Origin of the sequence: Micromonospora sp. BQ11, assembly GCF_052068135.1 — a bacterium.
Lineage (GTDB): Bacteria > Actinomycetota > Actinomycetes > Mycobacteriales > Micromonosporaceae > Micromonospora.
Map to the genome: position 1 here is coordinate 56588 of NZ_JBQHDB010000015.1, position 57020 is coordinate 113607.

Annotated in this window: 50 protein-coding genes and 1 pseudogene (2 of these 51 running past the window's edge); 23 read left to right on the top strand and 28 right to left on the bottom strand. The window is 70.9% G+C overall.

The annotated features are described in order from the left end of the window. The 9 genes from ACTMSW_RS26170 to ACTMSW_RS26210 all read right to left on the bottom strand — a co-directional run. On the bottom strand, positions 1-270 hold the beginning of the coding sequence (locus ACTMSW_RS26170; protein ID WP_441183345.1) for a hypothetical protein. The gene continues 1923 nt to the left of window position 1, outside the view; only the first 270 of its 2193 coding nucleotides appear in the window; the start codon lies at positions 268-270; its stop codon lies off the left edge, out of view. 5 nt (positions 271-275) lie between these two features. After that, on the bottom strand, positions 276-2351 hold the full coding sequence (locus tag ACTMSW_RS26175) for a hypothetical protein (protein ID WP_441183346.1): 2076 nt from the start codon (positions 2349-2351) through the stop codon (positions 276-278). Between the two features lie 45 nt (positions 2352-2396). After that, positions 2397-4037, bottom strand: coding sequence for an MAC/perforin domain-containing protein (locus ACTMSW_RS26180; RefSeq protein ID WP_441183347.1), 1641 nt, complete (start codon positions 4035-4037; stop codon positions 2397-2399). Between the two features lie 68 nt (positions 4038-4105). Continuing rightward, entirely contained in the window at positions 4106-5362 is a 1257-nt protein-coding gene (locus ACTMSW_RS26185; RefSeq protein ID WP_441183348.1) for a hemopexin repeat-containing protein, read from the bottom strand. A gap of 5 nt (positions 5363-5367) precedes the next feature. Further along, the gene (locus ACTMSW_RS26190; RefSeq protein ID WP_441183349.1) at positions 5368-6036 is read right to left on the bottom strand and encodes a hypothetical protein; all 669 of its coding nucleotides are present in this window, start codon (positions 6034-6036) and stop codon (positions 5368-5370) included. Positions 6037-6038: 2 nt separating this feature from the next. Beyond that, positions 6039-6815 (bottom strand): hypothetical protein, encoded by a 777-nt coding sequence (locus ACTMSW_RS26195; RefSeq protein WP_441183350.1) that lies wholly within the window; start codon positions 6813-6815, stop codon positions 6039-6041. A gap of 144 nt (positions 6816-6959) precedes the next feature. Then, entirely contained in the window at positions 6960-7439 is a 480-nt protein-coding gene (locus tag ACTMSW_RS26200; RefSeq protein ID WP_441183351.1) for a hypothetical protein, read from the bottom strand. A gap of 8 nt (positions 7440-7447) precedes the next feature. Next, positions 7448-8035: an RNA polymerase sigma factor gene (locus ACTMSW_RS26205; RefSeq protein WP_441183352.1), complete on the bottom strand. Its 588-nt coding sequence runs from the start codon at positions 8033-8035 to the stop codon at positions 7448-7450. Then, positions 8028-9188: a S8 family peptidase gene (locus ACTMSW_RS26210; protein ID WP_441183353.1), complete on the bottom strand. Its 1161-nt coding sequence runs from the start codon at positions 9186-9188 to the stop codon at positions 8028-8030. Before ACTMSW_RS26210 ends, ACTMSW_RS26205 begins: the two co-directional genes overlap by 8 nt. Positions 9189-9268: 80 nt before the next feature. On the opposite strand from ACTMSW_RS26210, the gene ACTMSW_RS26215 reads away from it, so the two are divergent. Together ACTMSW_RS26215 and ACTMSW_RS26220 are read left to right on the top strand one after the other, a co-directional pair. Continuing rightward, entirely contained in the window at positions 9269-12004 is a 2736-nt protein-coding gene (locus ACTMSW_RS26215; RefSeq protein ID WP_441183354.1) for a CHAT domain-containing protein, read from the top strand. A 63-nt stretch (positions 12005-12067) separates the two neighbouring features. Then, positions 12068-13000 (top strand): hypothetical protein, encoded by a 933-nt coding sequence (locus ACTMSW_RS26220; protein WP_441183355.1) that lies wholly within the window; start codon positions 12068-12070, stop codon positions 12998-13000. Positions 13001-13039: 39 nt separating this feature from the next. Here ACTMSW_RS26220 and ACTMSW_RS26225 read toward each other — a convergent pair whose 3' ends face one another. Continuing rightward, the gene (locus ACTMSW_RS26225; protein WP_441183356.1) at positions 13040-13804 is read right to left on the bottom strand and encodes a group II truncated hemoglobin; all 765 of its coding nucleotides are present in this window, start codon (positions 13802-13804) and stop codon (positions 13040-13042) included. 73 nt (positions 13805-13877) lie between these two features. Here ACTMSW_RS26225 and ACTMSW_RS26230 point away from each other — a divergent pair, with 73 nt between their 5' ends. From ACTMSW_RS26230 to ACTMSW_RS26245, 4 genes are all read left to right on the top strand, one after another. Next, entirely contained in the window at positions 13878-14225 is a 348-nt protein-coding gene (locus tag ACTMSW_RS26230) for a winged helix-turn-helix transcriptional regulator (protein WP_441183357.1), read from the top strand. Between the two features lie 267 nt (positions 14226-14492). Then, positions 14493-15224, top strand: a complete 732-nt coding sequence (locus ACTMSW_RS26235; protein WP_441183358.1) for an alpha/beta hydrolase — start codon at positions 14493-14495, stop codon at positions 15222-15224. 214 nt (positions 15225-15438) lie between these two features. Next, on the top strand, positions 15439-15963 hold the full coding sequence (locus tag ACTMSW_RS26240; RefSeq protein WP_441183359.1) for a hypothetical protein: 525 nt from the start codon (positions 15439-15441) through the stop codon (positions 15961-15963). Between the two features lie 167 nt (positions 15964-16130). Continuing rightward, entirely contained in the window at positions 16131-16478 is a 348-nt protein-coding gene (locus ACTMSW_RS26245) for a VOC family protein (protein ID WP_441183360.1), read from the top strand. Between the two features lie 142 nt (positions 16479-16620). On the opposite strand, the gene ACTMSW_RS26250 is transcribed toward ACTMSW_RS26245, so the two are convergent. After that, complete coding sequence (locus ACTMSW_RS26250) at positions 16621-16770, bottom strand: hypothetical protein (protein ID WP_441183361.1); 150 nt, start codon at positions 16768-16770, stop codon at positions 16621-16623. A 234-nt stretch (positions 16771-17004) separates the two neighbouring features. Beyond that, positions 17005-17451: a GNAT family N-acetyltransferase gene (locus tag ACTMSW_RS26255; RefSeq protein WP_441183362.1), complete on the bottom strand. Its 447-nt coding sequence runs from the start codon at positions 17449-17451 to the stop codon at positions 17005-17007. A gap of 398 nt (positions 17452-17849) precedes the next feature. Here ACTMSW_RS26255 and ACTMSW_RS26260 point away from each other — a divergent pair, with 398 nt between their 5' ends. Beyond that, positions 17850-18530, top strand: coding sequence for a DUF998 domain-containing protein (locus ACTMSW_RS26260; RefSeq protein WP_441183363.1), 681 nt, complete (start codon positions 17850-17852; stop codon positions 18528-18530). A 135-nt stretch (positions 18531-18665) separates the two neighbouring features. On the opposite strand, the gene ACTMSW_RS26265 is transcribed toward ACTMSW_RS26260, so the two are convergent. Further along, positions 18666-19061: a VOC family protein gene (locus ACTMSW_RS26265; protein WP_441183364.1), complete on the bottom strand. Its 396-nt coding sequence runs from the start codon at positions 19059-19061 to the stop codon at positions 18666-18668. 185 nt (positions 19062-19246) lie between these two features. On the opposite strand from ACTMSW_RS26265, the gene ACTMSW_RS26270 reads away from it, so the two are divergent. Beyond that, on the top strand, positions 19247-19888 hold the full coding sequence (locus ACTMSW_RS26270; protein ID WP_441183365.1) for a tetratricopeptide repeat protein: 642 nt from the start codon (positions 19247-19249) through the stop codon (positions 19886-19888). A 245-nt stretch (positions 19889-20133) separates the two neighbouring features. On the opposite strand, the gene ACTMSW_RS26275 is transcribed toward ACTMSW_RS26270, so the two are convergent. Further along, a complete protein-coding gene (locus tag ACTMSW_RS26275) occupies positions 20134-20730 on the bottom strand; it encodes a hypothetical protein (RefSeq protein ID WP_441183366.1) in 597 nt (198 codons plus the stop codon). A 1-nt stretch (position 20731) separates the two neighbouring features. On the opposite strand from ACTMSW_RS26275, the gene ACTMSW_RS26280 reads away from it, so the two are divergent. The 4 genes from ACTMSW_RS26280 (at position 20732) to ACTMSW_RS26295 (ending at position 28500) form a co-directional block, all read left to right on the top strand. Next, on the top strand, positions 20732-22273 hold the full coding sequence (locus ACTMSW_RS26280; RefSeq protein ID WP_441183367.1) for a hypothetical protein: 1542 nt from the start codon (positions 20732-20734) through the stop codon (positions 22271-22273). Between the two features lie 118 nt (positions 22274-22391). After that, the gene (locus ACTMSW_RS26285; RefSeq protein WP_441183368.1) at positions 22392-23033 is read left to right on the top strand and encodes a cysteine hydrolase family protein; all 642 of its coding nucleotides are present in this window, start codon (positions 22392-22394) and stop codon (positions 23031-23033) included. Between the two features lie 215 nt (positions 23034-23248). After that, entirely contained in the window at positions 23249-27163 is a 3915-nt protein-coding gene (locus ACTMSW_RS26290; RefSeq protein ID WP_441183369.1) for a Pls/PosA family non-ribosomal peptide synthetase, read from the top strand. Further along, positions 27160-28500 (top strand): M1 family metallopeptidase, encoded by a 1341-nt coding sequence (locus ACTMSW_RS26295; RefSeq protein ID WP_441183370.1) that lies wholly within the window; start codon positions 27160-27162, stop codon positions 28498-28500. The genes ACTMSW_RS26290 and ACTMSW_RS26295 overlap by 4 nt, the downstream gene beginning before the upstream one ends. Positions 28501-28533: 33 nt before the next feature. Here the strand turns inward: ACTMSW_RS26295 and ACTMSW_RS26300 are convergent, their stop codons facing one another. The 7 genes from ACTMSW_RS26300 to araB all read right to left on the bottom strand — a co-directional run bounded on the left by ACTMSW_RS26300 (position 28534) and on the right by araB (position 37858). Continuing rightward, complete coding sequence (locus tag ACTMSW_RS26300; RefSeq protein WP_441183371.1) at positions 28534-29463, bottom strand: carbohydrate ABC transporter permease; 930 nt, start codon at positions 29461-29463, stop codon at positions 28534-28536. After that, complete coding sequence (locus tag ACTMSW_RS26305) at positions 29460-30455, bottom strand: carbohydrate ABC transporter permease (RefSeq protein ID WP_441183372.1); 996 nt, start codon at positions 30453-30455, stop codon at positions 29460-29462. The genes ACTMSW_RS26300 and ACTMSW_RS26305 overlap by 4 nt, the downstream gene beginning before the upstream one ends. Positions 30456-30536: 81 nt before the next feature. Next, a complete protein-coding gene (locus tag ACTMSW_RS26310; RefSeq protein ID WP_441183373.1) occupies positions 30537-31904 on the bottom strand; it encodes an ABC transporter substrate-binding protein in 1368 nt (455 codons plus the stop codon). Further along, a complete protein-coding gene (locus tag ACTMSW_RS26315) occupies positions 31901-34075 on the bottom strand; it encodes a beta-galactosidase (protein ID WP_441183374.1) in 2175 nt (724 codons plus the stop codon). Before ACTMSW_RS26315 ends, ACTMSW_RS26310 begins: the two co-directional genes overlap by 4 nt. After that, positions 34072-35472: an L-fucose/L-arabinose isomerase family protein gene (locus tag ACTMSW_RS26320; RefSeq protein WP_441183375.1), complete on the bottom strand. Its 1401-nt coding sequence runs from the start codon at positions 35470-35472 to the stop codon at positions 34072-34074. Before ACTMSW_RS26320 ends, ACTMSW_RS26315 begins: the two co-directional genes overlap by 4 nt. 47 nt (positions 35473-35519) lie before the next feature. Further along, on the bottom strand, positions 35520-36197 hold the full coding sequence (locus tag ACTMSW_RS26325; protein ID WP_441183376.1) for an L-ribulose-5-phosphate 4-epimerase: 678 nt from the start codon (positions 36195-36197) through the stop codon (positions 35520-35522). Beyond that, the gene (araB, locus tag ACTMSW_RS26330; RefSeq protein WP_441183377.1) at positions 36194-37858 is read right to left on the bottom strand and encodes a ribulokinase; all 1665 of its coding nucleotides are present in this window, start codon (positions 37856-37858) and stop codon (positions 36194-36196) included. The genes ACTMSW_RS26325 and araB overlap by 4 nt, the downstream gene beginning before the upstream one ends. A 542-nt stretch (positions 37859-38400) precedes the next feature. On the opposite strand from araB, the gene ACTMSW_RS26335 reads away from it, so the two are divergent. Together ACTMSW_RS26335 and ACTMSW_RS26340 are read left to right on the top strand one after the other, a co-directional pair. Next, positions 38401-39387, top strand: a complete 987-nt coding sequence (locus tag ACTMSW_RS26335; RefSeq protein WP_441183378.1) for a LacI family DNA-binding transcriptional regulator — start codon at positions 38401-38403, stop codon at positions 39385-39387. Positions 39388-39754: 367 nt separating this feature from the next. Further along, complete coding sequence (locus tag ACTMSW_RS26340) at positions 39755-41719, top strand: hypothetical protein (RefSeq protein ID WP_441183379.1); 1965 nt, start codon at positions 39755-39757, stop codon at positions 41717-41719. A gap of 447 nt (positions 41720-42166) precedes the next feature. Here the strand turns inward: ACTMSW_RS26340 and ACTMSW_RS26345 are convergent, their stop codons facing one another. Further along, complete coding sequence (locus ACTMSW_RS26345) at positions 42167-42814, bottom strand: response regulator (protein WP_441183380.1); 648 nt, start codon at positions 42812-42814, stop codon at positions 42167-42169. Next, positions 42811-43845: a sensor histidine kinase gene (locus tag ACTMSW_RS26350; RefSeq protein WP_441183381.1), complete on the bottom strand. Its 1035-nt coding sequence runs from the start codon at positions 43843-43845 to the stop codon at positions 42811-42813. Before ACTMSW_RS26350 ends, ACTMSW_RS26345 begins: the two co-directional genes overlap by 4 nt. Before the next feature lie 212 nt (positions 43846-44057). On the opposite strand from ACTMSW_RS26350, the gene ACTMSW_RS26355 reads away from it, so the two are divergent. Continuing rightward, entirely contained in the window at positions 44058-44651 is a 594-nt protein-coding gene (locus ACTMSW_RS26355; RefSeq protein WP_441183382.1) for a CDP-alcohol phosphatidyltransferase family protein, read from the top strand. Then, positions 44648-45118, top strand: coding sequence for a VTT domain-containing protein (locus tag ACTMSW_RS26360; RefSeq protein WP_441183383.1), 471 nt, complete (start codon positions 44648-44650; stop codon positions 45116-45118). The genes ACTMSW_RS26355 and ACTMSW_RS26360 overlap by 4 nt, the downstream gene beginning before the upstream one ends. A gap of 145 nt (positions 45119-45263) precedes the next feature. Here the strand turns inward: ACTMSW_RS26360 and ACTMSW_RS26365 are convergent, their stop codons facing one another. Further along, entirely contained in the window at positions 45264-45557 is a 294-nt protein-coding gene (locus ACTMSW_RS26365) for a hypothetical protein (RefSeq protein WP_441183384.1), read from the bottom strand. A gap of 191 nt (positions 45558-45748) precedes the next feature. Between ACTMSW_RS26365 and ACTMSW_RS26370 the strand changes: the two genes are divergently transcribed. Next, positions 45749-46042, top strand: a complete 294-nt coding sequence (locus tag ACTMSW_RS26370; RefSeq protein ID WP_441183385.1) for a hypothetical protein — start codon at positions 45749-45751, stop codon at positions 46040-46042. 20 nt (positions 46043-46062) lie between these two features. Here the strand turns inward: ACTMSW_RS26370 and ACTMSW_RS26375 are convergent, their stop codons facing one another. Beyond that, on the bottom strand, positions 46063-47376 hold the full coding sequence (locus ACTMSW_RS26375) for an aspartate aminotransferase family protein (protein ID WP_441183386.1): 1314 nt from the start codon (positions 47374-47376) through the stop codon (positions 46063-46065). An 85-nt stretch (positions 47377-47461) separates the two neighbouring features. On the opposite strand from ACTMSW_RS26375, the gene ACTMSW_RS26380 reads away from it, so the two are divergent. After that, positions 47462-48349, top strand: coding sequence for a LysR family transcriptional regulator (locus ACTMSW_RS26380; RefSeq protein ID WP_441183387.1), 888 nt, complete (start codon positions 47462-47464; stop codon positions 48347-48349). Positions 48350-48831: 482 nt separating this feature from the next. Next, positions 48832-50775, top strand: coding sequence for a S9 family peptidase (locus ACTMSW_RS26385; protein WP_441183388.1), 1944 nt, complete (start codon positions 48832-48834; stop codon positions 50773-50775). Positions 50776-50872: 97 nt separating this feature from the next. Here ACTMSW_RS26385 and ACTMSW_RS26390 read toward each other — a convergent pair whose 3' ends face one another. Beyond that, on the bottom strand, positions 50873-53392 hold the full coding sequence (locus ACTMSW_RS26390) for an FtsX-like permease family protein (RefSeq protein WP_441183389.1): 2520 nt from the start codon (positions 53390-53392) through the stop codon (positions 50873-50875). 8 nt (positions 53393-53400) lie between these two features. Then, a complete protein-coding gene (locus ACTMSW_RS26395; RefSeq protein ID WP_441183390.1) occupies positions 53401-54159 on the bottom strand; it encodes an ABC transporter ATP-binding protein in 759 nt (252 codons plus the stop codon). Between the two features lie 146 nt (positions 54160-54305). On the opposite strand from ACTMSW_RS26395, the gene ACTMSW_RS26400 reads away from it, so the two are divergent. The 4 genes and pseudogenes from ACTMSW_RS26400 (at position 54306) to ACTMSW_RS26415 (ending at position 56614) form a co-directional block, all read left to right on the top strand. Continuing rightward, positions 54306-55496 carry a sensor histidine kinase gene (locus ACTMSW_RS26400; RefSeq protein WP_441183391.1) on the top strand — a complete coding sequence of 397 codons (1191 nt, stop codon included), beginning with the start codon at positions 54306-54308 and terminating at the stop codon, positions 55494-55496. Continuing rightward, positions 55493-56131: a response regulator gene (locus tag ACTMSW_RS26405; RefSeq protein ID WP_441183392.1), complete on the top strand. Its 639-nt coding sequence runs from the start codon at positions 55493-55495 to the stop codon at positions 56129-56131. The genes ACTMSW_RS26400 and ACTMSW_RS26405 overlap by 4 nt, the downstream gene beginning before the upstream one ends. 53 nt (positions 56132-56184) lie before the next feature. Continuing rightward, positions 56185-56388 (top strand): annotated as a pseudogene (locus ACTMSW_RS26410) (IS701 family transposase); the annotation flags it as partial. A gap of 100 nt (positions 56389-56488) precedes the next feature. Continuing rightward, positions 56489-56614, top strand: a complete 126-nt coding sequence (locus ACTMSW_RS26415) for a hypothetical protein (RefSeq protein ID WP_441183431.1) — start codon at positions 56489-56491, stop codon at positions 56612-56614. Positions 56615-56949: 335 nt separating this feature from the next. Here ACTMSW_RS26415 and ACTMSW_RS26420 read toward each other — a convergent pair whose 3' ends face one another. Next, on the bottom strand, positions 56950-57020 hold the end of the coding sequence (locus ACTMSW_RS26420) for a hypothetical protein (protein ID WP_441183393.1). Its footprint extends 1084 nt past the window's final position; 71 of the gene's 1155 nt are visible here — the last part of the coding sequence; the start codon falls outside the window, past its right edge — the gene reads right to left on this strand; it ends in the stop codon at positions 56950-56952.

Here is a 57020-nt window from a genome sequence, read left to right on the forward strand (position 1 = left end):
TTCGACCGGTCGTGCGTCCGGGTGCTCGGGGGGCGGCGGCGGGTACCGCAGCACGGCGGTCACCGTGGCGGCGATGCTGGGATCCCCCGCCTCGTCGTGGCCGGTCACCCGGAACTGGAACCGGAAGGTGCCCTCCGCCGCCTCGACCACCCGGGGAGCGGGTGCCCACCAGGGCGGACCCAGCCCCGAGTCCGGCAACAGGGCCTCTCCGTGGTCGGCATCCAGGATCCTCGGGCCCGGCTCTTCGGCGAGCATGCCTGGCGTGTTCATCGCCGTCAGCCCTGCCCGCCGGTGGTGACCCCGGGGTCGGTCTTCTTCGGCACCCGTACCAGCAGGTCGCCGCTGCCGTCGCCGCTCTGCCACGGGCCGAGCCACTCGTCGCCGTCCTCGGTGAGCGTGCCCTTGATGACGACGCGGACCCGGTACCGGTAGCCCGGCGAGGCGCCGGGCCGGCCGGTGTAGAGGCCGAACCTGCGCTCCTTGTCCTGGTCGGCCAGGGTGAAGGTGAAGGTGCCGATCGGGCGGTCCGCGCCGTCGGGCCCCTTGCCGTCGGGCTGGACCTGCACCTCCACGACCTGGTTGCTCTCGGTCAGGGTGCGGCTCAGGGTGATCGGGGCGAGGGCGAGCACGCCGGCGTTGTCGGCCCGCACCTCCACGTTCAGCTCGTCGCTGAGCGTGCCGAACTCGCCGGCGTCCAGGTCGACCTCGTTGGCCTCGACGAAGATCCGGGAGAATCGGCTGTCGAACGCCGAGGCCGCCTCGTCGAAGTGGATGGTGCGCCGGACGAACACCTTGTCCGGCCGCCATCCCTCGGGCGGGTTGCTGACCTCCTCGGCCTTCTTCTGGGTCTGCCGGGCGAAGAACACCTCGCTGGAGGAGCCGTTGGCGTAGACCAGCGTGCCGGCGGTGCTCGGCGCGACCGGCGTCGTCTCCCCCACCGGCTGCCCGTCGCCCTGCACGCCGGAGGCGTTGACGTCGGCCGGCCGCTCGGGCGGCAGGAACTGGTGCGCCGACCACGCGATCTCGCCGCTGACGTTCGGGTAGCCGATCTGGACGCTGGCGAACTTCACCGGGTCGCCGCTGACGCCACGCTCCGGGTCCGGCCACTTGATCACCGGACGGCAGACCGTCGTGATCTTGCGCTCCCAGTTGTCGAGGTAGAGGGTCCGCAGGTACCGGCTCTTCAGCTCGGGATTGGTGGCCAGCAGCGCCGCGATGCCGTCGACGTTTCCGCCCATGGTGGTGGGCTGCGCGTACACCTCGTCGACGTTGAACGTGAAGGAGTTGGCGATCTCGACCTTGTCGCGGCGGTAGTTGAGGTTGAAGCCGCCGCCGAAGCCCCAGCCGAAGAGGCCGAAGAGGCCGCCGGGCTTGGGCGGCGCCGGGTCCTGCACCTCCGGCATCGGTTGGAAGATCACCTGCTTCGCCTGGTCCAGCCACATGGCGACGAGCATGTCGATGTACTTGGTGACCATCGCCTCCTTGTTGTCCGCGCCGGGGATCGTGCGGTCCATCTCCAGCTCGACGGTGATGGCGCCGTTCATCCGCAGGGTGTTCCAGGTCGCCTTCACATCGGCCGAGCTCCACCAGTAACTGGCGCTGGCTTGCGCGGTGAAGTGCGAGAAGACCCGCTCCCAGTCGGCGGTCATGCGCAGCCTGGTGATCGGCGACCACAGCGGCAGGACGAGGTCGGCGTTCACGGCGATCGGCACCTCGACGGAGAGCAGGCCCTGCTCCACCTGGGCGGCCGCGTAGGTGCCGAGGTTGACGATGAACGGGTGCTCGGCGGTCGGGGTCAGGGAGCCGGCGCCGGTTCCCTGGGCGTTGACGAAGAACGGGTCACCGGGGTTGCCGCCCGCGACGCCGTCCTGGTCGGTGATCATGATGCGCAGGGTCGAGCTGCGGATCGGGATCGGGCGTATGTCGGCGAGGGTCGCGCGGCCGGCGACACCCGGCTGCACCTGCCAGAAGCGGTCCCGGCTGCCCTGCTGCATGCGCTCCAGGATCTGCTTGTGCGCGGCGCTGAGGATGCCGTCCGGGGGCGCGCCGGTCATCGCGAAGCTCAGCACCCCGCCGGAGGCCTCGCGGGTCTGGCCCGGTGCGACGCCGATGTTGGTGTTGCCGTCCTGCGTACCGACGTAGTGCAGGAAGCTGAGTCGGTAGTCGCCGTCGAGCTTGCGGGCGAGCCGCATCGAGTTGGGCATCCAGTAGAAGACGGGGTTCTTCCCCGCGGCCTGTAGCTCGTCGTTGTGCTTGTCCGGCAGGAAGAGCAACGAGTACTCCACGCCCGCCTCGCTCAGCGTGACGGACTCGAATCCGCCGGCCATCATCGGTCCTGCCGCGTTCACCATCGTTCACTCCTCAGGTTGTCTGTCGGCCACCCGAATGCCTGCCGGTCAGCGGTTCGGGGCATCGTCGTACTCGAATATCTCTATTGACGCGGCGCGGTTGTCCCACTCGGGCGGCAGCGTCAGGACGTCGGCGAGAAACTCGACGGAGTTTCCCTGGAAGTTCGGTGCGTCCCAGAGCCTGGCGACAAGACCTCGGGGCACCAGCAGAGTGCTGATCGTCCGGGCGCCGAGCGAGGTCGCGCCGAGGTCGGGGTAGCCGCCGATCTGCAGGACCAGCTGACGGTTCCACAGAGAGTCGAGCGCGACGACGTGGCTGACCTTGGGCGGCCCGTCGGCGACCGGGTAGACCACCAGGGACGAGATGCGGTCGTTCCATTCCATCGGCACCGCCGGCGCGTCGGCGGTGAAGTCGATGAAGGCGCCCTGGAACCAGCCATGCTCGTAGGCCCTGACCGCCAGCCCTTCGGGCACCTTCAGACCGCTGATCTGGTCGTTGCCGACCAGAATCTGCCCCTTGGCGTCGTCGTACCAACCGGGCGTGAGCTTCTGTGACCGACCGGGGATGCCCTGCCACTCCGCGGCGTAGCCGGCGTGGGTGAAGATCTCCGCCTGCGTGCTGCTGTGCTGTAGTCGCGGGGGAATCAGCAGACCGCCGGGAAGCTCCAACGCGAAGTACTCGGCGGCCGAGAGGTCGTCGATCACCCGCGAAACATGTCGGTTCAGCCGGTTCAGCGTCTCGGTGACCGCTACGCCCCACTCGGTGAGCGTCGCCCGGTCCGGCGGCGAGTCGAAGTACTCGGGATGGAGCATGACCAGATCGAGATCGTTGCGGATCGTGAGGAGCTCCAGCCGCTTCTTCAGGCTGTCGTCGAGCACGTCGCGCTGGAGTTGGATGTCGAACCAGTTCGGACTGTCCTCGAAGATCAACGTGTCGTACGGCGCCAGCTGTACCGAGTAGGCGCGCGGGTTCTCCTGGATCGACGACGCGAAGGTCTTGAGCCGGGCCATCACGGCGTCGACGTCTCCGGTGTAGGAGATCTGTTCTCCCGATCCACCGCGTTGGTAGACCGACACCCGGACGTCACACACCCGTCGCAGCTCGGACACCGTGCTCTGCAGCGAGGCGCTCACCGAGCCTCCGGCCGCGACGCCGTCGAAGCTCGCCTTGAGTGCCACGCCCAGCTCGCGCTGGTTCTCGGTGCTCTTCGACGTGATCGCCAGGACGGCGAAGTACTCGCCGCCGCTCTTGACGCCGCGGATGAACAGATCGCCGTACCGCTTGCGAAACACGTCCATCCTGCCGCTGGCGACCAGAGCCCGCGCGTCCTCGACGGGCATGGGCTGCTCGACCCGCTTGAAGGCGTTCGTGACGTCGGCGCGGGCGACCAGGAAGGTCGAGGTCGAGTCGAAGCGGGACTTCTCCGCGAACGAGAACTTCCCTTCGACACTCGTCAGGCCGTAGCGCCCTTCGGCGCTGACGCTGATTCCCAGGGAGTTGTACATCTGCTCGGCGGTGTAGGTCAGCGATGTGTCGTAGTCAGCGCCCATTCCGTCGTCGCCCTCGGCGGCCGTCGCGACCGTGAAGTCCACGGCGCGCAGTGAACCGACCCCGCCGGTCAGGTCGTCGACGCCGTAACCGAGTGCCATTCCGTCGCGGAACGGGATATTGCGTTCTTGGGCAGACATTGCCGATCTCCTTACCAGTGAAGCCGTCCGGGGCCGACGGCCCCGAGACGACCTTCACCACGAGTCGTTCACAGGGTTGCCGGGTAGTAGATGAGGGTGGGGTCGAGGCCGCGTGCGACGACGGCGGCCGCGTTGGCGAACAGCCGCTGGTTGGCCCGGTTGCGCGGGGCGACGCCGGGGTTGCCGTCCTCGCGCAGGTGCGACTCGGCGGCCGCGGCCAGCCAGTCCCCGGCGTTGGCGGCGGCGGTGAAGGTCGGCCACCGGTTGGGGAAGAAGGCTCCCGCCCAGGCGATGCTGTGCGCGCCGAGCCGGGCGTCGGCGGGCCACTGCGCCCAGCCGGGAAAGAAGGCGGCCAGCCGCGCCTCGTTGACGTCGAAGCGGCGGCGGACGAGGTCGTCGATCGCCGCGTCGGGCAGCTCCAGGTTGTGGATCTTCTTGGCTGCGAGGTGTCCCTTGCGGGCCAGGTCGGGGGCGTTCTTGATCATGTGCCACTCGGCGACGATCTCGTCGTGCGTGGCCGGGGTCCGGCTGTCCTTGTGCACGAACGGCAGGGCCGCCGCCTCCTCCGGCGCGTCGACGAGGTTGCCCACGCCGATCGTCACGAGGCCCTTGATGTCCTGGTACAGATAGGGCAGGCGACCCTCGAAGTCCGCGCTGAACCCGGGAAAGACCTCCCGGACCGACACCGCCCTGCCGGCCGGCGTCTCGACCGGGCCGGTGGGTGTCGGCGCGGCCAGGGGGCCGATCGGCAGTCCGGGCCAGTCGCTGATGGATCTCGGGTACTCCTCGACCAGCGCGCCGCTGTCCGGGTCGTGCCGCGCGTACTGGTCGCCCGCGAAGAAGTACGGATTGCCGCTGGGCCACCACAGCGCCGTCTCGATCCCGCCCGGGAAGATGCCGGGCCAGTCCTCGGCGATCGGCCGCTGTTCGGGGTCGATCTGGCCGGTGGCGCCGTCGAACCGCTGGTACAGCCCACCGCGGAAGAAGTAGGCGTTTCCGCTGCCCCAGAGCACCGCGGCGTCCACCCCGGACGGGAACAGGCCGGGCCAGACGTCGGCGATCGGGCGCGGTCCGTCCCGCACCGCGCCGTTCTCCAGGTCGTACGACAGGCACTGCTCGCCGCGGAAGAAGAACACCGTGCCGTCGCTCCACGGCAGGGCGGCGTCGATGTCCCTGTCGAACAGTCCCGGCCATTGGTCGCCGATCCGCAGCGGGTAGCCGTCGTCGATGCTGTCCCGTTCGATGTCGTACCTGATGTACCGGTCGCCGGTGAAGAAGTACGCCTTGACGCCGGAGGGGGCGACGAACCCGCAGAGCTTCTCCATCGTCGTCACCCCGCCGTCGCGGTCGGGGTCGGCTCGTCGCCGGCGACCGTGCCGACGTGGTGGAACACCCGCGACTCGACGACGTCGCCGCCAGCAGTTCTGATCTGCTTCAGGGTGTCGTCGCGCAGCTGCGGCCGGAGAAACGCGCCGAACGCGGCGACCTGGTACTCGACACGGCCGGACACCACGGTGTCGTCCCGGGTCCAGAGCGCGGCGGTCACGTTGTTCACCCTCGTGGCGACGCCGACCTCACCGCCGAGTGCGGCCAGCAACTCCTTCTCGAACTCCTCCTGGATGAGCCGCAGCGGGATCCGGACGGTGAGCGTCACCAGCGTGCGGCTGCCCAGCTTCCGCAGCGCCGTCTCGTCGTCGGGCAGGGCGCCCGCCAGCGGCCGGGTCTGTGGCTCGTCGATCTCCGCGCCCAGCAGGTGCATCCGGCGGCGCATGCCGAAGAAGCCGCCGTTGCAGCCCAGGGTGGTGATCACCAGGCACCGGTACTCCGGCGGGAACCCGTCGCCGGCCGCCCGGTAGAGGCTGCGGACGAACAGTGTTCCGGGCGGCAGCGACCCGTCGTCGCCGGCGTTGGGCAGGACGTCCTGCAGCATCGCCTCCTCGAATGTGGCCGCTACCGCGGACGGTTGCAGTCGCGCGTCGCACGTGATCAGGTTCCGCATCGTCAGGCCTCCGTTCCGGTCACGCCGATCTGCATGTGCAGGTGGTTGTGGTGCGCCTCGCGCCCGTGCGCGGTACCGGGGGCGGTCGCCGGGTGGTCGGGGTGCATCACGAAGCTGCGCTCCCCGATGGCGGTCGGGGTGTCGAGCCCGTCGGGGCCGGCCGAGCGGTCCTGCCACTCGGTGGCGATGAACTCGTAGAGGGCCCGCCAGAAGTCCTGCACGAACGGGTCGGCGGCCTCGTCGTCCAGCCGGTACGAGGTGGCCGGCCCGGTGCCGGCGGGCCACGCGCCACCGGGTGTGGCCGCGGTCGACACGGTGCCCCAGTCGTCGTGGACCGTGAGGATCCACTCCGCGCCGTCCTCCGCGACGCCCTTGACGCCGACGAGGTCCACCGCGCGGCCCTGACCGTGGCAGTCGGTGCGCGGCCGGCCCTGGTGGTCCACTCCCCCGCCGGCGATCCCGAGGTGGTACAGCTCGACGACGTTGTAGGTCCCCGACAGCCACTGGCAGAGCCGGACCAGAGCCAGCGCGTTACGGGGATCCAGCCGGTCAGGTGCGCCCGGGGCGCTCGGTTCGCCGAAGGTGGCGGTGCCGGAGGCCAGGTACCGGACCACCACGCCGGCGACGTTGCCGGCCGCCAGCTCGGTGCCGTCCCACCCGTCCAGGCTCACACCCGCCGGGCTGCCGAACCCCTCCAGCCGGATCACGTCGCTCGACTGCAGCTCGAGCAGTTCGGCGAACGCGTCCTCCTTGCTCATGGCGCGTGCGGGATCGCTCACAGTGCTCCTCCTCCGAGGCGGCCGCAGGCGGTCGACTCCCGCGGCACGTTGGTTCGTCACATGCCGGAGGGGCGGAGCGGAGGATTGATACAGCGGATGTCAAAAAGGCGCCACGGCGCTCGCGTCGGCGCTACGGGCGAGCGACTACGGCATGATCCAGTCGGTGATCACGGCCATGCCCGCTTCGGTACGCGCCTGCAGCCGGAACGGGACGACCGGAACCGTCCCGACCACGAACCAGCCGAACTCGTCGACCGGAACCTCGCCGGTCGCACCCTCGGCGTCCCGGATCCGCACCACGCCGGGCTGGGCCGGGACGAGCTGGCCCCGTATCGCGTCCGGATGTATCTCGACCTCGATGGCGAGGCCGCTCGCGGTGAAGCTCAGCGCGCGCGGCCCGCTGCCCGGGCCGGACGGCTCACCGCGCAGCCCCACGGGCTCGGGCTCGGCGAGCCGGGAGTCGAGCCGCAGCTCGGCCAGCTCGGCGTCGACGGTACGCCAGGCGTAGGCGGCCTTCCCCGCGCGGACGAAGGACTCGGGCACCTGCCGGCCCTCCTGGACCGCGGCGCCCAGCTCGGTGAGGAGGCGGTCGTCGTCGCGCCACCAGCCCTGCTCGTCGGTCATGTCGTCCATCATGGCCCGCCCGGCCGGGTCAGCTCGAGGGCGGCCAGCGCCGGGCTGCGCCGCAGCCGGTCCAGACAGCGGCCGCGGTTAGGCCCGATCGCTCCCACCGGGATGCCGAGGGCGTCACCGATCTCGGCGTACGAGGCCGGCGGGTCGGCGAAGAGCATGCCCAGCAGCCGACGGCAGCGAACCGGCAGCTCGCCGAAGGCCACGCGGAGCGCGTGCCGACGCTCCCGCACCAGCAGGGCGCTGTCCGGACCGGCCGGCTCCTCGGCGCCGTACGGCTCGGCGCCGAGCTGCGCGTCGTCGACAGGCACCTGCCGTTTCCTGGCGCGCAGCAGGTGCAGGCACTCGCGCTGGGTCGTCGAGGCGAGCCAGCCGGGCAGGGCGGCCGGTTCGCGCAGCGTGTCGAGGTGCTCGACCAGCCTCAGCCAGACGCTCCCGCCGACGTCGTCGGCGTCGCTGCCGGTCAGCCCGTAGCGTCGGCACACCGACCACACCAGGGCGGCGTACCGCTCGACGATGCCGTCCCAGGCCGCGGCGTCGCCGGCCCGGGCGCGCCGGACGAGGTCCACCACCGCGGGGTCGTCACGCATGGGGTGACCGGCGTATCAGGGTGCCCTCCGTGAGGAGGTCGTCGAGCGCCTGCCGGGGAGTCGCCGATCCGGGTACCGTCCGGGCGGCGATCGCGCCGGTGACGGTCGCCGCGGCGAAGGAGGTGCCGCTCCACTGGGCTTGGCCGGTGAAGCGCTGGACGCCGCCGTCGCCGAGCCGGACCATCCCGGTCAGGTACTCGCCGGCCACGCCCACCCCCGGCGCCGAGCAGGTCACCCAGGGCAGGATCGGGCTCCACTCGGGAACGCTCCCGTCCTGGTCGACCGCGCCGACAGCCACCGTGGGGGCCACCGCCGCGGGCCAGCAGGCGGAGCTTCTGGTGCGGCCGGCGGTGAGATACGCCAACGCGCCGTGGTTGCCGGCCGCCGCCACGACGAGTACGCCGGCGCCGAGCCGCTCGATGGCGCGCGCGATGACCAGCGGCGGCCCGCCGGCGATCGTGTAGCAGCCGAGGGAGAGGTTGAGCAGGTCGAGCTGCTGGTCACGGGCCAGCCGGACGATCGCCCGCGCCACGTCCCACGAGTCCGCGCGACCGGTGGCGGCGTCGAGGACGCCCTCGACGTGCAGCTCCGCCGCTGGCGCCTGCCGCCGGATCAGACTGGCGACGAACGTCGCGTGCCCCGCCCGGAACGGCAACGGGTCCTCGTCGGTCCCGGGCGCGGGCGGCGCGAGCGGGGTGTCCACGAGGCCCACCCGGACGCCGCGCCCGGCTTCCGGGGTGCCGCCGGAGGCGAGCGTCACCTCGCCGGCGCCGACCGGTTTCGGCTCCGCCCCGGCCATCGGCTTGTGGCCGCTCACCGCGACCGCCCCGATCGCCGACATCGGCTTGTGGCCCTCGCCGATCACGGCGTCGACCACCCGGTTCTTGCCGATCATCGGCTGCCAGCCATCCCGTTCCGCGGCCGCCCGCTGGCGCAGCAGCGCGAGCACCTCGCCCACGTCCAGGTCTCCCCCGCCGGCGTCCCGGAGCTCGCGGAGCCGGGCGAGGCCGAGCAGGTCGTCCCGGTCCTCCGGGGCCTGCTCGGCGTACTGGACGCCCAGCTCGCCCAGCAGGGCCTCGACGGGTTCCAGGTGTTGGACGTCCACGACGAGTTGGTCGAGGTGATGAGATCCCGACACCGAGTCCTGCGACATCTCGATATTGTCCTTCCTGGACAGCTGTCGCCGCGTCACGAACATGCCACGTTTCTCTGATGGATCCACGAGGGCAGCCCGTGATACAGCCTCCGCCGTACGCGCCCCCGGCCGTCGGGGACGCCGACCCGCTGCCCGACCCGCACGGTGCGATGGCCGGGGCCCTGGCCGCGCTGGCGGCGGTGGACCAGGATCCGGCCTCCGGCCTGCCCCTGGCTGCGCGTGCCGTGCGCGGGGCCGTACGGGCGTCCCACCCGGCGGCGGCCTCCACGGCCGAGCGCGCCTGGGGTCATGCGCTGCTGCACGTCGGCGAGGTGGACGACGCGGCCCGCCACCTCAGCCGGGCGGCCGCCTGGGGTGTGCGGGCGGGCTCACCGCACCTGACCGCGGAGGCCCGGCAGAAGCTCGCCTTCGCCGTGCTCCAGGCCGGCCGGCCACGGGCCGCGCTACGCGAGATCGACGCCGCGCTGCCGCACCTGCACGGGGTCTCGGCGGCCCGCGCCCGGGCACAGCGGGCGATCGTGCTGCACGTGATCGGCCGCCTCGACGAGGCGCTGACCGAGTTCGAGGCGGCGCTGCGGGTGCTGCGCCGTCACGGCGACCTGCTCGGCGTGCAGCGGATGCTCATCAACCGGGCGCTGGTCCACTCCGACCGGCACGCCTTCGCCACCGCCGAACGGGACCTGCGCGAGGCCGAGACGCTGGCCCGGCAGCTCGGCCGGCGGCTGACCATCGGCCTGATCGCCAACAACCTCGGCATGATGGAGACCCTCCGCGGAGACGTACCCGCCGCCCTACGGCACCTCGACCGGGCGGAGCGGATCATCGCCGCGCACGGCGCTCAGCTCGGCACCCTGTACCAGGACCGGGCCGAACTGCTGCTCTCCGTGGGACTGGTCGCCGAGGCGAACACCGCCGCGACCCACGCCGTCGCGGCCTACCGCCGCGAGAAGCGCTCGCTCAAGGTGCCCGAGGTGCAGTTGTTGCTGACCCAGGCCAACCTGCTCGCCGGCGACCCCGCCGCGGCCCTCCAGCAGGCCCGAACCGCGATGCGCCGGTTCCGTACGCAGGACCGGCCGGAGTGGGCCGAGATGGCCCGACTCTGGGTACTCCGCGCGCGGCTGGCCACGGGTGCTCGCCCGCGCCCGCCGGCGCCGGTACTCGAAGCCATGGTCACCACGCTGGAGGCGGCGGGCTGGCCCGGGGCGGCGCTCGACGCCGCCATCGTCGCGGCACAGGTGAGCACCGGCCGCCGCGCCGGAGGTGCCGACCGCAGTGCGGACTACCTCCGACGTGCCGCCGCCACGTCCGCCACGCGCGGACCAGCGCTGGTCCGCGCCCGCGGCTGGTACGCGAGAGGACTGCGGCGGCGGGTCGCCGGCGACCGCAACGGCGTCCTCTCGGCTGCTCGAACCGGGCTGCGGATCCTCGACGAGCACAGTGCGGCCATGGGCGCCACCGACCTTCGCGTCCACGCCGCGGCGCACCGCGCCGACCTGACCGCGCTCGGGCTCCAGGTCGCCTTCGAGACCGGACACCCGCACCATCTGCTCGAATGGTCCGAGCGGGCGCGAGCCAGTCAACTGCTGGCCGCCCCGGTACGACCGCCCGAGGACCCCGAGCTGACCGCACTGCTGGCCAGACTGCGGTCGGTGACCCGGGACCTGGCCGACCCGGCGGCCGCACCGGCGCCGCTGCTCGCCCGGCAGGCGACGCTGGAGCGTCGGATCCGGGACCGGAGCCGGCACCTCGGCGGCGCGCACATCGGTGCGCCGCCGCAGCCGGTGACGCCGCGGCAGCTCGCCGCCGCGCTGGGCCACTGCGCGCTCGTTGAGTACGTTCGCCACGACGGAGCCCTGCACGCGATCACGATCGTGGACGGACGGGTACGGGTCCGCTGTCTCGGAACCACGGCCGAGGTGGCCGACCTCATCGAACGCGTCACCTTCGCCCTACGCCGCCACGTCCTGCGCGCCTCGGGGGCGGCGGCGCTGACCGCCGCGACGCAGTTGCTGCGAGCCAGCGCCGGGCGGCTCGACGCGCTGCTCCTCGCGCCGCTGACCGAGCTGGACGACCGTCCCCTCGTGGTGGTGCCGACCGGCGCTCTGCACAGTCTGCCCTGGTCGCTGCTGCCCCGCTGCGCCGGACGACCGGTCACCGTGGCACCCTCCGCGACGCTCTGGCACCTGGCCGAGCACCGCCGTCCGGCCACGGACGCCACGCCCGCGAACGGCGCGGTGACCGCCGTCGCCGGCCCCCGGCTGCCGGCCGCCGCCGCGGAGGCGGCGGCGGTCGCCGCGATACACGGCGGCAGGTCTCTCGTCGGCGTCGACGCGTCGGTCGACGCGGTTCGCGCCGCGCTCGCCCAGTCGGGCCTGGTGCACCTCGCCGCGCACGGCCGTCTCTCCGCCGAGAACCCCCTCTTCTCCGACATCGCGCTCGCGGACGGACCCCTGATGATCTACGACGTGGAGCGGCTGCCCCGGGTGCCGCACACCCTGGTCCTCGCCGCCTGCGACAGCGGCCGCCCGGTGGTCCGCACCGGCGACGAACTGCTGGGCCTGGGCGTGGCGTTCCTGGCCCGCGGCACCGCCCAGCTCATCGCCTCCGTACTACCCATACCCGACGCCAGCACCACCCCCGTCATGCTCGCCTTCCATGAACGACTGGCCGCCGGCCACTCCCCGGCTGCGGCCCTCGCCGAGGCACAACACGCGCTCGGCCGCCAGGACGCCCACACCGCCGCCGCGGCCGCCGGATTCATCTGTATCGGCGCCGGCACCCGCCCGCCGTTCCCGCGCTGTCCCGACCGCTGATCCGGCTCCTCCGCAGCGGCGGAAACGGTTGTATCAGGGGCGGCCCGACGGGATCCGCAGGGCATGACAGCACACCGAAGCCGGTCCGTCCTTCTCACCGCGCCGACCGCCACGGTCGCCGCCGCCTCGCTGACCGCCTGCCGGCCCGGGACCACAGACGTGTCGCCCCGCGATCCCGCTGCGGAACCCCGCAGCGGTGGTGGCGCCGTGCCGCTCGACGTGGGCGGCTGTCCCGAGCCGGGCGCCCGCACCGGCGCCGTCCTGCCGGCCGTCGACGGCTACCGCGCCATCGACAACCCCTGCCTGGCCTTCCTCGACCTCGCCACCCAGGTCACCGCGCTCGTCCCGCCCGGCGCCGACCGGCGCCAGGCGGCCACGTTCATCGGCAACGTCGGTCGGTTCGCGGACCGGCTCGGCCAGGTGAACGACGTCGCCGAGTGCGCCTACCAGACCGACCGGCTCGCCGTACGCATCTACCACAGCCGGGAGAACAGGTGGTCCGTCGGGCTGGCCGCGGTCGTCCGCGGTCGCCTGGGCGCGGTCGCGGACACCGCCCTCTGCTTCCTCATCGAGCAGGCCGCGATCCTCGGGCTCCGCATCCGAGGTGCGGCTCCCGACGCGGACCAGGCGTCGTACTGCTTCAACACCACCCGCCAACGGCGCGGCGGCGAGGACTACACCATCATCTGGATGGGGTCCTCCATCCGCATCTGCAACGAGTTCCAGGACCGCTTCGTCCCCGGCGACGGGAGACTGGTCGCCGTCCAGGCCAAGCCCACGGTGGCGCTGCGGCGCGGGCCGTCGACCAGCGACCAGGCGATCCGGCGGGTGCCGGACGGCACTCTCGGCCGGGCGATCTGCGGGACGACCGGCGAGTCGGTGAACGGCTACGACCTCTGGATCCGCACCGACATCGTCGGGGACCGCGGCTACATCGCGGTGGCACACCTGGACAGTGCTCTTCCGCTGGGCGGGCTGGACGAATGCCCGAGGTGACACCCGGGGCGGCAGGCAGGGATTCCGGCGGGTTGCCGGTCACCCCGGGTAAGGCGGGGCGACACCCCAGCCCCACCGGGGCGCCGGGGCCTGCCGGATCGGGTCCGCGTCGGGTTGGGAATTGCGTACCGCCAGCCGGGTGCCCCACTCGAGGTAGCTCGCGAAGGCGGCGCGGAACTCCGGATCGTCGGGGAGGCCGACCTCGTCGGCGGCGTCCATCATCAGGTTGACCCACCGCCGACGTCGGGCCTCGCTGATCGCCTTGCCCACGTGCTGACCGAGCATGTGGCGGTAGCCGCCACGCTTCGCGGTGTAGGCCGCCGGTCCGCCGAAGACCTCGACAAGCCACACCGCCACGTACCGGGCGTGGTCGGGGTCCATGCGCGCGAACATCGGTGCGAGCAGGTCGTCCGCGCGGACCAGGCGGTAGAACGCCGCGCAGAGCTTCATGATCGCGTCGGTGCCGCCGGCCCACTCGTACAGGGTCGGCGGCGCGGCGCCGCCAGGGCCGGAAACCGGGGTCGGGGCGTAGTGCCGCATCTCCTCGATGTCCTCGACGTACGGCTTGATCGCGGCGAAGAACCGCCCGAACACCGGGCCGCGCCGAAAACCGTCCAGGTGCTCGTCGACCGATGTCCAGGTGATGCGCAGCAGGTAGCAGGTGGGGTCGTCCAGGCAGCGGCTCAGCTCGTAGTCCACGCACTGGGGCGCGGCGCGCAGCGCGTCGGCGGCCCGCTCGTACGCCGCCTCGAAGCCGTCCGACCGCTCCTGCGGCAGGCGGTACCGTATGTATTCGATGACCATGGGTACAGCCCAACAGCAGCGGCGACGGCGATCAAGTACGCACCTTCCGGTACGTACCCTGAGGGGACCCACGATGCCCAGGCGATACCACTGCCCGGTGGAGCTTGCCGTCGACGTCATCGGCGGCAAGTGGCGACCGGTGATCCTGGCCCATCTCAAGGAGGGCGTGCACCGCTACGGCGAGCTGCGCCGCCGGATGCCTGGGGTGAGCGAGAAGATGCTGACCCAGCGTCTGCGCGAGCTTGAGGCCGACGGGCTCGTCGTGCGGCGCGCCCACGAGACCACCCCACCCCGGGTCGAGTACCGGCTCACCGAGGAGGGGCGCAGCCTGGCCCCGGTGCTGCAGGCCCTGTACGACTGGGGCGCCGCGCGGGCCGCCCGTGTCGGTGAGCCAGTCGGCGAACCCACCCGACCGACCTAGCGCTCCCGAGCCTCCGGACGGCTCACCCCGAAGGATCGAGCACCCGCACCCGACGGTCATCCCGTCGCTGGCGCGAGCGCTTTCCGGCCAACGAAAACCCGTTGGCGGGCCACGGCGACCACTGCTACCTTTCCGGCGGCCGTGCGAGAGATCGAGGAGGTGGTACCCGTGACCGCAGTATCGACATGGGTGCTCCCCTCCGGGGTCATGGTCGGGCGATAGGTCGTCCGGGAGCGCCGTTCACGAGCACTCCCGAAAGGCACGACCATGCGATTTACCTCCCAACAGCGCCTCGACGACGGCGTCCTCGAACGCAGGTTCACCCTCGGCGAGATCCCCGGCCTCCTGTGGACGCCCGGGTCCGCCTCCGCACCGGCCCCGCTGATCCTGCTCGGCCACCCGGGCGGACTGCACCGGATGTATCCCCGACTGCTCGCCCGCGCCCGGCACTGCGCGGCGGAGGGCTTCGCCGCGGCCACCATCGAGCTCCCCTGGAGCGGTGACCGGCCCCGTTCCGCCGCCGCCGAGGAGGCCCGGGCCGATCTGCGCCGGGCGCTGGAGGCCGGCGAACCGGTCGGCGACGAGATCGTCGACCGGTTGGTCCTCCCGCTGGTCGAGAAGGCGGTGCCGGAGTGGCGTGCCGCCCTGGACGCCCTTCTTTCGCTGCCCGAGATCGGCGGACGCGTCGGGTACGCGGGAGGGGTGATCTCCATCGGCATCCGGCTGGCGGTGGTCGAGCCGCGCATCTCGGCAGCCCTCCTGTTCGCCGGGAGCTTCGTGCCCCGCACCATGTTCGAGGAGGCCCGGCAGGTCACCATTCCGCTGCAGGTCCTGCTGCAGTGGGACGACGAGGGAAACGACCGGCAGATGGCCCTGAACCTGTTCGACGCCTTCGGCACCAACGAGAAGACGCTGCACGCCAACATGGGCGGGCACACTGGCGTCCCGCAGTTCGAGGGGGACGACGGGAACCGGTTCTTCGTCCGGCACCTGACGTGAGGCCGGGCCGTGAGGCCGGCGACAGACGATAGGAGCAGTCGGCCAGGATGCCGCTCATCGAGGACGGTCCCGACCCTCCTCGATGGCGGTGGTCGGCAGACGCACGGCCCCGACCGCGGCGTACACGGTACCGGCGTCTGGCCCGGGGCTGTTCAGCACGGGCCGGCTTCCGGTCAGGTTTCGCCAGCTGTCACTTCCGGGTAGCGGATGGCCCATGAACCGCAATCTCGTGAAGGCTCTGCAGGTTGCGTGGGGACTGCCGGAATTCCGCAGCGGGGTGCGTCATCTCATCGATCTCGACGAGGTGTCGGTGCTGCTGGCCACGCTGTCCGTTGCGGATCATGACCACGAGGTGGAGAGCAGCCTGCTGAGCCTGCTGCGGTCCGGCCTGGACACGCTGGAGATCCGGGAAGCCGTGTTGCTGCTGCTGGAGCAGGACGAGGTGCGCCGGCCGCTCGTCGCGGCGCTGGTGGAGCCGCTTGCGGACCGGCCAGGTCAGGCAGCCGCCATCGCTTCGGCGGCCGAGGATCCGGCGGTGCGTCGTGAGGTACGGGCGGTGCTGGGCAACGCCAAGGTGCGCGAGCTGATCTGGCAGGCGATCGACAACCAGGTCAACGACAACCGCCTCGGCCTGATCCGCAGGGCGGCGTTGCTGTTCGTGCGGCATCCGAGCGTCCGGCGACTTGCGTGGGCCGCGCGCCGGCACGGATTGCTGCGTGAACTACGCCGTAAGCCGTGATCCGCGTCTGTCGACACAGGACGGCGGAATTTCGCCAGCGTTGAACGCGACGGATCAGGATGCCGCGGCACGTCCAGGTGTGAGCGCTGTGCAGCGTCCGCCCTGGTTGCCTCGTGAGCCGGGGGTCACTACCCGTACGAGCCAGTACTTCGCAGGCAAGGATCCGCATGACGATTCGCCGTGCCGTACCCGATATCACCACCGCCGACCCGGTCGGGAGCAGCGGCTTTCTCCCAGCTTTGGGCTTCCGGGACGAAATGAACCTGGGCTGGGTGGTCAACTTGGTCTCACCGTCCAACCCCACCGCCCAGGTCATCCTCATCACCAAGGATGCAGCGGCCTCCGTCAACCCGGACCTCAGCGTCGAGGTCGATGACGTTGACGCCGCCTACGAGGCGGTACGCGCGACGGACGCAGAGATCGTGTACCCGATCATCGACGAGCAGTGGGGCGCCCGGCGCTTCTTCGTCCGCGCCCCGGCCGGCAGGGTGGTCAACGTCGTCAGCCACCGTTGAAAAGCAAACGGCCAACGGTCTACCGTCCCGACAAGCCCCTCGTCGAATCTGGCGAGATGGCGACTCGTGTGGAGTGTGACGTCTCCGCTCGTCGACGCAAGCCCTGGAGGCGGCACATCCGGATGGCGTCGACCGGTCGCGGTCATCGCTCGGGCACGACCTGGATCTCCACTCGGTGCCGGAGGTAGTCGTCGTTCGAGGTGCGAGCGATCCGTACGGCCTGAGCAACGTGGTCGTGCATGTGGCTGGGGTACATCTGGGGATCCAGGGTGAGGCCTGGCGTCGATGCCATGGGCGACCATGGTAGCCGGCGCTCCTCAGCCCGACCTCGCTCAGGTTTCCCAGCTCTTGGCCAGCTGATTGCCGTGACGCAGACCGGCGCTCGGAAGGCGGTGAAATGAGGATGCGGGCCGGGCCCCGTGACTCTGCGGCACCTCGAGGACGCCAGGTGACACGTCGAGCGTCGGCGCCGCGCCTGCCGAGCCGGTTATCCGCTCGTCGCGTCCGGTTGCCCGCCGACTGCTCATCAGGTCAGGCGCCTGCGAAGAATGTGGTTGAGCCCGAATTCCGTCTCGCTGGTACGGACGTCGACATAGCCGAGTCGGTGGTAGAACCCGTGCCCGGTGATGCTGGCCCCGGTCTCCATGTAGTCGTAGCCGTCGATCACAGCCAGCGCCTCGATGTGCCGCATCAAGCGTCGCCCTATGCCCTGGCCGGTGGTCCGGGGGTGCACGAACATGGTGTAGACCTTGTTGCCGTCACGGGAGACCGTGCCGGCGATTCCGTCCCACTCGGCGACGAACATCTGTCTCTCCGTGGCGAGTTCCTTGATGCGTGCCGGTGAGAAGTGGGCACACATCCGCTCGATGACATCGGCTGGATAATCGTGGCTGTTGACCTGACGCAAACAGCATTCGATCAAACCGGCCACGGCCGAAGCGTCTGCATCCTCGAACAACCGTATCGTCGCCATCGATACATTCTGCCTGCCACCTGAGGGCAGAAGACAGAAGGTGCCCGGGGCCCTGCGGTGCGCTGGCGGCGGCACGAGCGTGCGCGCCAGTGAACGGACGACGCTTGTCTTCGCGCTGCATGTCAACCGATGCGTGGTCTACCTGGTGAGCCGTCTCCGCGTCGTCGACAAGCAGCGGCGCGACTGCTGCGGCGCCGCTCCGACAACATGGCACGACCGGGCATATCCGGGTCACGACGCCTGGGCGATGCTCCGCACGTTCACGAACGCCACGCCTTGTCAGCGGCAGAAGAGGACACAGGTATCAAGCACCTCGGCACAGGCATCGCCGCAGACTTGGCCGCGCCTTGTCAACCTCGGTTGACAGATCGGGCCGACTGTCAACTACGGTTGACGACATGACGTTGACAGCAGTGGCTGCTGCCACCCCTGAGCCGCCGCCCCCGCGCCCGGGCCGGCTTCTTGTCGCAGGCCTCATCGCCGGCCCCCTCTTCACTACGGGATACCTGATGGAAGGCGCTCTCAGAGGCCACGAATACTCCGCACTACGCCATCCGGTCAGCTCTCTCGCACTCGGACGGCAAGGCTGGCAGCAGATCGCGACCTTCGTAGTCTGCGGCCTGCTGGTGGTGCTGTTCTCGATCGGCCTGCGTCGGGCCCTGCGCCCAGGCCCGGGCGCGCTGGCCCTGCCACTGCTGGTGGCCGTATGGGGCGTAGGCCTCGTCGGTGCAGGAGTTTTTGTGACCGACCCCGTGGCCGGTTACCCGACGGCGACAACGCCTGTCACCTGGCACGGCCGGTTACACGACCTGGCCTTCTCGTTGCCCGGCTTCGCCGCGCTGAGCCTCGCCATGCTGACCGCGAGCGTCGCGTTCGCGCGGCGCCGATCAAGGTGGTTCGCGCTGTATTCGGCGCTGAGCGCGGTGGCCTTCGCCGTACTCTTCGCGTTCGCGACGATGGGTTTCGCCGGCCTCGATCCGTGGAGCCCCGTCGCGGGCCTGTGGCAGCGGCTGTGCGTGTCCGTTGGATGGCTGTGGCTGGCCCTCCTGGCTGCACAATGCCGCCGAGTGAACCGCTGATCCGACGGTCGTGCGCACTCTCATCGGCAGGACCGCGCGTCGAACGCCGCCACGCCCGTCACTCAACGTGACACACGGCCGGCGGCAGGTCAGGATGTGTGATCTTTGGCGCCTCGGCTGGCAAGTGCGGCGACCTCAGATGGCGCCGAGGAGGTCCCACCGGTTGCCGGCAACGTCGAGGAAGACCGCGACCCGGCCATAGGGCTCGGTCCGCGGTTCCCGTACGAAGGTGACGCCGGCCTCGGTCATCCGCCGGTAAACGGCGTCGAAGTCGTCGACGCGGAGGAAGAACCCGACCCGGCCGGCTACCTGGTTACCGACAGCGGCACGCTGGTGTTCTCCGTCGGCGCGAGCGAGCAGAATTCCGGTCTGGGCACCCGGCGGCCGGACGACGACCCACCGCTTGGGTCGCCTGTCATTCGTCAGCGATGGGGAGTCCTCGACGAGGTCGAAGCCGAGTACGTCGGTGAAGAACGCGATCGCAGGGTCGTACTCGTCGACGATCAGGGCAACCAAGTCGATCTGCACCACGGCAGCGTACGCGGGGTCGTGTTCTGCTCGCCGCCCGCGCGCCGACAGCGGCATCAGCGAGCATTCGGCCAGGGCTGGCCAGCCCCCCGCCGGGCAATCTAGGCTCCGGGCGCACGCATGCAACCACGAGGGATCCGCGTTGGGCGATACGCAATCGACAGGCGGGGCTGGGAGACGGGGCAGCGATGAGCGGTGAACAACGAATCGAACACGCCCGGCTGCTCTACGAACGAGCCGTCTTCGGCGGCGACGGCGACGCGCTGGGGATCGCCGAGCGGGAACTGGACGGAGTCGAGGCAGATCTCGCCCTGGCCCGTGGCCGGATCCTTCATGCGCGGTTCCTTGAGGACGGTAACGAAGATCCACACGAGCTAGCGCTGTTCGAGCGTGCGGCGCAGCTGTATCAACTGCTCGGGGACGGGCGCGGCGAGGCCGAGGCGCTGTTCTGGGTCGGCACCTTCCGCCAAGTGGTAAGGCGTGACCATCACGGCGCGGTTCCGCCTCTTGCACGTTCGTACGAGCTGGCGACGCAAGCCGGTGACAAGCTGACGCTGTCGTATGCGGTTCGGCACCTCGGCTTTGCGGACATGGCCGCAGGAGCCAGTAGTAGGGCGCGTGAGCAGTTGGAGGAATCTGTACGGCTTCGCCGGGAGATCGGGTTCTCAGCCGGCGTCGCCGCGGGCTTGCTTGCGCTGGCCTACCTGACCGCCGAAGAGGGGCAACGCGACGACGCGCTGGCGCTGGTCGAGGAGGCGGGTGCGGTCGCGGAGGCCTGCGATGCACAGGGTGTTCTCCGGTGGGTGGAGGAGGCACGGAGGCAGCTGTAGGCGTCCGCCGATCGTTCTGTGCCCCGGAAACGCGCGCTCATCGACACATCCGGATCCCCCATCCCGTGCCGTTCGGCCACGCTCCGTGACGCTCGGTCTGCGCGACGGTTATTCGGAGATGGACGGCAGCGGCGTCGGCACAGGCCAGTCTGATTGGCCTGATCACACTGGGAGCAACGCAATACTGGCCTGCGCGGGCACGCCGTGCGCAGAAGGTGCTGTCCGTTGGGGGATTCGTGTGCGGATCAGACCAGGCCGGATAGCAGCGCGGCGACCTCATCGGCGAGCACGGCGTTGGGAGTACCCGGCCGGGAAAACGCCGATTCGACCGTGGCCGAAAGCAGTCGCGCCCGCTCGCCATGCGTTCCCGTTGAAGCGACCGCGCGTTCGGCGTAGATGAAGCCTTCGAATACGGACTGGAAGGCGTAGGTCAGCTCCGGCGTCGCCAGATCCGCGCGCACCAAGCCTCGCGCCGCCAGGACATCCATGTAGGACGCCATCATCGCGTTGTGTCGGCCGCCGTCGTAGCCGGCCTCGGAGCCGACCAGCTTGCCCCAGATCTGCACGTCGCCGATCACCATGCCGTACAGCAGCGGGCGGCGCAGGATCGCCAGGAAGAACTCCGCGGCGAAACGGTGCAGCCGCGCGACGGCGGGATCGAGGATCTTCGTCTCGCGATCGATGCGTGCAGTCCGCACCCCCGATGACCGATGGCCGTGCCCTTCGTGCAGGTCGGCGGCACCGGGGCCGCAGGCGTCGATCGTTTGGGCGATACTCCCCGCCGGGTACCCACAGTGGATCGGGCTGCCTGTCATCTGAACGGCGAAACGGGGAGCCACCATCGTGACCGCTTCGATCGGGACGTCGCCGAGCCGGACCCGTCGGTGGGCCCGCCGACTGCCGTCTGCCGTGCTCGCCCTGCTTCTGCTGGTGGCCCTGGCCGTAGCGCCCGCTGCCACCGGCCCCACCGACCGGCTGCCGGCCGGCGTGCCGATCGCGTCCACGTACGGCCCGTTCGACGTCGGCTTCGCCGAGGGCAGTGGCCTGCTCGATACGCAGCTGGCTCGCAGGCTGGACGACATGGTCGTCTACGTCCCAGGCCGCTCACCGATGATCCGCATCGACCTCGACTGGTGGTACGTGCAGGACTGTCGTACCTGCGCGCTGCGCTGGGACCGGCTCGACCCGGTGGTCGACGCGGCCCGTGCCCGGGGCATCCGGGTGCTGCTGGTCCTCGCCTACGCGCCCCCCTGGGCCAACGGCGGGAACAGCACCGACAAGTGGTTCCCCACGAACGACGCCGACTGGACCGCGATCGTCGACGCGACCGTGCAGCACTTCGCCGGTCGGGTGCACGCCTACGAGGTCTGGAACGAGCCGAACATCGGGCGCTCCGGCGGCCGGGAAGGCTTCGGCAACTACGCCACCGACCGGAAAGCCCGCTACTGGCAGCTGGTCAGGCTCGCCTACCCCCGGATCCACGCCGCCTGCGCGGACTGTGTGGTGCTCGCCGGTGCCTCCGGTAACGGCGCCCCGGTCACCAGCACCGGCAACCCGAACGAGTCGGCGCTCTGGCTCGACTGGGCCTACCGCAACGGGTACGGCCGGTACTTCGACGCGGTGGCGCACCACCCGTACCCGGCATGGAACTCCGGTCTGGGTCCGGCCAGGCCGGAATGCGTCAACCGCTGGTGGAACCTGTTCGGCCCGCCCGGCGAGAAGCCGCCCTGTGGTGAACTGGCCTACCTGCGGTCGGTCATGGTCAAGCACGGTGACGGGGCGAAGAAGATCTGGGGCACCGAGTTCGGCTACCCCACCTCCGGGGCGACCGGGCTGAGCCGGGAGACCCTCCGGGACCACCTGGTCCAGGGCGTGCACATGTGGCGCGCACTCAGCTACACCGGACCGCTCTTCCTCTTCTCCTACCGGGACGCCTGCGTCGACGCGGCCGACCCGGAGTGCAACTTCGGGGTGGTGACCCGGGACTTCACCCCGAAGGAGCCGATCTTCAGCGATCTGTCGGTCCGCCTCTCGGACTCCCTACCGGCCGATCTGCGTACCGGGCAGACCCTGCGCCGCTGGGCCGGGTTGCGCTCCCTCGACGACCGCTTCGAACTCTGGTTGCAGGACGACGGCAACCTGGTGCTCTACCGGCGCGGCACCGCCACCGCAATCTGGGCAACCAACACCCGGGACGGCGTGCGGCTGGTCAACGGCTCCGACGGGAACCTGGCCCTCCACCGCGCGGATGGGACGGTCACCTGGTCCACCCGGACCGGCGGTCACGGCCCTGCGACGCTGTGGCTGCAGGAGGACGGCAACCTGGTCCTCTACCGCAACAGCGACGCGAAGCCCGTCTGGGTCAGCGACACCGTGACCGGCTGATCGGACCGGCCCGGCACCTACCGGCCCCTGTCGTGCTCCGATCCGCCGAACACGGCAACCGTCGACAGGGCGCAGGCTACGTTGAGGTCGACCGCCAGCGCTGCCGCAGGGAGTTGTCATGCCCACCACCGCGTACGAGACCGGGCGCATCGGCCTGCTGCTCATCGACACCGTCAACGAGTTGTTCTCCGAAGGCGGCAAGGCGTACCCGGGGTTCAAGGAGGAGTTCGACCGGATCGGCACGTTCGCCAACATCAGACGTCTTCTCACCGGAGCACGCGCGCAGGGATTTCCGATCTTCTTCGCTCCCATGTCCTACACCCAAAGCGACTACACCACCTGGAAGCACCTGTCCGGCATCCACCGCGAGATGTACGACAACCGCATGTTCGAGGCCGGAAGTTGGGGTGCCCAGTTCCATCCGGAGTTGTCACCCCAGGCGAACGAGGTGGTCATTGCACCCCACAAGAACATCGACGTCCTGGCCAACACCGACCTGGACGTGCAGCTACGCCAGCACAACGTCGAGTACCTGGCGATCGGCGGCATGATCGGCACGATGTGCGTCGAGTCGACCGCGCGCAGCGCGATGGAACGCGGCTACCACGTCACCACCATCACTGACGCCACCGCCGCCATGGGCGGCAGACCGGCGTACGAGGCGATGGTCCTGCGGTATCCGCTGATCTCGCACGCGACGCTCACCGTCGACGAGTTCCTCGCGGCCACCCGCGACGCAACGGGTCAGCCTCGCCCCTGAGAAGCGGGGTGCGCGGCGTCGCCACGTCGTCGGGGCCCGGCGGGGCAGCCGATCGGCGGTTTCCGGAACGATTCGCTGTGGTGGTGCACACGAAAGCCGTTGCTACGCCGTCACTTCCCGGCGGCGCGACGTAGCGTTGAAGGCTGCCCAGGGCGGGTCGGCATGCCGCACGCCTGGTTGACGCTGGCCCGCGAGGTGAAGATGGTGGACGCCCGGTGACCGTGACGACTGCTCCACAGCTGGTCGCTCCTCCACCAACTTCCACCGCACCAGTGACCCCCGCGGTGTTCCGATCCTCCTCGGCTCCGCCCCGCCGCACGCTGGTCGACATCCTCGACCACACCGTGCGCGCGCACCCCGGGGCCGGTGCTCTCGACGACGGTGCCACGACACTGACGTACCGCGAACTGGCCGACGAGGTCGAGGCCGTGCGGATGTCGCTCGCCCGGCACGGGATCGGCCGTGGCGACCGGGTGGGGGTACGGATCTCGTCGGGTACGGCCGAGCTGTACCTGGCGATCCTCGGTGTCCTCGCGGTCGGCGCGGCCTACGTGCCGGTCGATGCCGACGATCCCGAGGAGCGCGCCGAGCTCGTCTTCGCCGAGGCAGGTGTCGTCGCGGTGCTCGGCGACGGGCTGGCGGTGTCGCTGCGCCGTACCCCCGCGGGCCGGACCGGCCGGCCCGGCCCGGACGACGACGCCTGGATCATCTTCACGTCCGGCTCGACGGGCACCCCGAAGGGTGTCGCGGTCAGCCACGGCGCGGCGGCGGCGTTCGTGGACGCCGAGGCGCAGTTGTTTCTCGCCGGTGAGGCCGATGAGGCGATCGGCCCGCGGGATCGGGTCCTGGCCGGGCTTTCGGTGGCGTTCGACGCGTCCTGCGAGGAGATGTGGTTGGCGTGGCGGCACGGCGCCTGTCTGGTGCCGGCTGCGCGGTCACTCGTCCGCAGCGGCGTCGACCTCGGTCCCTGGCTGGCCGAGCAGCGCGTCTCCGTGGTGTCGACGGTGCCGACGCTCGCTGCGCTGTGGCCGGTCGAGGCGCTGGAGGACGTCCGGTTGCTGATCTTCGGTGGGGAGGCCTGCCCGCCGGAGCTCGCGCAGCGCCTGGCCGTCGAGGGCCGCGAGGTCTGGAACACCTACGGGCCGACCGAGGCGACCGTGGTCGCCTGCGCCGCACGACTGACCGGCGAGGGGCCGGTACGCATCGGGCTGCCCCTGGCCGGCTGGGAGCTCGCGGTGGTCGACGCCTCCGGCGCCCCGGTCCGGATGGGCGAGACCGGCGAGCTGGTGATCGGCGGGGTGGGGCTCGCCCGCTACCTGGACGCGGCCAAGGACGCCGAGAAGTTCGCCGTCCTGCCCGCGCTCGGCTGGCAGCGGGCCTACCGCAGCGGGGACATCGTCCGGGCGGAGCCCGGGGGACTTCTGTTCGTCGGCCGCGGCGACGAACAGGTCAAGCTCGGTGGACGTCGGATCGAGTTGGGTGAGATCGACGCCGCGCTGCAGGCGTTGCCGGGAGTCGCCGGCGCTGCCGCCGCCGTGCAGCGGACCGCCGCGGGCGGTCAACTGCTGGTGGGATACCTGGTTCCGCACGACGGCGTCGCATTCGACGCCGCGGCGGCGGGGCTGCGGATCCGTGAGCAGCTGCCGGCCGCGCTCGTGCCGATGCTGGCCGTGGTGGATGCGCTGCCCACGCGGACGTCCGGCAAGGTGGACCGGGCGGCGCTTCCCTGGCCGCTGGCCGCCGCCGAGGAGGCGGTGGGTGAGCTGACCGCGACGGAGGACTGGCTCGCCGGCGGCTGGGCGGAGGTTCTGGGCGTACGCCCCTCCGAGGCGGACGCCGACTTCTTCCACCACGGCGGCGGCAGCCTGAACGCGGCGCAACTGGTGGCGTGGATCCGGCGTCGGCACCCCCGGGTGTCGGTGGCGGACATCTACCGTCACCCGAGGCTGTCGGGGCTCGCGGCCGTGCTCGACGCGCTCGACAGCACCGCGGCGACGCGCCGGGAGGTCCGGCCGACGCCACGGCGCGCCGGGCTGGTCCAGGCCATGCTGATGGTGCCGATGCTCGCGTTGGTCGGGCTGCGCTGGCTGACCGTCCTGGCCGCCCTCGGCAACGCCCTCGCCCTGCTCGCCCCGGCACCCTGGGCTCCGGTCGTGTCCTGGTGGTGGGTGGCGCTGGGCTGGGCACTGCTGTTCAGCCCGCTCGGCCGGATCGCCCTGGCCGCCGGCGGAGCGCGGCTGCTGCTGCGTGGGGTACACCCGGGCAGCTACCCACGCGGTGGCAGCGTGCACCTGCGGCTGTGGGCCGCCGAACGGCTTGCCGACCTGTCCGGCGCCACCAGCGTCGCCGGAGCATCCTGGATGATCACCTACGCCAGGGCGCTGGGCGCGCAGATCGGCGCCGACGTCGACCTGCACTCCGCACCGCCGGTCACCGGCCTGCTCAAGCTGGGCCGGGGCGCTGCGATCGAGCCGGAGGTCGACCTGTCCGGCCACTGGGTCGACGGCGACGTCGTCCACATCGGCAAGGTCCGTGTCGGCGCCGGCGCCCGGATCGGGTCGCGCAGCACCCTGATGCCCGGCACCCGGGTCGGCAAGGGCGCACGCATCGCCGCCGGCTCGACCGTGGTCGGAGCCGTACCGGCGAACCGGCGCTGGGCCGGTTCGCCGGCCGCACCCGCTGCCAAGGATTCCGCCGAGTGGCCCGAGCAGCGTCCCCCGCGCTCGCGGACGGGGGCGCGCCTGTGGCCGATCGCGTACGGGACGACCGCCCAGCTGCTGGGGCTGGTACCCGTCGTCGCCGCCCTGCCGGCCCTCGCGCTGCTCGGCTGGACGCTCGCCGTTCGACCGACGGTCGGCGCTGTGCTGGCCGCCGTCGCGGTGGCGACCGTCGCCTATGTCGTGGGCTACGCGCTGCTGGTGCTCGGGGCGGTCCGGGCGCTCAGCATCGGCATGCGCGCCGGGTACCACCCGGTGCAGGGGCGGGTGGCGTGGCAGGTCTGGACCACCGAGCGGCTGATGGGGATGGCCCGGGTCGGGCTGTTCCCGCTCTACGCCAGCCTCTTCACCCCGGTGTGGCTGCGGCTGCTGGGCGCCCGGGTGGGGCGCGGGGTGGAGGCGTCCACCGTGCTCGCACTGCCCACCATGACCACGGTTGCCGACGGGGCCTTCCTGGCCGACGACACCATGGTCGCCACGTACGAGCTGAGCCACGGGTGGCTGCGTGTCGCCCCGGCCCGCATCGGGAAACAGGCGTTCCTCGGCAACTCCGGGATGACGGCACCCGGCAGGTCGGTGCCCAAGCGTGGGCTTGTCGGGGTGCTGTCGTCGGCGCCGCGCAAGGCGAAGAAGGACTCGTCGTGGCTCGGCGCGCCGCCGATGCCCCTGCGCCGTACGGTGGAAGCCGCGGAGACCAGCCGTACCTTCGACCCGCCGGTCCGGCTGAAGCTGGCGCGGGCCGCGATCGAGGTGTGCCGGATCGTCCCGGTGATGTTCTCCGCCGGCCTGGCAGTCGGCGTCCTGGCCGTGTTCGCGTTCGTCTGGCGCAGCGCCGGGTGGTGGGTGGCCGTGCTCGCCTCGGGTCCGGTGCTGCTGGCGGCGGCGATCGTCGCCGCCGCCCTCGCGACGGCTGCCAAGTGGCTGCTGGTCGGACGATTCCGGGTCATGGAACGCGCGCTGTGGACCTCCTTCGTGTGGCGCAACGAACTCGCCGACACGTTCGTCGAGGTCCTCGCTGCGCCGTGGCTGGTCCGGTTCGCGACGGGCACACCGCTGCTCACGGCGTGGCTGCGCACGCTCGGCGCGAAGGTCGGCCGGGGTGTCTGGCTGGAGACCTACTGGCTGCCCGAGTACGACCTGGTGCGGCTCGGCGACGGCGCCACGGTGAACCGCGGTTGTGTGGTGCAGACCCACCTGTTCCATGATCGTGTGATGAGCATGGATACGGTGGAACTGGGTGCGGGTGCCGCGCTGGGCCCGCACGGCATCGTCCTGCCGGGCGCGAGCATCGGCGCGCGAAGCACCGTCGGCCCCGGTTCCCTGGTGACCCGCGGCGACGCTGTTCCGTGCGACAGCCGGTGGCTGGGCAACCCGATCGCGACCTGGCCGGCGCCGGCCGCGCGACCCGCGTGAATCCAAAGGCATCGGCGTCGCGCGGCGCAACGCCCGGCGCCGATCGCTCGGGCGACTCCTACCTCCCGGAGCACGGCAACGGCGGCTACCGGGTGCTGCACTACGACCTCGACCTCGACTACCGGGTGGTGTCGAACCGGCTCGCCGGCCGGGCGGACATCACGGCAGTGGCCGTGCAGCCGCTGTCACGGTTCACCTTCGATCTCGGTCGGCTCCGCGTCCACAGCGTCCGGGTGGACGGGCAGCCGGCGAAGTACCTCCACCGGGCGGACAAACTCCAGATCAAGCCCGAGCGACCGATCGGCACCGGGGACACCTTTCGGGTGGACATCCGGTACGCGGGAAAGCCGGTGCCCATCTCCGGCCGGTGGGGCGACATCGGGTGGGACGAACTCACCGACGGGGTGCTCGTGGCCAGCCAGCCGAACGGATCACCGTCGTGGTTCCCGTGCGACGACCAGCCGGGCGCCAAGGCCGCCTTCCGGGTGGCGGTCACGACCTCCTCCCCGTACACCGTCCTGGTGACCGGTGATCCCGTTTCCCGGCGGCGTGGCGCGGGCAGCACGACCTGGGTGTACGAGCGGCACGAGCCCACCTCGCCCTACCTGATGAGCGTCCAGATCGGGCGCTACGAGCTGGTGGACCTGGCGGTCGGCGGAGTGGTGCAGCGCGCCGCGACACCGCCCGCACTGCGCGGGCGCGTCGCCCACGACTTCGGCCGGCAGGGCGAGATCATGTCGGCGTTGCAGCGGCTCTTCGGGCCGTACCCGTTCCGGGAGTACGTCGTCGTGGTCGCCGACGACGAACTCGACGATCCGGTCGAAGCGCAGGGCATGGCGGTCTTCGGGAGGAACCACGTCGATGGGCGGCGCACGCACGAGCGGCTTGTCGTGCACGAACTGGCCCACCAGTGGTTCGGCAACAGTCTCACGGTGGCGGACTGGCGGCACATCTGGCTCAACGAAGGCCTGGCCACGTACGCCGAATGGCTGTGGTCGGGCGTCTGCGGCGACCTGCCGACGGACGCTCTGGCGGCGCAGTGGTACGCGTGGATCGCGGATCGCCCACGCGACGTCGTCGTCGCGGATCCCGGCATCGACCGGATGTTCGACCCGCTGGTCTACAAGCGTGGCGCGCTGACGATCCACGCCGTGCGCAAGAGGGTCGGCGACGAGTCGTTCTTCACGCTCCTGCGGGCGTGGGTTGCCGAGCACCGGCACGCGACCGTGACGACCGAGCAGTTCCGGTCACACGCGCAGCGTTTCGCCCGTGAGCCCCTGGACGGTCTGTTCGCCGCCTGGCTCGACAACCCGGCGCTGCCGCCGTCACCTCGGTGACCGACGAGACGGATGTCGTCGCCGTGCCGCCGGTCACTCCTTGACGCCACCGACGCCGAGACCGGACTGCCAGTAGCGTTGCAGCAGCAGGAAGGCCGCCACCAGGGGCACGATCGCCAGCAGGGATCCGGTGATGACGATGGAGAACAGCGCTTGGGCGCCGCCACCGCCGGAGGCCTGCGCGTTCCACTGGGCGAGGCCCACCGTGACCGGGAACCACTGAGGGTCGTTGAGCATGATCAGCGGCAGGAAGTAGTTGTTCCACGTGGCGACCAGCGTGAACAGCAGCACCGTGACGAAGCCGGGCACGAGCTGCCGGAAGGCCACCTGCCAGAAGATCCGGAACTCCCCCGCACCGTCGATGCGGGCCGCCTCGATGAGGCCGTCGGGAACGGCACCGGCGGCGTAGACCCGCATGAGGTAGACCCCGAACGGGCTCAGCAGTGACGGCAGGATGATCGCCAGGGGCGTGTCGACGAGCCCCACCCGGCTCAGCAGCAGGTACGTCGGAATGGCCAGGGCGGTCGAGGGCACCATGATCGAGCCCAGCACGGCGGTGAACATGCCGTTCTTTCCCGGGAAGTCGTACTTGGCGAAGGCGTACCCGCAGGCGGTGGCCAGCAGCGCGGCGCCTCCGGAGCTGACCACCGCGTAGAAGGCGGTGTTGGCGAGCCACCGGACGAAGATGCCGTCCTGGTACGTGAGGGTCTCGCGGATGTTCGTCAGCAGGTTGACGTCGGTCCCGTCGAACCACAGCCCGAAGCTGGAGAACAGCCCGGAATTGCTCTTCGTCGCGGCGACGACGAGCCAGAACAGGGGCAGCAGGAAGTACACCAGTGCGGCGAGCATGGCGACGGTCAGCAGGTTGCTCGGCTGCGCCAGCGAGTTGCCGGCGGGCCGGCCGCGTCGGCTGGTGCTCTGCTCGGCCGACCAGTGGGCGGTCGGCGCGGTGGTGGCGCTCATCGGCGGTTCCCCCGGTTCATCACGAACAGGACGGCGTAGGTCAGGACGAGGATGACGAAACCGAGCATGAACGACACGGCCGCCGAGTAGTTGAGCTGCTGGTTGGTGAAGGCCAGCGTGTACGCGTAGAGGTTCGGGGTGTAGGCACTGCCGATGACGTCGGGCGCCAGCGCCCGCATGACCTGCGGCTCGTTGAACAGCTGGAAGGTGCCGATGACCGAGAAGATGAGGGTCAACACCAGCGCGGGGCGGATCGAGGGGATCTTGATCGACCAGGCGGTGCGGATGGCGCCGGCGCCGTCCACGGCGGCCGCCTCGTACAGGTCGGGCGGTACCGACCGCAGTGCCGCGTACAAGATGATCATGTTGTATCCGACGAACTCCCAGGTGACGATGTTGCCGATCGAGACGAGCATCCATCCGTCGCCGAGCAGGTCCGGCGGTTCCCCGCCCAGCCCGCGCACGCTCTGCGCGATCGGCCCGAAGTCCGGTCCGTAGAGGTAGCCCCACATGAGGGCGGCCACGACGCTCGGTACGGCGTAGGGCAGGAAGATTCCCAGGCGGATGAGCCGGGCCCAGCGCAGCCGCGCGCTGTCGAGGGCCAGTGCGAACAGCAGCGACAGCGTCAGCATGATCGGCACCTGCACCAGCAGGAAGCGCGCCATGCGCAGCACGCCGTCGCGGAACAACCCGTCGCCGAGGACGTCGGTGTAGTTGTCCAGGCCCACGAAGACGGTCCCACCGATGAGCCGGTCGGTGAACAGGCTGAGGTACAGGGCGTAGCCCAGTGGTACCAGGAGCATGCCGACGAACAACGCCATGAATGGCAGGACGAAGGCGTACGCCGCCCGGTGCCGGGCTCGGCTCTGGGTGCCGCGGCGGCGGGAGTGGACGGTGTGGGATCGCGCCGGCCCCGAGGAGGCTCCGGGCGACGCGGTTCGGCGAACGGACGCCGGCCGAGGTACGCCGGTCGCGGTGTTGGAGGTTCTCATCGGCGCTCCTGCGCGGGACGGATGGGTGACGGGTGGTGGTACGCGCCGGCCGGCGTGACCCGGCCGGCGCGCCGCCGGCGGTCAGCCGGCCTGGACGGTGAAGCCCTGCTTGGTCGCGTAGTCGGTGACGCTCTTCTGCCAGGCGTCGAGGGCCGGCGTCAGGTCACCCTTCTGCGACATCGCCTTGCCCAGGGTGTCGCCCATGGCGGTGTACACATAGTCCTGGAACGGGCTGAACTGGTAGTCCAGCGGGACGGTGTCGGAGATGCCGGCGAAGAGTTTGTTGACTTCCTGGCCGCCGTAGAACTCCGGTTTCTGCCCGGCCACCGCGGGGTCGTTGAGCGCCGCCTTCGTCGCCGGGAAGAGGAACTGCTGGGTGGCCAGCATCTTCGTCGACTCCGGGTCACTGTTGAGGAACTTGGCCAGCGCTGCCGCCGCCGCCGGGTACTTCGTCTTGGCCGTCACGGCGCTGGTGGAACCGCCCCAGTTGCCCGAGACGTTCTCGCCGGCGTTCCATTGCGGCAACGGCGCGGCGGCCCACTTGCCGGAGGTGTTCTTCGCCGTTCCCTGCAGGAACAGCGGACCCCACGCCGCCGTCAGCCAGGTGGCGTACTTGCCGCTGGACAGGCCCTGGTAGAACTGGTCGGTGAAGCCGGGGTCGGTGGAGATCACGCCTTCCTTGAGCAGCGGCTCCCAGTACCCGGTCAGCTTCTTCATGCCAGGGTCGTTGAGCGACACCGACACCTTGTCGCCCTCGACGGCGAACGGCCGCGAACCCGCCTGCCACGCCATGCCGGTGACGAAGCCACCGTCGTTGGCGAGGAAGTTCGTGAGGTACACCTTCGGGTCGGCGGCGTGCAGCTTGCGGGCGGCCTCGGCGAACTCGTCCCAGGTCTTCGGCACCTCGATCTTGTACTTCTCGAAGATGTCCCGCCGGTAGAGCATGCCCATCGGGCCGGTGTCCTGCGGAATCGCGTACACCTTGTCGCCCCGGCTGACCTGGCTCCAGGTCCAGTCCACGAACTGGTCCTTGATGTCGTTGGCGCCGTACGGGGCAAGATCGAGCAGGTCCTTGGTGATGGTGAAGGTGGGGACGTACTGGTACTCGACCTGCACGACGTCGGGGGCGCCGGTGCCGGCCTTGAGCGCGGTGCGCAGCTTGGTGTACTGCGCTGGCCCCTGGCCGGCGTTGACGACGTTCACCTTGATGTTCGGGTACTTCTTCTCGAACAGCGCCACCTCCTTGTCGATGCCGTCGACCCAGGTCCAGAAGGTGAGTTCGGCGGGCTTGGCGAGTTCGGCGGCCATGTCGACCCGCGCCGGCGCGGTGGAGTCGTCGGCGCTCTCGCCGGAGCATCCGGACCCCGCGAGAAGGGTCGCGCCGGCCAGGACCGCGGCCGAGACGCGGAGTAGGGAACGCCGGGTGGGGCGTCCCGAGGGCATGGTCATGGTGTTACCTCCTGTGCGTTGTCATCTGTACGGGCCGGTGGGGTGCGCTCGACGAACACCCGCACATCCCACGGCCCCAGAGGCGTGGGCTCCCCGGCTTCGAGCGCCAGGCCGGAGAGTAGGTCGCTGGCGGCCACCGGGACGTCGATCCGCGCCGGTTCCCAGGACCAGTTGTGCACGACACGCAGGCGTCCGGCGACCGAGGTGCCGCCGGTGACGGTCACGGACGCCGGCAGGTTGCGGCGCCACGGGTCGGTGCGGGCCGACACCGGACGCAGCCAGCCGGCCAGGGCCGCCGCCAACCGCTCGTCGGGCAGGGTGCCGACGTAGGTGACCCGGCCGGCCCCGGCCTCGTGGTCGGTCACCGCGGGCCACCGGCCGAAGTGCGGGTGCTCGTAGCGGACCAGCGTCCTGGCTCCTTCCAGCACGACCCCGTCGGCCCAGCGTGTCGCGCCGGCGCCCGGCGGCAGGACCAGGCCGCTGTCCGCCTCGGCGTGCACCGGCAGGGGTGTCGCGAGGTTGCTGAACTCGGTGTAGGACAGCCCGGCGACCTGCCGCAGTTTGCCGGGCATGACCGCCACGCGGGGACGGGCCTCGGTGTCGGCGTACCCGGGTCGCAGACCGAGCACCAGGTGTCCGCCGGCCTCGGCGTACGCGGCCAGCAGGTCGAGGGTGGCGTCGTCGGCGACGTACAGCGCCGGGACGAGGATGACGGGCCGCTCGCGCACCAGTTCGTCGACGTCGGTGCCCAGCTGCGCCGGGGTACGCATCGCCACGCTGAGCCCCGCTGAGAACAGCGCCCGGTACCAGAGACCGAGGACGCGGCCGTGGGGGTCGGGGTCCGGGCCTGAGCCGTCGGGCATCGAGAACGGCGGCATGAAGCGCAGCGCGTGGGCGCTGTCGTGGTCGTACAACACCGTGACGTCGGCATCCGGCACGTACCCGTCGAAGGCGCCACCGGCCACGCGCAGCTCGGTCCCGAGGCGGGCCACCTCCCGGTAGGTGCGGGCCGGCTCGAGGGAGTGGCCGAGCACCCCGCCCCAGTAGGTCTCGTGCCCGAAATGGTTGGTGTGCCAGTGCCAGTAGGCGACCATGCGCGCGCCGCGGGCCACCATCGCCCAGGCCGCCTGGCGCCACTGCCCGTCGTAGGCGGGGTAGGTGGTGTCCGAACCGTCGATGGAGCCGGCGTTGGTCTCGGTGACCAGGAACTGTTCGCCGCGCAGGCCGTAGGTCAGATCGGCCTGCAGCATGATGCTGGACCCGCCGCCCGGCATGATCCAGCCCGGCGGCTCCTCGGGGCCGTTGGCGGGCAACGCGAACGCGTCCTGCATGCGGTAGTAGATGTTGCTGGTGGCCACGTCGAGCCCACCGGCGAGGTGGACGAAGTCCTGCGACAGGCGGCCCAGTTGCAGGCAGGTGGTGACGAACTGCTCCGGACGGGCGATCTCGCGTACGATCCCGGCCTGCCAGTGGATGAAGTCCGACGTGATCTCGGCCTGGTAGCGCCGCCAGGCCAGGTCGTAGGCGGGCGTTGTGTTGCCGTCGGGGGTCCACAGCTCGGCCCAGTCGTCGATACGGTGCGACCAGTAGGTCAGGCCCCATTCGTCATTGAGCCGCTCGACGTCGCCGTAGCGCTCGCGAAGGCGCTCGACGAAACCGGCGAACAGGGCGGGGTTGTGCAGCACCTCGCCACCCGGCTCGTTGTCGACCTGATAGCCGATCACGGCCGGGTGGTCGGCGTAGCGCCCCACGACCCGGCGGATGACCCGTTCGGCGTGGTAGCGGTACGCGGGGTGGCTGTAGTCGACGTCCTGGCGGTGGCCGTACGGGATCGGCTCGCCGGTGCGCCGCTGCGCGGTGGTCTCCGGGTACTTGCGGCGCAACCAGGGCGGGACCGCGTAGGTGGGGGTACCGAGGATGACGTCGATGTCCCGCGCGCGAGCGCCGTCGAGAACCGGTTGCAGCCAGTCGAGCGCGAAGACGCCGTCGCGCGGCTCCCAGGTCGACCACACCGACTCCCCGACCCGGATCACCGAGAACCCGGCCTCGCGCATGAGGTCCAGGTCGGCGTCGAGCCGCGGGGTCAGCTGGTACTCGGTGTAGTAGGCGGCGCCGAACAGCACCGTCGAGGGCAGCTGCGGGCGGGGCCCGAAGGCCGGTGCGGCGCTCACGCGGTCACCACTTCGATGCCGGTGAGTTCGCCGAACACCGCCCACTCGGTGCCGTGGTGGCCCAGCGTCATGACCATGTGGTGGGTTCCGCCGGCGCGCAGCCAGGTGTCCATGCAGCCACGCACCCCGGTGGCGGGCCGGAACTGTCCGTAGGGCATCTCCAGGGCGGGCAGCTCGGGGCTGTCGAGCACCTCGCCCTCGCTGACCACGAGCCGGAAACCTTCGCCGCCGAGCGAGACGAGGCTGGCCAGGGTGGCCGGCCCGGGTCGGATCTGGAAGAGGAAGGTGGGTGGGTCCTCGAGCTTGCCGATGCCGAGCGAGCGTTTGATCAGCCGCACCGGGCGATCGTCGCGGGCGACCGCCCAGTTTCCCTCGCCCATGTGGCTCATGAGGATCGAGTCGGTCGGGAAGTCCATCGCGTACATCTCGGTGAAGTGCGCGTCGCCGACGAGCCGGTGTCCGGCGTGCACCATGGTCGCGGCCAGGGCGTCGCCCTCGGCGCCGTAGCCGTAGCCCTTGGCCATCAGCGACGACGCCGCGGCCAGCGGCAGGCGGGAGAACCGGCCGTCCTCGCCGATCGCGTCGAAGTGCGTGGAGTACGCCTCGTAGCCGCGGGTGTCGAGGATCTGCTCGATGGCCAGCTGCATGCGCGCGTGGTCCTCGCGCTCGACGGGCGTGAGCGCCGGATCGACCGCGAAGGTCGCGTCTTCCCAGGCGGTCAGCTGGGCGACCGCGTCGGCCGGCACCTGCGCCATGCCACGCCACAGGTCGCCGGGGGCGATCGCATTGATCTGGGGCCCGAGGCGGCGCAGCAGGGCGTTCTCGTCGACCCGGATGTCGCCCATCTCGTTCATCGCGTATCCGAAGACACCGACCTTGAGCGACCGCCACGCAGTGGCCGCCCGAGCCGCCCGCGCCCACCGGTCGACAGCCTCGCGGAACGCCGGCGCCTTCCAGTCGTCGGTCAGCACGTGGAACGGCCGGCCGGCGCGGACCATCGCGTTGGCGGTGTCCTGCGCGCCATGGATACCCTGGTTGTACGTCATGTCGGCCATGTCCCACGCCGCGGTGACCGCGGGCTCGGGCTGGATGTTGGCCAGGCACACCGGCAGCCGGTTCTCGCTGAGCAGGCGGGCGACCCGCATCGCCGGTCCGTAGGTCAGCATGACCAGAAGGATCCCGTCGACGTTCTCGGCCTCCAGGTGACGCACGACCCGTTCCGCGTCGGCGCGGTTCTTCACCGGTGGGGCGACGACGAAGTCCGCGACTCCGGCGAGTTGGTCGGCGACCTGCTGGGCGTACCTGCCCTGCCGCTCGGTGATGCCGGGGATCATGTGGTCGTAGAGCTCCTGCATGATGCCGAGCACCCCGATCCGGGGGCGGGCGATCTGCGGCATGTCTGGTCCTCTCCTCATTGATTTCGAGGGCTGGTCGATGGCCGTCTTCAGCGCTGGCCGTAGACGTTCTGGTAGCGGGCCCACAGGGCGTCGACGTTGGACTGGGCGAGGGTGGGCACGTCGCCGAGGCAGCGGGCCAGGTGCACCGCCCGGGCAGCGTCCTCGGTCAGCACGGCGGCCTTGACCGCGGCCCGGGCCGTGCTGCCGATGGTGAAGACGCCGTGGTTACGCATGAGAACGGCGGGCGAGCGGTGCCCGCTGAGCGTCTCGACGATGCCCTTGCCGATCGCGTCGCTGCCGATCAGCGCGAACGGGCCGACGGGGATCTCCCCGCCGAACTCGTCGGCGATGCCGGTCAGCGCGCAGGGCACCGGTTCGCCACGGGCGGCCCAGGCGGTGGCGTACGGGCTGTGCGTGTGCACCACTCCCCCGACGTCGGCCATCGCTCGGTAGACGTACGCGTGGGCTTCGGTGTCGCTGGAGGGCGCGAGGTCACCGTCGACGACGGTGCCGTCGAGGTCGACGACGACCATCGACTCCGGGGTCAGGTCGTCGTAGCCCACTCCGCTCGGCTTGATGACCACGAGGTCGGTGCCGGGCACCCGGGCCGAGACGTTGCCGCTGGTCCAGGCCACGAGCCCGTACCGGACCAGCTCGGCGTGCAGGCGACAGACCTCCTCGCGCACGCGTGCGACCCGCTCGGCGGGCGTGCCGTCGGCGCTCATGCGGTCACCGCCTGTCGACGCAGGGCGCGCAGCCGGTGCATGACCTCGTTGGCGCCGCGACCGAAGTGATCGTGCAACAACCGGTACTCGCGGTAGAGCTCGTCGTAGGCCACCTGTCGGTCCGGGTCCGGGCGGTACACGTGCCGCAGGACACGGCCCATCGCGGCGGAGGCCGCTGCGATGTCGGGATGGGCGCCGGCGGCGACGGCGGCGTGCATGGCAGCGCCGAGGGCCGGTCCCTGGGCGGAGTCGATGACGCTGAGCGGGCGGCCGGTGACGTCGGCGTAGATCTGCATGAGGACCGCGTTCTTGAGCAGGCCTCCGGCGACCACCACCTCGTCGACCGGGACGCCCCGCGCGACGAACGCGTCGATGATCGTGCGGGTGCCGAAGGCGGTGGCCTCCAGCAGCGCGCGGTAGATCTCCTCGGGGCGGGTGGCGGTGGTCAGCCCGACGATCACTCCGGACAGTTCGTGGTCGACCAGCACGGAGCGATTGCCGCCGTGCCAGTCCAGCGCTACCAGGCCGTGTGCACCAACGGCTGTGCCGTCGCCGAGGCGGCTGAGCAACTCGTGCAGGTCGGTGCCCTCGGCGGCGGCCCGCTCGTGGTAAGCGGGCGGCACGCCGTTGGTGACGAACCAGCCGAAGATGTCACCCACGCCGCTCTGGCCGGCTTCGTACCCCCACACCCCCGGGACGATCCCGCCGAGGACCGCGCCGCACATGCCCGGTACCTCGACCAACCGGTCGCCGTTCATCACGTGGCAGGTGGAGGTTCCCATGACGGCGAGCAGTTGCCCGGGGTCGATCGCCCGGGCAGCGGGGGCCGTGACGTGGGCGTCAACGTTCCCGACTGCCACCGCCGTGCCGGGCGGCAGTCCGGTCCAGGCCGCGGCCCGCTCGGTCAGGCCGCCGGCCCGGGCCCCGAGCGGCAGCAGCGGATGCGCGACCTTGTCGGCGACGAAGCCGCCGAAGCCGGGAGCGAGCGCCTCCAGGAACGCCGGGGAAGGGTACCCGCCGTCCTGGTGGATGCCCTTGTAGCCGGCGGTGCAGGCGTTGCGCGTCTCCCGGCCGCACAGCTGCCAGACGATCCAGTCGGCGGCTTCGATCCAGCGCTCGGTGCGGGCGTACATGTCGGGGTCTTCCTCGAACACCTGCAGCGCCTTGGCGAACTGCCACTCCGAGGAGATCCGGCCACCGTAGCGCGCCAGCCACGGCTCGCCCCGCTCGGCCGCGACGGCGTTGATGCGCTCCGCCTGTCCCTGAGCGGCGTGGTGTTTCCACAGCTTGACGTAGGAGTGCGGGCGGGAGGCGAGGTCGGGCAGCTCGCACAGCGGGGTTCCGTCGGCCCGGGTGGGCAGCACCGTGCAGGCGGTGAAGTCGGTGGCGATGCCGACGACGTCGCCGGGTGCCACGCCCGACTCGGCCACCGCCTTGGGCACGGCGTTCTTCAGCACCTCGACGTAGTCCGCCGGCACCTGCAACGCCCAGTCGGGCGGCAGCGGGGATGCCGGTGACGTCCGTGTCGCGGGGAGTTCGCGGTCGAGGACGCCGTGCGGGTACGGGTGGACGGCACCGCCGAGGATGGTGCCGTCATCGGTGCTGACCACGACGGCACGCCCGGAGAGGGTGCCGAAGTCGACTCCTACGACGTAAGCCATGTTAACGCTCACATTCTGGCGCGCGGCTGGGCACGTCCGACATTCGACGGAGCGTCGGACAACCCTGGGAGGGGCGGGGTGGAGGCCGGTGGTCCCGTGCGGGGCACCACGGGACATCCGGAGCATGGGGACGGGCGGGGCAGGTGCGGAGGTGGCGGGTGGAGCGGACCCGCCGCTCGTCGCCCCAGCAGGCCATTCGTCACGACCGCGACCAGGGCAGAGGCCCTCGGTCACGCCCGCTTCGGACGGCTGCGGCAGTGGCAGCGTCGGGATGAACGTCATTGTTAGCGCCAACATGCGGTGCCGTCAAGAACCAACCGACCGCTCCCCGTCCCGGTCCAGTGACCGTGCGGTAGCGTTCAACCCACCTGCGCCGCGCCCGTCCGTCAGGGGTGGGCAACCTTGACGCGACGCTGATGTGTGCGTTAACAATGGCGCCGGAAAGCCGGAAACGCCGGCCGGAAAGGACTCCTATGCGCGCAGCCAGCCAGGGCGGCCGAAGCCCTCGTCGCGGCGCGTCCGGCGCAGACGGCGTACCGGTCATGAGCGACGTGGCCCGCCTGGCCGGCGTCTCGCACATGACCGTCTCCCGCGTCATCAACGAGCCCTGGCGGGTGCGCGCGGCCACCCGCGAGCGGGTGCAGGCGGCGATCGAGACCCTGGGCTACCGGCCGAACTCCGCCGCCCGCAGCCTGGTGACCCGCAAGTCCCACACGATCGGCGTCGTCGCGCTCAACACCACCCTGTTCGGCCCCGCTTCGACCCTGCACGGGTTGGAGGAGGCCGCCCGGGAGGCCGGATACTTCGTCAGCGTGGCCAGCGCGCAGCGCCTGACCACCGAGGACCTGCGCGCGTCGGTGCACCGGCTGGTGGACCAGTCCGTGGACGGAATCGTGGTCATCGCCCCGTTGCGCTCAGCCGCGCAGGTCGTCGGCGCCCTCGATCCGTCGGTGCCGGCGGTCAGCGTCGAGGGCGTGGAGCTGGGTGTGGTGCCCTGCGTGGCGGTCGACCAGCACCTCGGTGCGCGGCTCGTGGTCGAGCACCTGCTGTCGCTGGGGCACCGCACCGTCCACCACATCTCCGGGCCCCGGGACTGGACCGAAGCCGAGGCCCGCGCGGAGGGCTGGCGCAGCACCCTACGCGCGGCTCGCCGCCGCGTACCGGCGGCGGTGGTCGGCGACTGGTCGGCACGGTCGGGCTACGAGGCGGCGCGGCTCCTGGCCGACAAGCCTGACCTGACGGCGCTGTTCGTCGCCAACGATCACATGGCCCTGGGCGCCCTGCGGGCCCTTCAGGAGCGGGGCCTGCGGGTCCCCGAGGACGTCAGCGTGGTCGGCTTCGACGACGTACCGGAGTGCGCCTACTACCTGCCACCGTTGACCACCGTGCGGCAGGACTTCGCCGAGATCGGCCGGCAGAGCATCCGCGTCCTCGTGCAGCAGATGACCGGGGAGACATCGGTGCCGACCTCCCACCTGCTCGCGCCCTCACTGGTCGTTCGGGCGAGCACGGCTCCCCCTACCCGCTGACGCCGTACCGCCCGGCTCCGGTGATCCGCACCTGACCGAAGCCGGGTGCCTGCGTGCCCGACACGAGCCGGTGACACATCGGCATCCCTCTTGACATGTTCACCTTAACATCACAGCCTGACCCGAGAGCGACGACCGCTGTCCCCTATCGACGGTCGCCCGCTCGAGGCCCGCCGCACCGGGCTCACCTCGTGCGCCGACGGCTGGTCCGTACCCGGCAGGTCTCGCTGCGGACTCCGCACCCTGTTCCCTCTCCCCCGACCGGAGGAACACCATGAGCGATCAACCGCACCGTGCGTCAGCTCATCCGCAACCGGCATCGACGGCAGCGGATTCACGACGGGGCCCCCGCGCCGCGATGTGCGTCGTGGCGGCCACCCTGACCCTGGCGACGGTGGCCCTCGTCGCGGCACCCCCCGCGTCGGCCGCCACCGCCGCCACGGTTACCGTCTCCGGCACGCAGTGGGGTGTGAGCACGTGCAACCTCGGCGCCGTCGAGGGCAACACCCGCTTCGACGTCAACGAGCTGAAGGACATGGGGGTCAACGCCTACCGCGTCTACGGCGGCGTCTCCCGCTGGGAGCGCGCCGACGACGACGGCACCTACGGCTCCCCCACCATCGCCGAGATCAAGGCTGATCCCAACCGCGTGAACTGGTCGGCGTGGGACACCGCCATGACCAGCCCGCCGCGCGGCTCCGACTACTCCTGGTCGGTGGAGACGGGCAACCTGTGGCAGGGCAATGCCCGCACCCTGTTCCAGACGCTGAAGAACAACGGCATCAAGCCGGTCGTGACCCTTCGCGACCAGGACAACTTCGGTGGCAACACCTGGCTGGCCAGTCCGCCGACCTCCACCGCCGACTGGAACGAGTGGTGGGCGCACGCGTTCGCGACCGTCTACTGGTTCAACGTCCGCAACGACTACCGGGTCGACGACTGGGAGATCCACAACGAGCCGGACTTCGCGGGACAGGGCTGGAAGGGAACCAAGGAGCAGTACTACGACTTCGTGCGCTACACCAGCGACGCGATCCGGCACGTCTACGCCACCTACCTGCCGGGTCGTACGCCCCGCATCCACGCGCCCGCGACGCTGAGCGGGTCCACCTGGCCGCGTGACGTGCTGGCCAACGTCGGCGACCAGTTCAACACGATGAACGTGCACAACTACAACAGCGACATCACGTCCTACAACCAGCAGGTCCACGGCTGGATGAACGATGCCGGAGCCGGGAACTACCCGCTGTGGCTCGGCGAGTGGGGCACCTACACGCAGAGCTATGACACCCTCGGCATGTCGTTGACGACGTTGAAGAACATGATCCGGGGATCCCGACCGGGCAACGAACACGTCGACGGCAGCCTCATCTTCAGCATGTACGACTGGATCAGCAGCACCTCGAACGACACCTTCGAGGGCCTCGTCAGCGGCTCCGGTGATGCGAGCTGGACCTACTACGCCTTCCGGATGGGCTCCCGGGCCCTGCAGGGCTGCCGGCCGACCTACCGGAGCACCGCCTCCACCGGGGACATCACCGCGATCACCACCAAGGACTCCGCCGGCAACATCTACGTCCTGGCGGCCAACTCCGGCACCGGCGGCTACGACCTCGACATCGACCTGTCGGCACTGGCCAGCAGCGGCACCGGCACGCTCTGGCGCCAGGACGCCACCCACGCTGACAGCACCGCCGGCACCCCGGCTCTCACCGGTGGACACGTGGCGACCAGCGTACCGGCGAACGGCGCGATCCTGGTGAAGATCACCAACCCGAGCGCGCCCCTGACCCTCTTCACCGACGATTTCGAGGACGGTGACAGCAACGGCTGGACCCCCAGCGGCGGCACGTGGCAGGTGCAGCAGCCAGCCGGGCAGAGCAAGGAGTACGCCAGGACCGGTACCGGCGACGCCCTGTCCCGAGCCGGATCGAGCACCTGGACGAACTACCGCGTCCAGGGCTACGTCAAGCTGGACAACGAGGCCGGCGGGGCCGCCCTGCTCGGCCGGGTCCAGGACAACAGCCACTTCTACCAGCTCGAGCTGAAGAAGGACGCCGCCGGCACGAAGAAGTGGTGGATCTGGAAGAACGACGGTGGCACGTGGACCGTCATCGCATCCGGCCCCTTCGCCTTCACCGCCGGCTCCTACTACCTCCTGCGCCTCGACATGTCGGGAAGCACCCTGAGCGCCTCGGTCTCCACGACCTTCGGTAGCAGCTTCCAATCCCTCGGCTCGGGCACCGACAGTGCCTACACCTCGGGTGCCATCGGCGTTCGGGCCGTCGGACACCCCGCCAGCTTCGACGACCTGCGTGTCAGTTCCCTGTAGGAATCCGCAACGGTGCTCCTGGTACGCCTCCGCCGATCGGGCGGGTGGCGTACCAGGAGCCGCCGGACAGCACACCCAGGCCGGCGCCACCTGGAGCCACTACGTCACCCTCACCAGGTGACCAGCCGACTGGGCTCCAGATCAGTCAGCAGATTGAGCTTGGCGACTACTCCGCCGCCGACAAGGCTCGTGGTACATCACCCTGCTCACCATCGGTTACCTGATCAGCCGCGGCCTGGTCAGGTCCGACAGCCGCACCCCGCCCACGACCCGCGCAGCTACCACTGACCCCAGCCCCCAGAAGCCCCGGCTACCGGTGGGCATCTGCGCGAATGCGACGCTGACCCGCGATGACGAACCGCAATGACTGGACTACGCCCTCGAAGGGCGGCCAGTCAGCGGCCGAGGGAGTCAATCGGACGCGCCGAGCGAGACCGCTGGTTCTTGTCAGGGTGAAAGGCCGGCCTGGATCGCCAGGATGGCGGCTCGTACGCGGTCGCGGCTGCCGGTCTTGGCCAGCACGTTGGTGACATGGGTCTTGACGGTGCTCATGGAAAGGTGGAGGCGTGCCGCGATCTCGGTGTTGTTGAGTCCGGCACCGATCAAGGCGAGCACGTCGGTCTCCCGAGCGGTCAGCTGGTAGGCCGCCAGTTCCACGCGGGTGGCCGGCCCGGTCGCGCGTACCCGGTCCAGGACGGCGCCGGTGACCTCGGCGGAGAGTATCGCCTCCCCGGCCGCGACGGTGCGCACCGCGGCGATCAAGTCGCGGGAGCTGCCCCGCTTGAGCAGGAATCCGCGCGCGCCGGCCGCGATGGCGTCCAGGACATAGGCGTCGTCGTCGAAGGTGGTTACGACGATCACGGCGGGGGCGTGCGGGATCGCGGCCAGCTCGCGCGTGGCTTGCAGGCCGTCGAGTACCGGCATGCGGATGTCGACCAGGGCGACGTCGATGCGGGAGTCGTGACGTACGGCGTCGAGGAGCTGCCGCCCGTCGGCGGCCTCAGCTGCGACGTGGATATCGGGTTGGGAACGCAGGATCAGGCTGAAGCCGTCGCGGACCAGCTGCTGGTCGTCGGCGATCGCAACACGGATCACGGTTTGGCCACGGGCAGGTAGGCCTGAACGATGGTGCCGCCGTCAGGTCTCCGGCTGAGCTCCCAGCTCCCACCGCGAGCTCGCACGCGCTCCTCGATGCCGAGTAGGCCCGAGCCGCGCGTGGGTGCAGGGGGCGGCCCGATGCCGTCGTCGCTGACCCGCAGACGGGCACGGTCGCCGATGCGGACCAGTTCGACGCCGGCGCCCGTGGCTTTCGCGTGGCGGGCGATATTGGTGAGGGCCTCTTGGGCGATGCGGTAGACGGTCAACACGCCGATCTCGTCCAGGCCTGGCTCAGGGTCCAGACGTACCTGGACCGTCACGCCCTGCTGGCGCAGCGGCTGCGCGAGTAGCTCGTCGATGTCGGACAGGCGCGGCGGCGCGCTCACCGCGATCGCCGCGTCCGGGTCGCGCAGGTGCACGACGAGCGTGTCGAGTTCGCTCAGTGCGGTCCGTCCGCTGTTCGCGATCGTCCGCAGCGCCGCCCCCGGGTCGTCACTGAGCTGGCCCGCCTCGGCTTGAACCACCATCGCGGTGACGTGGTGGCCGACCACGTCATGCAGCTCGCGGGCCAGGTTCGTGCGCTGCTCGAGCCAGGCGGTCTGGCCGCGCAGCTCGCCCGCCTCCCGGGTGAGGGCGTGGCCGCGTGACCACGACCGGAACAGGATCGCCAGGAGGTAGCCGGCCGTCACGAAGACGATCGGCTGCTCGTACATCCCACGCTGGCCAAGCAGCGCGACAGCGAGGGCGCCGGCGGCGCCGGTCAAGCCAGCCGCCCACCCCAGCCACGGGCGTCGCGCCGGGTCTTCGCAGGTCGAGATGAAGACGAGGCCGGCGGCCGCGAGGCCCAGTTGCACCGACTCCCCAGTGCTCACCACCGCCACGAACCCGGCGCAGACCCCAAAGACCAGGGCCCGGTAGCGGGGCCGCAGCGCCACGGCCCCGAGGCCGATGGGCAGCACCAGCTTCGCCCAGCCCGCCGGCACGGCGGTGCCCCCCTCGACGGTCGTGACCGCGACGGCAACGATCAAGCCCCCCGCACCGTAAGCGAGTCGGCGCACTCGGGCGGGATCGCGCAACCTTTCCCGGATTCTGGCCCTCACCTGCACAGTCTCGACGATCAGCCCGGAAGCCGGCCAGGTACCCCGGTACCAGATCGGCCAGCACCCCGGTGCCGCCGCCGCGACCAGATCGGCACCGCGGCACGTTCCGCCCGGAACGCTCACCGCACGACGCTGCGGAGGTGACTCTTGTTGACCTCCGCACCGCTATCGGCATCGGCCCTCCCCGTACGGTTCCCAACTACATCACCGCCACCCGCACGGTCGCCTCCGTCACCGTCGGTGTCGCCGCCCTCGTCGCTGGCTCCGTCGTACTGCTGGCGGTGGCATACGGCATCTACTGGCTCGGCGACGTGCTTGACGGCTGGGCCGCACGCAGGCTCGGACAGGAGACCCGGACGGGGGCCGTCCTCGATATCGTGAGCGACCGCGCGTGCACCGCCGTGCTCTGCGTGGGGCTGGTCTCACTCGTGCCCGACGTCGCGGTCGTGGGCCTGGTGTTTCTGCTCTCGTTCCTGGTGCTGGACACCATGCTGTCGCTGGCGTTCCTGTGCTGGCCCGTGGTCAGCCCCAACTACTTCTATCTGATCGACCGGCGGGTATGGGCGTGGAACTGGTCGCCCATGGCGAAGGCCGCCAACACCGCCGGCGTTGTCGGCGCCATCGCGGTCGGGCAGTACCGGCTCGCGCTGACCGTCGCCGTCGCCGTCGTTGCGGTCAAGCTGTGGTCGACCGCGGCGATGGTCCGGCTGCTCGAACGGGACGGCCGGGCATGAGCAGCCTCGCCGAGGCGGTGCTGGCGCTCGGGTACGGTCTGGCCTCGGCCCTCGTCCCGATCGTCAGCGCCGAGGCCTACGCCGTAGTCGCCGGACACCGTGGCGGCCACGCTCTGGTCGTCGTCCTCGCTCTGGCGCTCGGGCAGACAGCCGGCAAACTGCTCCTGTTCGAAGCCGCGCGTCGCGGAAAGGGACGGCTGGCCCAGAAACTCACGCATCGGAGCCGATCAGGTCGCGCGGCTGCCTCGGGCGCCCGTTGGGCCAAGCGGAGCCAGCGCTGGCTCTCCCGTCGGCGCACCGCCCTACCGACGGTGCTCGTCTCCGCCACAGTCGGGGTTCCACCGCTGGCCGTAGTCAGCCTCGCGGCCGGGACCGCGGGCCTTCGACACCACGAGTTCGCCGTCGCGTGCCTACTCGGGCGAGTGTCCCGTTTCGCCCTCCTCGTCCTGCCAGCGGCATTGGCCTAGCCTTGCTCTTCCATGTGGGCCGCCATTCATAGTTGCTGTTGAATGGAGCCGGTCTGAGTTACGTACACGAGTTTCGCTGGCATGCTGACGGCCCGGCGCTGGGCCGGGTTCCTCCGTGCGGCTGGTCGGGGCGTGGGGCTGTTGGTCAGCCGGCGGGTCGCCACCGAAGCGAGTGGAGACGCCCGGCCCGGGCATCCACCGCCGACTCGACCTGCACGATCAGGCCGCCGGTCCGCTCGCCGAGAGAGCCGTCCTCGGCGAAGCGGCGGGCCGGCGCGGCGGCGTCCCGGAAGCCGGCCCAGTCGAGCCCGATCAACCCGGGTTCGACCGCGAACCGGCGCAACATCGCCAGATCGTCCTCCGCCACCTGGCGCAGCCCTACGGTCGAGCCGGGCGCCTCGTGCACGATGCCGGCCACCAACGGATGGGGACTGTCCACCCTCCGCACCGTAGTGACGGGCCGACCCGCGCGATGACATGCGTTCCCCCGCCGGAAGTCGTTGGACATACCCTGCGGCATGTAAGCGTTGGAGAGGGCGAAGCTGTCCTCCATCACGTGGTAGCGCGTGATGAGTCCGTCGCGGCCGACCGTGATGTCGAACGCGAACTCACTGTCGAAGCTGCGACCCGTTGCGAGGATCGACGCGGAAGCAAGGTCCCGGACTGACCGAACCCGAGTGCGACGACGATGAAAACAAGGCCACTGGCAGCAGCACGCGACGCGCCACTACGGCGGGGAAGAACAGCGCCGGATCGTTCTGGGCGGCCACCAACCCCGAGCGGCCGGAGTGCGGTCTGCCGCTTCCGCTCTACTCGGCGTCCAAGGCCGCCGCCACCATGCTGACGGTGCAGTACGCCAAATCCCACCCGGGCATCACGTTCAACGCCCTCGAGCCGGGCACCACCGCCATACCAACCGGATGACGCGACACAGCGCGCGATCTCTAGGGCCTGAACTGCGGCGTCACCTCGGCGAGCGCTTGGTCGAGGATCTCCAGGCCCAGGTCCAGCTCGGCGTGGGTGGAGGTGAGCGCCGGCGCGATGCGGAAGACGCCGCCCATGCCGGGCAGCTGCACCACATTCATGTGCAGGCCCAGCTCCAGGCACCGCCCGGTCACGGCGGCGCCCAGCGCGTCGGCCGGTCGTTTCGACTCCCGGTCGCTGACCAGTTCGAGCCCGACCAGCAGCCCGCGGCCGCGCACGTCGCCGACCACCGGGTGTCGCTGGCCGATCTCCCGCAGACCCTTCCGGAGGTACGCGCCCAGGTGCGCCGCCTGTTCGTCGAGCCGGTCGGCCTCCAGCACGTCCAGCACCGTGTTGCCGACCGCGGCCACCAGCGGGTCCGAGACGTGCGTGGTGAAGAAGAGAAAACCGCGCTCGTGCGCCGTCTGCTCGATTGCCGGGCTGGTCACCACCGCAGCCAACGGCAGGCCGGCGCCGAGCGTCTTGGACAGGGTCAGGATGTCCGGCACGACGCCGTCACGCTCAAACCCGTACCACTCGCCGGTGCGGCACAGACCGGTCTGCGCCTCGTCGAGGATCAACAGCCCGCCGCGCTCGTGCACCTTGTCGCGCAGCGCCGCGAGGTATCCCGGCGGCAGGTCGATCACGCCGCCGGAGCTGAGGATCGGCTCCACGATGCACGCCGCCAGACTGCCCACCGACTGGGCGTCGAACAGCTCGAACGAGAACTCCAGCTGACGCCGCCAGTCCAGCTCGCCGCCGGGAAGGGTGAAGTCGGGCCGGTACGCGTTCGGCGTGGGGATCGCGAAGTTGCCGGGCGCCGCAGGCCCGTACCCCTTGCGCCCCGAGCTGTAGGTGGCGCTCGCCGCCGCCTGCGTCATCCCGTGCCACGACCGGGCGAACGAGATGATCTCGTGCCGGCCGGTGACCAGCTTCGCCATCCGGATCGCCGCCTCGTTGGACTCCGCGCCGGTGGTGAGCAGCAGGACCTTGTCGAGCGGCGCGGGAAGGGAGCCGGCGAGGCGGCGGGCCAGCTCGACCACGGGCCGGCTCAGCATGCCGCTGAACAGGTGGTCGAGGGTGGCGGCCTGTTGCTGGATCGTGGCCACGACAGCCGGGTGGGAGTGACCGAGGATGGCGCTCATCTGCCCCGACGTGAAGTCGAGCAGGCGGCGGCCGTCGGCGGTGAACACGAAACTACCTTCGGCGCGGTCGATGATCTCGCGTACGAAGCTGCCCGCGCCGATGTAGCGGACCAGGTGACGATCGGCGTCGGACCAGAACGAATCAGCCATGGACCGACGCTAGGCAGTCCCGGGGAGGCACGTCCATCGCACATTTCCGCTGTCGCTGTTAAGCAAAGCCGTACAGTCGGCGGTCATGACGCTGAATCCGTGGCGGCTGCGCCTGCTCGCCGACCTGGCGACCTACGGCACCGTCCGGGCCGTCGCGCAGCGTGGCAACCTGAGCCCGTCGGCGGTGTCGCAGCAGCTCGCCACGCTGGAACGGGAGACCCGGACGGCGCTGCTGGAACGCACCGGGCGGCGGGTGCGGCTCACCGCGGCCGGAGTGTTGCTCGCCGGCCGGGCCCGGGAAATTCTCGCGGCCATGGACGCGGCCGAGGCGGAGCTGCGCCGCCTCGCCGACGAGCCGGCCGGCACGGTCACCGTGGCCGCGTTCCAGAGTGCCGTGCAAGCCCTCGCCGAACCGGCGCTGGCTCGTCTCGCGGCCCGGCACCCGGACGTGAGCGTGGTGTTGCTGGAGTTGGAGCCGCACGAGAGCATGCCGGCGCTGCGTCGCGGCGACGTCGACCTGATCATCACGACGGCCGACTTCGCCGGCGCCGAGCTCTCCCCGGAGATCGACCTGGTGCCGCTCGCCACCGACCCGGTCGTGCTCGTGCTGCCCCCGGAGCATCCGCTGACCAGCGCCGAGTCGGTCGCCCTGGAGGCGTGCGCGCAGCAGCGCTGGACGTTCGACGTCGCCGGCTCGTACATGTCCGAGCTGTCCACCCGGCTGTGCCGGGAGGCCGGCTTCGAGCCCGTGGTGATCTGTCGGTTCAACAACTACATGCTGGCGCTTCAGCACGTGGAGAACGGCCGCTCGATCACCATGCTGCCGAAGCTGGCGGTGGACCCGCGGTACCGGGTGGTGACCCGGCCGCTGAACCCGCCGCTGACCCGGCGCATCACGGCCGCGGTCCGGCGACCGGCCGCGTCACGTCCCGAGGTGACGGCCGTGCTCAGCGCGCTGCGAGCAGGTGACTGACCTCGGCCGGAGCCAGCGAGGCCCGCACCGCGTCCATCAGCTTGCGCTGCGTCGGGAAGTGGTGCCGCAGCGAACCCTTGCTCAACTCCGCGCGCGGAGACCGCCCGCCCGCTGAGCACCTGACCAGGCCGGGAGAAGAAGCAATACAGGGATCCTCGCAGCTCGTAGCGGCCCTGATGACCTGACACCGACGGATGCCGTGTCTTCCACGCGTGCAGGAACGGACCGACCGCCTGCCACTGCTCGTCGGTCAGGGTCGCTCCGATACGCCGCTCGCTCTCGTGTCATCTGATCGCGCCAGGGGCCCACAAGGGGCATATTATTCCAAACCGCCCTTTCGTCGACCGCCGCCAACCGCGGGCACCGGGACCGCGTCGGACTCGGGGACGTCACCTTCCGGTGGCACGAGACCCCCGCCTCCTGAGAGATCCGGCACGCCGGCTCTCAGGCCCGGCACCCGCTCCACCACGAGAGGACACGACATGACCACCCCGGACACGCCACCGAGGCTGATCGAGGTTGAGGAGTTCTTCGCCGACCCGGCGTTCGCCGTGCCGACGATCTCCCCGGACGGCACCCGGATCGCCTACCTCGCCCCGCACCACGGACGCCGTAACATCTGGGTCCGCGGCATCGACCAGGCCCACGACGAGGCCGTCCCCGTCACCGCCGACACCCGCCGCGGGATCACCACCTACCACTGGACCGACGACCCCCGCTGGCTGCTGTACCAGCAGGACACCGACGGCAACGAGGACTGGCACCTCTTCCGCGTCGATCTGGAGGACCCGGCCGCCCCGGCGGTCGACCTCACCGCGATGGGGCCGGGCTCGCGGGTGTTCGCCGTCGAGCCGCTCCGGTCGGTGCCCGGCAACGTCCTGGTGTGGATGAACCCACAGGTCGAAAGCATCGACGTCTACCGGGTCGACATCGCCTCGGGCGAGGTCTCGCTTCATCACCACGAGGCCGACCCGCTGGCCGCCACGCTGCTCGACGGCCGGGGAGAGCCCGCGTTCCAGCTCATGACCGAGGAGGACGGCACGATCGCCATCTCCGGGTTCGACCGTGCCACCGGGGCCCTCCGGCTGCTGCGCCGCATGGGCGGGGCCGAATACCCACTGGGCGTAGAACCACAGCTGGTGACCCCGCGCGGCGACGGCCTGCTCGTCGGCTCCTTCCGCGACGGCGACGACCTCCAGCTGGTCCGGATCGACCGGGAGACCGGCGAGGAGACCGCCGTCGCCGCCGTGGGGGGTCGCAGCCTGGACATCATCGGAACCCTCGCCCCCGGGGTGCTGCCGCCCGCGGTGTACACCCGCCGGGGCACGGGCGAGGCGATCGCCGCCCGCTTCGTCGACGACCGGCCGCACGTCGAGGTCCTGGACCCCGAGTTCGCGCCCGTGTACGCCGAGCTCGCGGCGCTGTCGGACGGGGTGCTCGCCACGGTCTCGTCCGACGTGTCTGGCCGCCGCTGGCTCGCCACCTTCACCGACGACCGCGAACCGGGGGTGACGTGGTTCTACGACCACGCCACCGGTGAGCGCCGCCGCCTGTTCCGGCCCTACCCCGACCTGGACCCCGCCGACATGGCGCCGATGCGGCCCGTACGGTTTCCCGCCCGGGACGGACTGGAGCTGCCCGGCTACCTCACCCTGCCCCTAGGCGTGCCGCCCCGGGGCCTGCCGATGGTGCTGCTGGTGCACGGTGGCCCCTGGGTCCAGGACTTCTGGGGCTTTAGTCCCGAGGTGCAGCTGCTGGCCAACCGCGGCTACGCGGTGCTGCAGGTCAACTACCGTGGCTCCATCGGGTACGGCCGCCGGCACATGACCGCGGCCGTCGGCGAGTACGGCCGGGCCATGCAGGACGACCTGATCGACGCCGTCGACTGGGCGGTGTCCGAAGGCTACGCCGACCCGGCCCGGGTCGGGATCTTCGGCGTCTCCTACGGCGGGTACGCCACCCTGGTCGGGATCACCGCCACCCCCGACCTGTTCGCCGCTGCGGTCGACTACGTGGGCGTGTCGGACCTCGTCGCCGCCCTGCGGGCACTGCCGCCGTTCACCCGTCGCTACAACGCGAACAGCTGGTACCGCTACTTCGGCGACCCGGAGGTGCCCGAGCAGGAGGCCGAGCTGACGGCTCGCTCGCCGATCACCATGGTGGACCGGATCCGGACACCGCTGCTGGTCGCCCAGGGCGCCAACGACTCCCGCGTGCCACAGGCACAGTCCGACCGCATCGTGGCGTCCCTGCGCGAGCGCGGGGTGCCGGTCGAGTACCTGCTCGCCGAGGACGAGGGCCACGGGTTCGAGAACGAGGGCAACCGGCTCCGCCTCTACCGGGCCGTCGATCGTCACCTCGCGGAGCATTTGGGGGGACGGCTTGGTGCACAGTCGAATACGCGCGAAAGTGGTTCGTTGACGTAGCGGGCCGGTTCGCGACCGCTGACCCACGCCAACAACCCCAACCGACCATGCCGCCGTGGGTCGGCGCCGAATGCTCGGCGCCGACCCACGGCGCTGCTCAGCCGTCGGCCCCCAGTGCCACCACCGGGCTGACCCGCGACGCCCGACGGGCCGGCAGCACCCCGGCCAGCGCGGTCAGCACGACCAGTGCGACGAAGAGCCCGGCCAGCGGCAGCACCGGCGCGGTCAGCGGTGCCTCGATCCCGAGGGCCTGCACCGCCAACCAGCCGTACGGGATGCCGAGCACCAGGCCGATGGTCGCGCCGATCATCCCGTACAGGCCGGACTCGACGGTCAACATGGTGCGCAGGCCGGTCCGGGACAGGCCGATCGCCCGGAGCAACCCGGACTCGCGTACCCGCTCCACCACCGAGAGCGCGGTCGTGGAGCCCACGCCGACGACCGCGATCAGCACGGTCAGCCCGACCAGACCTCCCGCGACCCAGACCAGGGTGCGCACCAACGCGTCGTTGCGGTCCCGTTCGTCCGCGAGCACCTCGAGGCCCACGTCCGCACTCCCCCCGATCGCCTGGCGCAGCGCCCGCACGCCGGCGGTGCGACCGTCCTCGCCGGTGCCGGCCGCGTCGGCCAGCAGACCGGTGTACGCGGCCGGCACGCCGAGCCGGTTCAAGTCGGACGGATCGGTGAGGATACCCGCGTGCAGCGGGCCGTCACCGGGCAGGACTGCGGCCACCCGCACGTCGACCCTGCGCCCGGCCATGGCGAGCGTGACGGTGTCACCGGCCCGCAGAGCGGTGTCCCGGGCGACCCAGCTGCTCAGCACGATCCGACCGGGGCCACGATCGGCCAGGGTGCCCTGGGCCACGTCCAGGTCACCGGTGGTGGGCAACGCCGTCAGGTCCAGGTCGTTGGTCGGGTAACCGGACTCGACGCCGCCGAGCTTGTCGGCGCCGCGCATCAGGGTGACGTCGTCGACCTTCCGGTACGGCACCACCCGGGCCAGCGCGCCGTGCGCGGCCTCGGCCCGGGTCACGACAGCCGCCGGCAGCGTCCCACCGTTGCTGCGAACCTCGAAGTCGGTCGGTGCCGAGAGCGCCATCTCGCGGTCGGCGAGGAGCTGCAACGACGCGCCGCCGATGACCACCCCGGAGATCAGGGTCACGCCCAGCGCGACCACCACGGAGACCGCAGCCGCCCGGCGCGGCGTCCCGCCGATCCCACCGACCGACATCCTCCCGAGCGGCCCGAGCTGGCGCAGCGGCCAACCCACCACGGCCAGCACCGGCCGCACCAGCAGCGGACCGAGGGCCACCAGCGCGAAGAACGCCAGCGCGCCCGACCCGACCAGCAGGAACAGCGGCACCGTCGGGTCGTAGGTCGACTGGTCCGGCTCCGGCAACTGGCTGACCGTCGCCATCCCGGCCAGGATCGCGCCGACGGCCAGGAGTAGCCCGAACACCAGACGCAGCATCCCGATGCCGCGCCGGCCGGCGGTGGTGCTCGCCGTCCGCAGTGCCTCCAGCGGGGAGACCCGGGCGGCGGAGAGCGCCGGTGCCAGGACGGCCAGCACGGTGATCACGACGGCGCCGATCACCACCGTGACCGCCGCCGACAGTTGCAGGCCCGGTGACGAGACCGCGTGGCCGGTGGTACGCAGGATCGCCGGCAGCGCGTACCCGAGGGCGAGGGCGCCGACGACCCCGACGACGCCGGCGACCAGCCCGGTCAGGGCTCCCTCGGCGGTCAGGGCCCGCACCAGGGTGCCCCGGCTCGCCCCGACCGCCCGCAGCAACGCGAGTTGCCGCATCCGCTGGGCGAAGACGATGCGGAAGGTCGAGGTGACGACCAGCGCCGCCGCGACGACCGCGATGGAGACGAACATGCCGACCAGGATGAAGAGTTTCCCGACCTCCTCGGCCGCCGCGTTGGCCTCCGCCTCGCGCACCTCGGTGCCGGAGCGGATCGGCTGACCGGCGACCGCCGCGGTCACCCGTTGGCGGACGTCCTCCGTCGAGGTGCCGGGGGCCACCCGCACGTCGACGCGCTCCACCGTCGTCAGGCGCGCCCAGGCGGTCACGACGCTGTCCGGGGCGTACGCGTCGTTGCCGGCGTCCGCGCTGGTGTCGACAACGCCGGTGACGGTGAGTGGGGCGGGTGCGGTGCGTTCACCGCCGGTGCCGCTGGTGGTGGCACCGACCGACAGCCCGAGCCGCTCGGCGGTACGCGGGGTGATCGCGATCTCGCCGGGCTGGTCGGGATAGCTGCCCTCGACCACCCGGACGGTGGTCAGTGGGCCGTTGCCCGGATCGGCCTGGAGATTGAGGTACCCCTCGCCGATGGAGACCCCGGTCGACACCCGGGCCACCGCCGCGGCCACACCGGGCACAGTCCGGATCTGCTGCACGTCCGTCACGGTGAGTGGCGGCACGTCGGAGCTGCCGATCACCAGGTCGGTGGCGGCCGGGGTGCCGCTCAGGTTGTCCCGCACGGTCCGTTCGGTGATCTGCTGCACCAGCACGGTTCCGAAGACGACGAAGGACGCGACCAGGATCGCCAGGCCGGTCAGGATCAGCCGGCCGGGCCGCCGGGCGGCGGCGCTCGTCTGGGTACGCAGCACGGTCCCTCTCATGCGCGGGCCGCCAGATCACGCAGCGCGTCGGTGACCGACACCTGGTTGGGCTTGTGGATCTCGCCGGCGACCCGGCCGTCGGCGAGCAGCACCACCCGGTCGGCGTACGCGGCGGCGATCGGGTCGTGGGTGACCATGACGACGGTCTGGCCGAGATCGCGTACCGAGTCGCGCAGGATGGTGAGCACCTCGGTGCCGGAGCGGGAGTCGAGGTTGCCGGTCGGCTCGTCGGCGAAGACCACCTCGGGGCGCGCCACCAGGGCCCGGGCCAGCGCCACCCGCTGCTGCTGTCCGCCGGACAGCTCGCTGGGCCGGTGGCCGAGGCGGTCGGCGAGGCCCAGCACCCGCACCAGGTGCGCGAGAAGCTCGGCGTCGGGCTGCCGGCCGGCGAGATCCAGCGGCAGGGTGATGTTCTGCGCGGCGGTGAGCTGCGGCAGCAGGTTGAAGGACTGGAAGACGAACCCGATCCGCTCCCGGCGTACCCGGGTCAGCGTCCGATCCGACTGGCCGGTCAGCTCCGTGCCGCCGAGCAGGACGCGACCGGACGTGGCGGTGTCGAGACCGGCGAGGCAGTGCATCAGGGTCGACTTGCCGGACCCGGACGAGCCCATGATGGCCGTGAACTCGGCCCGGCCGAAGCCGACCGAGACCCCGTCCAGGGCACGGACCGCGGTCTCGCCGCTGCCGTACACCTTCACCAGGTTGACCGCGGCGACCGCGGCGTGGCTGGTCTCCGGCGGGGCGTGGGTTGTCATTGTTCCTCCAGTGGCTGCGCGGTGACCCGGAAAGCGTCGCCGGCACCGGCGGGTGGGCGCATCGGCTCGCGGCCGGGTATCGCCGCCGCCGGGTCTGCCTTTTGGCCGATCCGCCATCTCCGCCCAACTGGCTACGCTGGGTCACCATGAGCACGCCGGATCTTCGACGCTGGTGGGTACGCCTGGCCCAGGCCGCCGGACTGGTGGCCATGGGGCTGCTCGCCCTCTTCGACCTGCGGCTCGGTGCGGCTGGGAGCCTGGGTACTCCGCTGCTCCTGATGGTGCAGATGGGGCTCGCGGTGACAACGGTGCCGCTCTGGCTGCCGGTGCACCGGCTGGGCTCGCGTTGGCTGCCGCTGGCCGCGCTGGCGCTCGCGTCGGCGTCACTGGCCGTGACCGCGGCGAGCCTGGTTTTCTCCCGCAGTCTTCTGTTCAGCGGCAGCTGGGGGCTCGCCGAGTCGGCGGGGCTGATCGGGGTGGTCTTCGTGGTGACCCGGTGGGGCGCGCCCCGGCTCGCCCCATGGGCGGCGGTGGCCGTCGGGCTCGCCGTCGCCGCGCTGCCGCTGCGCGCCGGCACCGAGTACCTGCTCGTGATCTTCGGTCTGCTCCAGGTACTCGCGGCGGCCGGAGCCGCCGGGGTGGGGCTCTACCTGCGGGTCATGGCCGCCGGTCGGGAGCGGGCGATCGCGCTGGTCCGGGCCGAGCAGCGCGCGGAGTTCGCCCGCGACCTGCACGACTTCATCGCCCACCACGTCACCGGCATCGTGGTACAGGCGCAGGGTGCCCGGTTCGTCGCCGAGCAGGATCCGCAGCGGGTGATCGTCGCCCTGGGGCAGATCGAGCGAGCCGGCGCGGAGACGATGGCCTCGATGCGACGGATGGTCGGGATCCTGCGCAACCCGGACGCCCCGCCGGACGCCCCGCTGGCCCCACTGGCCGGGGTGACCGAGCTGGAGCCGCTGCTGACCGGGTTCAACGGCTCGACGAACGCGCCGGCACGGCTGCACGTCGACGGCGATCTGAACGGACTGCCGGTGGAGGTCTCGACGTCGGCGTACCGGGTGGTGATGGAAGGGCTGACCAACACCCGCCAGCACGCGCCGGACGCCCGGTCCGTGCACGTGGCCGTGCGGCGTACCCCGGACTGGTTGCTGGTCCGGGTCACCGACGACGGCGCCTCGCCGCGCACCGCACCGGCCCGCGGGCACGGCTTCGGCCTGATCGGCCTCACCGAGCGGGTCCGTGCCCTTGGCGGCACGATCACCGCCGGGCCGGGCGTCGCCGGTGGTTGGGTGCTCGACGCGGCGTTCCCGCTGCACGTGGCGGTGACGCGGTGATCCGGGTGCTCATCGCCGATGACCAGGCCATGGTGCGGACCGGCTTCGGCATGATCATCGGAGCCCAGTCGGACATGGAGGTGGTCGGCGAGGCCGCCGACGGCGTCCTCGCCGTCGAAATGGCCCGACGACTCCGCCCGGACGTGGTGCTGCTGGACATCCGGATGCCCCGCCTCGACGGACTCGAGGCACTGCGGATGCTCGCCGGGCCCGGCGTCGCCGACCCGCTCCGGGTGGTCGTGGTGACGACCTTCGACCTCGACGAGTACGTGCACACCGCCCTCTCCAACGGCGCCTGCGGCTTCCTGCTCAAGGATTCCGGCCCGGCTCTGCTGGTGGAGGCGGTTCGCGCGGCCGTGTCCGGTGACGCGCTGATCAGCCCGTCCATCACGGTTCGACTGTTGGAGCACCTCAGCTCGCCCGCCCCGGCACGCGAGGACAGCGGCCTGTCCCCACGGGAACTCGACGTCGTGAAGCTCGTCGCCCGGGGCCTGACCAACGCCGAGATCGCCGCCCAGCTCTTCATCGCCGTGGGTACGGTCAAGACCCACCTGGCGAGCGTGCAGATGAAGCTCAGGGCTCGCAACCGGGTCGAGATCGCCGCCTGGGCCTGGGAACGTCGCCTCGTCGGCTAGTGCTGCAACGGCAGTAAGTGAATCGAGTTCGGCTCGGGTTCGTTGGCTTACCTGTGACGGATGTTGATGTTGGCCGGTGGCATGGCGAGTTGGACCGGTTGCATGCGCGGATCGGACCTCGGTTTCGCCGGTCGGAGCCGCGGCGGCGGGTGCGTCAGTACCTGTGCGGGCTGGTCTCGGGTGTGGGCCGTAAGAACGGTTGGACCCTGGTGGAGCAGGACTGCGGACCATCCACCACCGTAAGCATCGTGCTGTGGAGAAGACCTTTTGACGTGCTCGTCCTGGGCGACAGCCCAGTGGTTGCGCTGACGCATACCTGGCACGGTGCACGAGGTATGGGACGACCGACTCCTACAGATGGGTACGAAGCAGCATCAGCGTCTCGCCGAAGGCGGAATCGGTTTCGGATTCGACCGCCGCGACCTGTGGCCCTCGCTGGCCAAGGTGGAACAGGGCGGGCGGAATCGGCCCGGCGGCTACTGAATCGCCGAACCTGCACCCGAGGCAGCCACCCATGCCGTACAGGCTCGCTGGGAATCTAATAAAATAGGGGCCATTGTATTGATCACCGATGGCGTTTCGGGGGAAGTAGGCCCCTACGGCGCACCTCCCGATTGGCCCAGCGCTTTCGAGATCGGCATGTCAGGAACCAAACCGACTAGTCGGTTTGTCCACGGCATTGAAGTAAGTGACCCTCAGGGCGGCGATGGTTAGGACTAAGCGCCACGACGACTAGACTGTCGCTCTTATAGAATTCACACGATAATGGGACAACGGCGCGAAGCGCTGCCGGGGTCGCCTTTGCGGGGAAAGGGCAGTTAAAGACTACGTGCCCTCTTGGAGAGCAGCCAGAGAAAATAGACGGGCCGCTCTCGTATGCGAGATTTCG

Excerpts from the sequence above, each read along its gene's own strand:
- ACTMSW_RS26275 (WP_441183366.1), bottom strand. The coding sequence starts at position 20,730 with ATGGTGGCTCCCCGTTTCGCCGTTCAGATGACAGGCAGCCCGATCCAC.
- ACTMSW_RS26325 (WP_441183376.1), bottom strand. The coding sequence starts at position 36,197 with ATGAGCGCCGACGGCACGCCCGCCGAGCGGGTCGCACGCGTGCGCGAG.
- ACTMSW_RS26245 (WP_441183360.1), top strand. The coding sequence starts at position 16,131 with ATGACGATTCGCCGTGCCGTACCCGATATCACCACCGCCGACCCGGTC.
- ACTMSW_RS26375 (WP_441183386.1), bottom strand. The coding sequence starts at position 47,376 with ATGGCTGATTCGTTCTGGTCCGACGCCGATCGTCACCTGGTCCGCTAC.
- ACTMSW_RS26270 (WP_441183365.1), top strand. The coding sequence starts at position 19,247 with ATGAGCGGTGAACAACGAATCGAACACGCCCGGCTGCTCTACGAACGA.
- ACTMSW_RS26190 (WP_441183349.1), bottom strand. The coding sequence starts at position 6,036 with ATGCGGAACCTGATCACGTGCGACGCGCGACTGCAACCGTCCGCGGTA.
- ACTMSW_RS26230 (WP_441183357.1), top strand. The coding sequence starts at position 13,878 with ATGCCCAGGCGATACCACTGCCCGGTGGAGCTTGCCGTCGACGTCATC.
- ACTMSW_RS26415 (WP_441183431.1), top strand. The coding sequence starts at position 56,489 with ATGGGTACGAAGCAGCATCAGCGTCTCGCCGAAGGCGGAATCGGTTTC.
- ACTMSW_RS26175 (WP_441183346.1), bottom strand. The coding sequence starts at position 2,351 with ATGGTGAACGCGGCAGGACCGATGATGGCCGGCGGATTCGAGTCCGTC.
- ACTMSW_RS26210 (WP_441183353.1), bottom strand. The coding sequence starts at position 9,188 with ATGTCGCAGGACTCGGTGTCGGGATCTCATCACCTCGACCAACTCGTC.
- ACTMSW_RS26255 (WP_441183362.1), bottom strand. The coding sequence starts at position 17,451 with ATGGCGACGATACGGTTGTTCGAGGATGCAGACGCTTCGGCCGTGGCC.
- ACTMSW_RS26225 (WP_441183356.1), bottom strand. The coding sequence starts at position 13,804 with ATGGTCATCGAATACATACGGTACCGCCTGCCGCAGGAGCGGTCGGAC.
- ACTMSW_RS26220 (WP_441183355.1), top strand. The coding sequence starts at position 12,068 with ATGACAGCACACCGAAGCCGGTCCGTCCTTCTCACCGCGCCGACCGCC.
- ACTMSW_RS26180 (WP_441183347.1), bottom strand. The coding sequence starts at position 4,037 with ATGTCTGCCCAAGAACGCAATATCCCGTTCCGCGACGGAATGGCACTC.
- ACTMSW_RS26235 (WP_441183358.1), top strand. The coding sequence starts at position 14,493 with ATGCGATTTACCTCCCAACAGCGCCTCGACGACGGCGTCCTCGAACGC.
- ACTMSW_RS26395 (WP_441183390.1), bottom strand. The coding sequence starts at position 54,159 with ATGACAACCCACGCCCCGCCGGAGACCAGCCACGCCGCGGTCGCCGCG.
- ACTMSW_RS26385 (WP_441183388.1), top strand. The coding sequence starts at position 48,832 with ATGACCACCCCGGACACGCCACCGAGGCTGATCGAGGTTGAGGAGTTC.
- ACTMSW_RS26240 (WP_441183359.1), top strand. The coding sequence starts at position 15,439 with ATGAACCGCAATCTCGTGAAGGCTCTGCAGGTTGCGTGGGGACTGCCG.
- ACTMSW_RS26360 (WP_441183383.1), top strand. The coding sequence starts at position 44,648 with ATGAGCAGCCTCGCCGAGGCGGTGCTGGCGCTCGGGTACGGTCTGGCC.
- ACTMSW_RS26250 (WP_441183361.1), bottom strand. The coding sequence starts at position 16,770 with ATGGCATCGACGCCAGGCCTCACCCTGGATCCCCAGATGTACCCCAGC.
- ACTMSW_RS26380 (WP_441183387.1), top strand. The coding sequence starts at position 47,462 with ATGACGCTGAATCCGTGGCGGCTGCGCCTGCTCGCCGACCTGGCGACC.
- ACTMSW_RS26205 (WP_441183352.1), bottom strand. The coding sequence starts at position 8,035 with ATGCGTGACGACCCCGCGGTGGTGGACCTCGTCCGGCGCGCCCGGGCC.
- araB (WP_441183377.1), bottom strand. The coding sequence starts at position 37,858 with ATGGCTTACGTCGTAGGAGTCGACTTCGGCACCCTCTCCGGGCGTGCC.
- ACTMSW_RS26335 (WP_441183378.1), top strand. The coding sequence starts at position 38,401 with ATGAGCGACGTGGCCCGCCTGGCCGGCGTCTCGCACATGACCGTCTCC.
- ACTMSW_RS26200 (WP_441183351.1), bottom strand. The coding sequence starts at position 7,439 with ATGACCGACGAGCAGGGCTGGTGGCGCGACGACGACCGCCTCCTCACC.
- ACTMSW_RS26285 (WP_441183368.1), top strand. The coding sequence starts at position 22,392 with ATGCCCACCACCGCGTACGAGACCGGGCGCATCGGCCTGCTGCTCATC.
- ACTMSW_RS26260 (WP_441183363.1), top strand. The coding sequence starts at position 17,850 with ATGACGTTGACAGCAGTGGCTGCTGCCACCCCTGAGCCGCCGCCCCCG.
- ACTMSW_RS26320 (WP_441183375.1), bottom strand. The coding sequence starts at position 35,472 with ATGCCGCAGATCGCCCGCCCCCGGATCGGGGTGCTCGGCATCATGCAG.
- ACTMSW_RS26300 (WP_441183371.1), bottom strand. The coding sequence starts at position 29,463 with ATGAGCGCCACCACCGCGCCGACCGCCCACTGGTCGGCCGAGCAGAGC.
- ACTMSW_RS26185 (WP_441183348.1), bottom strand. The coding sequence starts at position 5,362 with ATGGAGAAGCTCTGCGGGTTCGTCGCCCCCTCCGGCGTCAAGGCGTAC.
- ACTMSW_RS26305 (WP_441183372.1), bottom strand. The coding sequence starts at position 30,455 with ATGAGAACCTCCAACACCGCGACCGGCGTACCTCGGCCGGCGTCCGTT.
- ACTMSW_RS26400 (WP_441183391.1), top strand. The coding sequence starts at position 54,306 with ATGAGCACGCCGGATCTTCGACGCTGGTGGGTACGCCTGGCCCAGGCC.
- ACTMSW_RS26310 (WP_441183373.1), bottom strand. The coding sequence starts at position 31,904 with ATGACCATGCCCTCGGGACGCCCCACCCGGCGTTCCCTACTCCGCGTC.